The organism is Pseudomonas sp. PWP3-1b2 (genome assembly GCF_049896045.1).
GTDB lineage: Bacteria > Pseudomonadota > Gammaproteobacteria > Pseudomonadales > Pseudomonadaceae > Aquipseudomonas > Aquipseudomonas antarctica_B.
Window position 1 is genome coordinate 1 of sequence record NZ_JAFCTN010000032.1, and the last position, 57,671, is coordinate 57,671.

Annotated in this window: 47 protein-coding genes, 4 tRNA genes, 1 pseudogene and 1 riboswitch (1 of these 53 running past the window's edge); of the genes and pseudogenes, 36 read left to right on the forward strand and 16 right to left on the reverse strand. The window is 59.9% G+C overall.

Annotation, left to right across the window (positions count from 1 at the left end):
- A pseudogene (locus ACP7A2_RS19590) lies at positions 1-233 on the reverse strand (ribonucleotide-diphosphate reductase subunit beta); the annotation flags it as partial.
- A gap of 570 nt (positions 234-803) precedes the next feature.
- Positions 804-1,073 carry a DUF2790 domain-containing protein gene (locus ACP7A2_RS19595; protein WP_426135540.1) on the reverse strand — a complete coding sequence of 90 codons (270 nt, stop codon included), beginning with the start codon at positions 1,071-1,073 and terminating at the stop codon, positions 804-806.
- Positions 1,074-1,469: 396 nt separating this feature from the next.
- Here ACP7A2_RS19595 and acs point away from each other — a divergent pair, with 396 nt between their 5' ends.
- The 7 genes from acs to argR all read left to right on the forward strand — a co-directional run bounded on the left by acs (position 1,470) and on the right by argR (position 9,508).
- Positions 1,470-3,425: an acetate--CoA ligase gene (gene acs / locus ACP7A2_RS19600; RefSeq protein WP_426135541.1), complete on the forward strand. Its 1,956-nt coding sequence runs from the start codon at positions 1,470-1,472 to the stop codon at positions 3,423-3,425.
- A 688-nt stretch (positions 3,426-4,113) separates the two neighbouring features.
- Entirely contained in the window at positions 4,114-4,899 is a 786-nt protein-coding gene (locus ACP7A2_RS19605) for an ABC transporter substrate-binding protein (protein WP_426135542.1), read from the forward strand.
- Positions 4,900-4,990: 91 nt separating this feature from the next.
- Entirely contained in the window at positions 4,991-5,680 is a 690-nt protein-coding gene (locus ACP7A2_RS19610; protein WP_032886746.1) for an ABC transporter permease, read from the forward strand.
- Positions 5,677-6,375 (forward strand): ABC transporter permease, encoded by a 699-nt coding sequence (locus ACP7A2_RS19615; RefSeq protein ID WP_426135543.1) that lies wholly within the window; start codon positions 5,677-5,679, stop codon positions 6,373-6,375. Before ACP7A2_RS19610 ends, ACP7A2_RS19615 begins: the two co-directional genes overlap by 4 nt.
- A 1-nt stretch (position 6,376) precedes the next feature.
- A complete protein-coding gene (locus ACP7A2_RS19620) occupies positions 6,377-7,489 on the forward strand; it encodes a succinylglutamate desuccinylase/aspartoacylase family protein (RefSeq protein WP_426135544.1) in 1,113 nt (370 codons plus the stop codon).
- Between the two features lie 27 nt (positions 7,490-7,516).
- Positions 7,517-8,281: an ABC transporter ATP-binding protein gene (locus ACP7A2_RS19625; protein WP_017138428.1), complete on the forward strand. Its 765-nt coding sequence runs from the start codon at positions 7,517-7,519 to the stop codon at positions 8,279-8,281.
- Between the two features lie 246 nt (positions 8,282-8,527).
- On the forward strand, positions 8,528-9,508 hold the full coding sequence (gene argR / locus ACP7A2_RS19630) for a transcriptional regulator ArgR (protein WP_348060308.1): 981 nt from the start codon (positions 8,528-8,530) through the stop codon (positions 9,506-9,508).
- A gap of 6 nt (positions 9,509-9,514) precedes the next feature.
- Here the strand turns inward: argR and ACP7A2_RS19635 are convergent, their stop codons facing one another.
- Positions 9,515-15,385: a dermonecrotic toxin domain-containing protein gene (locus tag ACP7A2_RS19635; RefSeq protein WP_426135545.1), complete on the reverse strand. Its 5,871-nt coding sequence runs from the start codon at positions 15,383-15,385 to the stop codon at positions 9,515-9,517.
- A 245-nt stretch (positions 15,386-15,630) separates the two neighbouring features.
- On the opposite strand from ACP7A2_RS19635, the gene ACP7A2_RS19640 reads away from it, so the two are divergent.
- The 7 genes from ACP7A2_RS19640 to astE all read left to right on the forward strand — a co-directional run bounded on the left by ACP7A2_RS19640 (position 15,631) and on the right by astE (position 23,506).
- On the forward strand, positions 15,631-16,851 hold the full coding sequence (locus ACP7A2_RS19640) for an aspartate aminotransferase family protein (RefSeq protein ID WP_426135546.1): 1,221 nt from the start codon (positions 15,631-15,633) through the stop codon (positions 16,849-16,851).
- 215 nt (positions 16,852-17,066) lie between these two features.
- Positions 17,067-18,086, forward strand: a complete 1,020-nt coding sequence (aruF, locus tag ACP7A2_RS19645; protein WP_426135547.1) for an arginine/ornithine succinyltransferase subunit alpha — start codon at positions 17,067-17,069, stop codon at positions 18,084-18,086.
- A 63-nt stretch (positions 18,087-18,149) separates the two neighbouring features.
- Positions 18,150-19,175, forward strand: coding sequence for an arginine N-succinyltransferase (astA, locus tag ACP7A2_RS19650; RefSeq protein WP_426135548.1), 1,026 nt, complete (start codon positions 18,150-18,152; stop codon positions 19,173-19,175).
- Positions 19,172-20,641 (forward strand): succinylglutamate-semialdehyde dehydrogenase, encoded by a 1,470-nt coding sequence (astD, locus tag ACP7A2_RS19655; protein ID WP_426135579.1) that lies wholly within the window; start codon positions 19,172-19,174, stop codon positions 20,639-20,641. The genes astA and astD overlap by 4 nt, the downstream gene beginning before the upstream one ends.
- Before the next feature lie 173 nt (positions 20,642-20,814).
- Positions 20,815-22,161 (forward strand): N-succinylarginine dihydrolase, encoded by a 1,347-nt coding sequence (astB, locus tag ACP7A2_RS19660; RefSeq protein WP_426135549.1) that lies wholly within the window; start codon positions 20,815-20,817, stop codon positions 22,159-22,161.
- Positions 22,162-22,199: 38 nt separating this feature from the next.
- The gene (locus ACP7A2_RS19665) at positions 22,200-22,490 is read left to right on the forward strand and encodes a topoisomerase II (RefSeq protein ID WP_071493983.1); all 291 of its coding nucleotides are present in this window, start codon (positions 22,200-22,202) and stop codon (positions 22,488-22,490) included.
- Between the two features lie 11 nt (positions 22,491-22,501).
- Positions 22,502-23,506: a succinylglutamate desuccinylase gene (gene astE / locus ACP7A2_RS19670; protein WP_426135551.1), complete on the forward strand. Its 1,005-nt coding sequence runs from the start codon at positions 22,502-22,504 to the stop codon at positions 23,504-23,506.
- Here the strand turns inward: astE and ACP7A2_RS19675 are convergent.
- Together ACP7A2_RS19675 and ACP7A2_RS19680 are read right to left on the reverse strand one after the other, a co-directional pair.
- Positions 23,503-24,981 carry a M91 family zinc metallopeptidase gene (locus ACP7A2_RS19675; RefSeq protein ID WP_426135552.1) on the reverse strand — a complete coding sequence of 493 codons (1,479 nt, stop codon included), beginning with the start codon at positions 24,979-24,981 and terminating at the stop codon, positions 23,503-23,505. The two genes, astE and ACP7A2_RS19675, sit on opposite strands and share 4 nt — an antisense overlap.
- A gap of 141 nt (positions 24,982-25,122) precedes the next feature.
- Positions 25,123-25,629 carry a 6,7-dimethyl-8-ribityllumazine synthase gene (locus ACP7A2_RS19680; protein ID WP_426135553.1) on the reverse strand — a complete coding sequence of 169 codons (507 nt, stop codon included), beginning with the start codon at positions 25,627-25,629 and terminating at the stop codon, positions 25,123-25,125.
- A 113-nt stretch (positions 25,630-25,742) separates the two neighbouring features.
- Positions 25,743-25,912, reverse strand: a riboswitch (FMN riboswitch).
- Positions 25,913-26,103: 191 nt separating this feature from the next.
- Between ACP7A2_RS19680 and ltaE the strand changes: the two genes are divergently transcribed.
- The 8 genes from ltaE to mgtE all read left to right on the forward strand — a co-directional run bounded on the left by ltaE (position 26,104) and on the right by mgtE (position 33,839).
- Complete coding sequence (gene ltaE / locus ACP7A2_RS19685) at positions 26,104-27,108, forward strand: low-specificity L-threonine aldolase (RefSeq protein ID WP_426135554.1); 1,005 nt, start codon at positions 26,104-26,106, stop codon at positions 27,106-27,108.
- A 146-nt stretch (positions 27,109-27,254) separates the two neighbouring features.
- Positions 27,255-29,873 (forward strand): alanine--tRNA ligase, encoded by a 2,619-nt coding sequence (gene alaS / locus ACP7A2_RS19690; RefSeq protein ID WP_426135555.1) that lies wholly within the window; start codon positions 27,255-27,257, stop codon positions 29,871-29,873.
- Positions 29,874-29,968: 95 nt separating this feature from the next.
- Complete coding sequence (locus tag ACP7A2_RS19695; RefSeq protein ID WP_426135556.1) at positions 29,969-31,210, forward strand: aspartate kinase; 1,242 nt, start codon at positions 29,969-29,971, stop codon at positions 31,208-31,210.
- Between the two features lie 172 nt (positions 31,211-31,382).
- Positions 31,383-31,571 (forward strand): carbon storage regulator CsrA, encoded by a 189-nt coding sequence (gene csrA / locus ACP7A2_RS19700; RefSeq protein WP_003175645.1) that lies wholly within the window; start codon positions 31,383-31,385, stop codon positions 31,569-31,571.
- Positions 31,572-31,633: 62 nt separating this feature from the next.
- Positions 31,634-31,724, forward strand: a tRNA-Ser gene (locus tag ACP7A2_RS19705).
- A gap of 108 nt (positions 31,725-31,832) precedes the next feature.
- Positions 31,833-31,909, forward strand: a tRNA-Arg gene (locus ACP7A2_RS19710).
- A gap of 72 nt (positions 31,910-31,981) precedes the next feature.
- A tRNA-Arg gene (locus ACP7A2_RS19715) sits at positions 31,982-32,058 on the forward strand.
- Positions 32,059-32,396: 338 nt separating this feature from the next.
- Positions 32,397-33,839: a magnesium transporter gene (gene mgtE / locus ACP7A2_RS19720; RefSeq protein WP_375068041.1), complete on the forward strand. Its 1,443-nt coding sequence runs from the start codon at positions 32,397-32,399 to the stop codon at positions 33,837-33,839.
- A gap of 109 nt (positions 33,840-33,948) precedes the next feature.
- Here mgtE and ACP7A2_RS19725 read toward each other — a convergent pair whose 3' ends face one another.
- The 3 genes from ACP7A2_RS19725 to ACP7A2_RS19735 form a co-directional block, all read right to left on the reverse strand.
- Positions 33,949-34,275 carry an Arc family DNA-binding protein gene (locus tag ACP7A2_RS19725; protein ID WP_003193592.1) on the reverse strand — a complete coding sequence of 109 codons (327 nt, stop codon included), beginning with the start codon at positions 34,273-34,275 and terminating at the stop codon, positions 33,949-33,951.
- A 388-nt stretch (positions 34,276-34,663) separates the two neighbouring features.
- Entirely contained in the window at positions 34,664-34,843 is a 180-nt protein-coding gene (locus ACP7A2_RS19730) for a PA3371 family protein (RefSeq protein WP_426135557.1), read from the reverse strand.
- Positions 34,844-34,853: 10 nt separating this feature from the next.
- On the reverse strand, positions 34,854-35,081 hold the full coding sequence (locus ACP7A2_RS19735; RefSeq protein WP_348057211.1) for a hypothetical protein: 228 nt from the start codon (positions 35,079-35,081) through the stop codon (positions 34,854-34,856).
- Between the two features lie 325 nt (positions 35,082-35,406).
- Between ACP7A2_RS19735 and ACP7A2_RS19740 the strand changes: the two genes are divergently transcribed.
- Positions 35,407-35,483, forward strand: a tRNA-Arg gene (locus ACP7A2_RS19740).
- Positions 35,484-35,752: 269 nt separating this feature from the next.
- On the forward strand, positions 35,753-37,141 hold the full coding sequence (locus ACP7A2_RS19745; protein ID WP_426135558.1) for an MFS transporter: 1,389 nt from the start codon (positions 35,753-35,755) through the stop codon (positions 37,139-37,141).
- 61 nt (positions 37,142-37,202) lie between these two features.
- Here the strand turns inward: ACP7A2_RS19745 and ACP7A2_RS19750 are convergent, their stop codons facing one another.
- From ACP7A2_RS19750 to flgA, 4 genes are all read right to left on the reverse strand, one after another.
- Positions 37,203-37,952: a flagellar brake protein gene (locus tag ACP7A2_RS19750; protein ID WP_426135559.1), complete on the reverse strand. Its 750-nt coding sequence runs from the start codon at positions 37,950-37,952 to the stop codon at positions 37,203-37,205.
- Between the two features lie 95 nt (positions 37,953-38,047).
- On the reverse strand, positions 38,048-38,518 hold the full coding sequence (locus tag ACP7A2_RS19755; RefSeq protein WP_426135560.1) for a flagellar protein FlgN: 471 nt from the start codon (positions 38,516-38,518) through the stop codon (positions 38,048-38,050).
- 48 nt (positions 38,519-38,566) lie between these two features.
- Positions 38,567-38,893, reverse strand: a complete 327-nt coding sequence (flgM, locus tag ACP7A2_RS19760) for a flagellar biosynthesis anti-sigma factor FlgM (protein ID WP_426135561.1) — start codon at positions 38,891-38,893, stop codon at positions 38,567-38,569.
- A gap of 141 nt (positions 38,894-39,034) precedes the next feature.
- A complete protein-coding gene (gene flgA / locus ACP7A2_RS19765; RefSeq protein ID WP_426135562.1) occupies positions 39,035-39,799 on the reverse strand; it encodes a flagellar basal body P-ring formation chaperone FlgA in 765 nt (254 codons plus the stop codon).
- A gap of 81 nt (positions 39,800-39,880) precedes the next feature.
- On the opposite strand from flgA, the gene ACP7A2_RS19770 reads away from it, so the two are divergent.
- Positions 39,881-40,813 carry a chemotaxis protein CheV gene (locus tag ACP7A2_RS19770; RefSeq protein WP_348057221.1) on the forward strand — a complete coding sequence of 311 codons (933 nt, stop codon included), beginning with the start codon at positions 39,881-39,883 and terminating at the stop codon, positions 40,811-40,813.
- 43 nt (positions 40,814-40,856) lie between these two features.
- Complete coding sequence (cheR, locus tag ACP7A2_RS19775) at positions 40,857-41,684, forward strand: protein-glutamate O-methyltransferase CheR (protein WP_348057223.1); 828 nt, start codon at positions 40,857-40,859, stop codon at positions 41,682-41,684.
- Between the two features lie 87 nt (positions 41,685-41,771).
- Here cheR and ACP7A2_RS19780 read toward each other — a convergent pair whose 3' ends face one another.
- Complete coding sequence (locus ACP7A2_RS19780) at positions 41,772-42,563, reverse strand: hypothetical protein (protein WP_426135563.1); 792 nt, start codon at positions 42,561-42,563, stop codon at positions 41,772-41,774.
- Positions 42,564-42,867: 304 nt separating this feature from the next.
- Here ACP7A2_RS19780 and flgB point away from each other — a divergent pair, with 304 nt between their 5' ends.
- The 5 genes from flgB (at position 42,868) to ACP7A2_RS19805 (ending at position 47,063) form a co-directional block, all read left to right on the forward strand.
- The gene (gene flgB, locus ACP7A2_RS19785; RefSeq protein WP_375068032.1) at positions 42,868-43,275 is read left to right on the forward strand and encodes a flagellar basal body rod protein FlgB; all 408 of its coding nucleotides are present in this window, start codon (positions 42,868-42,870) and stop codon (positions 43,273-43,275) included.
- 3 nt (positions 43,276-43,278) lie between these two features.
- Positions 43,279-43,722, forward strand: coding sequence for a flagellar basal body rod protein FlgC (gene flgC, locus ACP7A2_RS19790; RefSeq protein ID WP_016973698.1), 444 nt, complete (start codon positions 43,279-43,281; stop codon positions 43,720-43,722).
- Between the two features lie 16 nt (positions 43,723-43,738).
- Positions 43,739-44,458, forward strand: a complete 720-nt coding sequence (flgD, locus tag ACP7A2_RS19795) for a flagellar hook assembly protein FlgD (protein WP_426135564.1) — start codon at positions 43,739-43,741, stop codon at positions 44,456-44,458.
- A 31-nt stretch (positions 44,459-44,489) separates the two neighbouring features.
- Positions 44,490-45,800, forward strand: a complete 1,311-nt coding sequence (flgE, locus tag ACP7A2_RS19800) for a flagellar hook protein FlgE (RefSeq protein WP_426135565.1) — start codon at positions 44,490-44,492, stop codon at positions 45,798-45,800.
- 90 nt (positions 45,801-45,890) lie between these two features.
- On the forward strand, positions 45,891-47,063 hold the full coding sequence (locus tag ACP7A2_RS19805) for a hypothetical protein (protein ID WP_426135566.1): 1,173 nt from the start codon (positions 45,891-45,893) through the stop codon (positions 47,061-47,063).
- 150 nt (positions 47,064-47,213) lie between these two features.
- On the opposite strand, the gene ACP7A2_RS19810 is transcribed toward ACP7A2_RS19805, so the two are convergent.
- Positions 47,214-50,111, reverse strand: a complete 2,898-nt coding sequence (locus tag ACP7A2_RS19810; RefSeq protein ID WP_375068027.1) for a ribonucleoside-diphosphate reductase subunit alpha — start codon at positions 50,109-50,111, stop codon at positions 47,214-47,216.
- A gap of 850 nt (positions 50,112-50,961) precedes the next feature.
- Here ACP7A2_RS19810 and ACP7A2_RS19815 point away from each other — a divergent pair.
- Positions 50,962-51,687 (forward strand): response regulator, encoded by a 726-nt coding sequence (locus ACP7A2_RS19815; RefSeq protein WP_348057238.1) that lies wholly within the window; start codon positions 50,962-50,964, stop codon positions 51,685-51,687.
- Entirely contained in the window at positions 51,684-53,294 is a 1,611-nt protein-coding gene (locus tag ACP7A2_RS19820; protein ID WP_426135567.1) for an ATP-binding protein, read from the forward strand. Before ACP7A2_RS19815 ends, ACP7A2_RS19820 begins: the two co-directional genes overlap by 4 nt.
- A gap of 89 nt (positions 53,295-53,383) precedes the next feature.
- On the opposite strand, the gene ACP7A2_RS19825 is transcribed toward ACP7A2_RS19820, so the two are convergent.
- A complete protein-coding gene (locus ACP7A2_RS19825; RefSeq protein ID WP_426135568.1) occupies positions 53,384-54,100 on the reverse strand; it encodes a 4'-phosphopantetheinyl transferase family protein in 717 nt (238 codons plus the stop codon).
- Positions 54,101-54,237: 137 nt separating this feature from the next.
- Here ACP7A2_RS19825 and ACP7A2_RS19830 point away from each other — a divergent pair, with 137 nt between their 5' ends.
- Genes ACP7A2_RS19830 through ACP7A2_RS19840 form a run of 3 tightly spaced genes read left to right on the forward strand, consistent with a single transcriptional unit; the run spans position 54,238 to position 56,585 of the window.
- Positions 54,238-54,546 (forward strand): hypothetical protein, encoded by a 309-nt coding sequence (locus ACP7A2_RS19830; protein ID WP_426135569.1) that lies wholly within the window; start codon positions 54,238-54,240, stop codon positions 54,544-54,546.
- An 18-nt stretch (positions 54,547-54,564) separates the two neighbouring features.
- A complete protein-coding gene (locus ACP7A2_RS19835; protein ID WP_016973689.1) occupies positions 54,565-55,242 on the forward strand; it encodes a response regulator transcription factor in 678 nt (225 codons plus the stop codon).
- Complete coding sequence (locus ACP7A2_RS19840; RefSeq protein ID WP_426135570.1) at positions 55,239-56,585, forward strand: ATP-binding protein; 1,347 nt, start codon at positions 55,239-55,241, stop codon at positions 56,583-56,585. Before ACP7A2_RS19835 ends, ACP7A2_RS19840 begins: the two co-directional genes overlap by 4 nt.
- Before the next feature lie 122 nt (positions 56,586-56,707).
- On the opposite strand, the gene ACP7A2_RS19845 is transcribed toward ACP7A2_RS19840, so the two are convergent.
- A protein-coding gene (locus ACP7A2_RS19845) for an AraC family transcriptional regulator (RefSeq protein ID WP_426135571.1) crosses the window boundary here: on the reverse strand, positions 56,708-57,671 show its 3' portion. The gene runs 35 nt beyond the window's last position; only the last 964 of its 999 coding nucleotides appear in the window; its start codon lies beyond the right edge, outside the window; it ends in the stop codon at positions 56,708-56,710.

Here is a 57,671-nt window from a genome sequence, read left to right on the forward strand (position 1 = left end):
GCGGAGCCTTCGAGCTCGGCGAGGCCTTCGGCGACGTCGAGTTTGTCCAGCGCAGCTTTGGCGCGCGCGATGGCGGCCGAGTCATTGGCGGTCACGGCGCGGGCTTCGATGGCGGCGGCAGCGCCGGCGCCGTCGAGGCGGTCCATGTTGGCTTCGGTGGCGTGGCCGGCGTTGGCGCCTTTGGTGGCTACTTCGCCTTCTTCTTCTTTGTCGAATTCGTCCCAGCTCAGCATGACGTGTCGTCTCCTGCGTGAGGGCTCAAAGGTGCCCGTGTGAAACCGGATGGTTGGGTGTTCACACGGCCCTGAGGCCGCGGTGGATCTTAAGGAATCGTTTGTTGCAACAGCTCGCGCAGGCATTAAACGGAATCAGGTAACGGGTGTTCTGCTTGAGGCTGAGGTGCGGAGCGGCAGGTGCAGGCTCCAGCGGAGGCCTCAGGTCTGGCTCTTCATCCCGGTGTAAAGGGATATTGCAGGCCCGATTTACCCGCGCATTATAGGGAAAAAATACGCTTTGTCTTGCGGCGGATGGTCTCGGATCACAGACAAAAAGCCTGCTGTTTGAGCCAGAGTGAGGGTTTACAGGGGTTTGGCGGGCAGGATTTTTTTGACGGGCGGTGGAGGTATTTTGGGCAGGCTGGAGGAGGGGGGGTGGAGCGCATTGCAGTGGTGAGGCGGCTACCGCCATCGCAGGCAAGCCAGCTCCCACATTGGGATGGGGGTATGGCTGGGTTGGGTCCTTGGCCGCAAGAGCGATTTCTTGCGGCGGCCAAGATCCGGGTTTAAAGCACACTTATCAAGTTATTAGCCGTTAGAGCAACCATTGCCCATTACTTGATACTTAAGAATATGCCGCTGACCGTGTGAATCTTCATATTCCATTTGTACCGGTACAACGCGGCATACTTCCGGAACTTCACTCATGGACAATACTTTGGCAACGTCCAAGTGGGTGCTGTAAGTGTAGTCTTCGACCAGCGGGGCGTTCTGGCCGGCCAGTTCAGTCGGGGCTTCGTCGGCCAGGGCGGCGGTGGCGCACAGGCTGCTGAGGGCCATAACTACTAAAGCTTTCATTACTGTATTTACCTTCTTCAGGGCGAAAGGGGTCACGGGGCCCTTGTGAGGCCACGTGTGTAACTTAGGGTTGGTTAGTTCGGATTAACGATGCCTTCGTGGGGGCTGTTACGTTGTTAATCGCGGTGCCTTGTTGGCGGAGTTGATTTTAGGCGTGCGGGTTATATTCATATACCCGTGCTTTTGATAAACACTATTGGCGGTTTTTGTAACAATCCCGTGGTAAAGCTTTTTTCATCAAGGCGCAAAGCGCCACGGGCCGCGGGCCAGAGCCGTAAACCGGCATGACGGGGTAATGTGTAGGGGCTTGTTACTACCATCGTCGAATGGTTCTATGGGGCAGCCCCGGCTACAACAGGGCCATACAACAACAACTATGTCACCGAGGTAAGAAAGATGAGTGCGGCTTCCCTGTACCCCGTTCGCCCCGAAGTAGCAGCCAACACGCTGACCGACGAGGCGACCTACAAGGCCATGTACCAGCAGTCGGTGGTCAACCCCGATGGCTTCTGGCGTGAGCAAGCCAAGCGTCTTGACTGGGTCAAGCCTTTCACCGCGGTCAAGCAGACCTCTTTCGACGATCACCATGTCGACATCAAATGGTTTGCCGATGGCACCCTGAACGTTTCCTACAACTGCCTGGACCGTCACCTCGCTGAGCGTGGCGACCACGCGGCGATTATCTGGGAAGGCGATGACCCCTCCGAGAGCCGCACCATCACCTACCGCGAGCTGCACGAAGAAGTCTGCAAGTTCGCCAACGCCTTGCGCGGCCAGGATGTGCACCGCGGCGACGTGGTGACTATCTATATGCCGATGATCCCCGAAGCCGTGGTCGCCATGCTGGCGTGTACCCGCATCGGTGCGATTCACTCCGTGGTGTTTGGCGGCTTTTCGCCGGAGGCCCTGGCCGGTCGTATCATCGACTGTAAGTCGAAGGTGGTGATCACTGCCGACGAAGGCATCCGTGCCGGTAAGAAAATTCCGCTGAAGGCCAACGTCGATGACGCGCTGACCAACCCGGAAACCAGCAGCATCCAGAAAGTCATCGTGTGCAAGCGCACCAATGGCGCAATCAAGTGGAACCAGCATCGCGACATCTGGTACGAAGACCTGATGAAAGTGGCGGGCACTGTGTGTGCGCCGAAAGAGATGGGCGCTGAAGAAGCGCTGTTCATCCTGTATACCTCCGGCTCAACCGGCAAGCCGAAGGGCGTGCAGCACACCACCGGCGGCTACCTGCTCTACGCGGCCCTGACCCACGAGCGCGTGTTCGACTACCGCCCGGGCGAAATCTATTGGTGCACCGCCGATGTCGGCTGGGTCACTGGCCACACCTATATCGTTTACGGCCCGCTAGCCAATGGCGCGACCACGCTGCTGTTCGAAGGCGTGCCGAACTACCCGGACATCACGCGGGTGGGCAAGATCGTCGACAAGCACAAGGTCAACATCCTCTACACCGCTCCAACCGCGATCCGCGCGATGATGGCCTCTGGCACTGCGGCCTGCGAAGGCGTGGATGGCAGCAGCCTGCGTCTGCTCGGTTCGGTGGGTGAGCCGATTAACCCGGAAGCGTGGGACTGGTACTACAAGAACGTCGGCCAATCCCGTTGCCCGATTGTCGACACCTGGTGGCAGACTGAAACCGGCGCCACCCTGATGAGCCCGTTGCCGGGTGCGCACGCGCTCAAGCCGGGTTCGGCGGCACGGCCATTCTTCGGTGTGGTGCCGGCGCTGGTGGACAACCTGGGCAACATCATTGAAGGCGCCGCTGAAGGCAACCTGGTGATCCTCGATTCGTGGCCAGGCCAGGCGCGCACGCTGTACGGCGACCATGACCGTTTTGTGGATACTTACTTCAAGACCTTCCGTGGCATGTATTTCACCGGTGACGGCGCGCGTCGCGATGAAGACGGCTACTGGTGGATCACCGGGCGTGTGGATGACGTGCTGAACGTGTCCGGCCACCGCATGGGTACCGCCGAAATTGAAAGCGCGATGGTTGCGCACCCGAAAGTCGCTGAGGCCGCCGTGGTTGGTGTGCCGCATGACATCAAGGGGCAGGGCATCTATGTGTACGTCACGCTGAAAAACGGCGAAGAGCCGAACGAAGCGCTGCGCCTGGAGCTGAAGAACTGGGTGCGTAAGGAGATTGGCCCGATTGCTTCGCCGGATGTGATCCAGTGGGCGCCGGGCTTGCCGAAGACAAGGTCGGGGAAAATCATGCGCAGGATTCTGCGCAAGATTGCCACGGCCGAGTATGACGGGTTGGGGGATATCTCCACCCTGGCAGACCCGGGTGTGGTGGCGCATTTGATTGAGACGCACAAGACCATGAACGCCGCTTAAAGAAGCGTACGAAGCCCCATTCGGTGAAAGCCGGGTGGGGCTTTTTTGTGGGCCCTCGAAATTCTTGCCGATCAAATGTGGGAGCTGGCTTGCCTGCGATGAGGGTGTGTCAGGCGCAGGTGGGCCAGCTGACAGATTGCTATCGCAGGCAAGCCAGCTCCCACATTGGGAATGCATTCCACAGTGGCTGTCAGTGGTGTCTTACAGGTCTGCAGAACCCCCAAGCCAATAAATATCGGCTTCACTCGTAGGAAGTTTCCGAATGTTACCTTCACCCCTAAATGTGTAACCCGCCGCCCAATCCTGAGGCAATGCGCTACGCCAATGCCCCGAAAAACCGCGTTTTAGACACCCCCAGAAATAAGATTAAACGCCAGACTTGCCGTGCTAGAAGGGTTTGCGAATAATAGGCCCGCTATTTGCAGTATCAGCAGGTTTACTATCTTTTGTCTCTGCATAAAATTCAGAGGCTGTCAATGTGCTGGATCCACTTTCTCGGTGCTTCTGTAAATTGTTGTCGCATTGAGGAAATATCGGCTTCCAGCCTGTCGTTAGAATGCCGATCACTCGCTCGTCGTCTCAGGTGTAAAACCTGCGTAGGACGCAGCACCGCTATTCGGTTTCACTTAAGTCGCATCGTGGGCCACGGCTCATACTGCTTTTTGCCCTATACCGATGGAGTCCCAAGATGAAGAAACTTGTGCTGTTGGGCGCCCTGGCGCTGTCCGTGCTGTCCATGCAGGCTTTCGCTGACGAGAAGCCCCTGAAGATTGGTATCGAAGCGGCTTACCCTCCGTTTGCCTCGAAGGCGCCGGATGGCAGCATCGTGGGTTTTGACTACGACATCGGCAACGCCCTGTGCGAAGAGATGAAGGTCAAGTGCACCTGGGTCGAGCAGGAATTCGACGGCCTGATCCCGGCGCTGAAAGTGCGCAAGATCGACGCGATCCTGTCGTCCATGTCCATCACCGAAGACCGCAAGAAGTCCGTCGACTTCACCAATCGCTACTACCTGAGCCCAGCGCGCTTGGTGATGAAGGAAGGCACCACCGTCAGCGACAGCCTGGATGAATTGAAGGGCAAGAAAATCGGCGTGCAACGCGGTTCGATCCACGATCGCTTCGCCAAGGAAGTCCTGGCCCCTAAAGGTGCCACGGTCGTGCCTTACAGCTCGCAGAACGAAATCTACCTGGACGTGGAAGCCGGTCGCCTCGACGGCACCGTGGCTGACGCCACCCTGCTGCAAGACGGCTTCCTGAAAACTCCGGCCGGGAAAGGCTACGCGTTCGTAGGCCCACAGTTCACCGACGCCAAGTACTTCGGCGACGGCATCGGCATCGCGGTACGCAAAGGCGACAAGGCTGACCTGGACAAGATCAACGCGGCCATCGCGGCGATCCGTGCCAACGGCAAATACAAGCAAATCCAGGACAAGTACTTCGACTTCGATATTTACGGCGCTGACCCTAAATAACTCGACGCAGCTGACTGTCCCAAATGGCGCAAGCAACAGAATTCCTGAGGTTTGCGCCATTTTTTCATCCCCCTTTTCGAGGACCTGAATCATGTTGAAAGGCTACGGGGCCGTCATCCTCGATGGCGCATGGTTGACGCTTCAGCTCGCCTTGTCGTCCATGGCCTTGGCCATCGTTCTGGGTCTGATCGGGGTCGCGTTACGCCTCTCGCCGGTGCGCTGGCTGGCCTGGCTGGGTGACTTGTACTCCACGGTGATCCGCGGGATCCCCGACCTGGTGCTGATCCTGCTGATTTTCTACGGCGGTCAGGACCTGCTTAACCGCGTCGCGCCGATGCTCGGCTATGACGACTATATCGACTTGAACCCCTTGGCCGCCGGTATCGGCACCCTGGGTTTCATCTTTGGCGCCTACCTCTCGGAAACCTTCCGTGGCGCCTTCATGGCCATTCCCAAAGGCCAGGCCGAAGCTGGCCTGGCATATGGCATGAGTAGCTTCCAGGTGTTTTTCCGGGTGATGGTGCCGCAGATGATTCGGCTGGCCATCCCTGGCTTCACCAACAACTGGCTGGTATTGACCAAGGCCACCGCGCTGATTTCGGTGGTGGGCCTGCAAGACATGATGTTCAAGGCCAAGCAGGCGGCAGACGCCACCCGCGAGCCTTTTACCTTCTTCCTCGCAGTGGCGGCGATGTACCTGGTGATCACCAGCGTCTCGTTGCTGGCCCTGCGTTACCTTGAGAAGCGCTACTCGGTAGGCGTAAGGGCGGCTGATCTATGATCTTCGACTACAACGTCATTTGGGAGGCCATGCCGCTGTACCTCGGCGGCTTGCTGACCACCCTGAAACTGCTCGCCATCTCGCTGTTCTTCGGCCTGCTCGCCGCCTTGCCCCTGGGCTTGATGCGCGTGTCCAAGCAGCCGATCGTCAACGGCGCGGCCTGGCTGTTCACCTACGTGATTCGCGGCACGCCGATGCTGGTGCAGCTGTTCTTGATCTACTACGGCCTGGCCCAGTTCGACGCGGTACGCGAAAGCTTCCTGTGGCCGTTTCTGTCGAGCGCCACGTTCTGCGCCTGCCTGGCCTTTGCGATCAACACCAGCGCCTACACCGCCGAGATTATCGCCGGCAGCCTGCGCGCCACGCCCAATGGCGAGATCGAAGCCGCCAAGGCCATGGGCATGTCGCGTTACAAGCTGTACCGCCGCATCCTGCTGCCATCGGCCCTGCGCCGGGCGCTGCCGCAGTACAGCAACGAAGTGATCATGATGCTGCAGACCACCAGCCTTGCGTCCATCGTGACCCTGATCGACATCACCGGTGCCGCGCGCACGGTGAACGCCCAGTTCTACCTGCCGTTTGAAGCCTATATCACCGCCGGCGCGTTCTACATGTGCCTCACTTTCATCCTGGTGCGCTTGTTCAAGTTGGCCGAAGGCCGCTGGCTGAGCTACCTGGCTCCACGGAAGCATTGATATGGAACGCATCGATCACCTGTTGCCCTGGGGGCACCTGGGCTGCGAGCGCCAGCTGAGCGTGTTTCGTTTCGGCACCGGCGAGCGCAAGGCCTACATTCAGGCCAGCCTGCACGCCGACGAATTGCCGGGGATGCGCGCTGCCTGGGAGCTGAAAAAGCGCCTCACCGAACTGGAAGCGCAAGGCGCCCTCAATGGCGTGATCGAGCTGGTGCCGGTGGCCAACCCGATGGGCCTGGGCCAGTTGCTGCAAGGCAGCCACCAGGGGCGTTTCGAGGTGGGCAGCGGCAAGAATTTCAACCGCGACTTCGTGGAATTAAGCCAACCGGTCGCCGCCTCTCTTGATGGCAAGCTCGGCGATGATCCCCATGCAAACGTGCGCATGATCCGCCAGGCGATGGCCGATGCACTCGCCGCCTTGCCTGCCCCGAGCAGCCAATTGCAAGGCATGCAGCGTGTGTTGCTGAGCCACGCCTGCACGGCAGACATCGTTCTCGACCTGCATTGCGACGCTGAAGCCGCGCTGCACATGTACGCGTTGCCGCAGCACTGGCCGCAGTGGCGGTCGCTGTCGGCGCACCTGGGTGTGAAGGTCGGCTTGCTGGCGGAAGATTCCGGCGGCAGTTCGTTCGATGAAGCCTGTTCGCTGCCGTGGTTACGCCTGGCCCAGGCGTTCCCCGAGGCGCAGATTCCGCTGGCGTGCCTGGCGACAACGCTGGAACTCGCTGGCCAGGCCGACACCGGCCGTGATGAAGCGATCTTCCACGCCGAAGGCATTCTGGCGTTCCTCGCCGAACAGGGCCTGATCAAGGGTGAATGGCCTGCGCCGCAACACGAACCGTGCGAAGGCTTGCCATTCGGCGGCACCGAGTTGCTGTTCGCGCCCCACGCCGGGGTGATCAGTTACCTGCGTAAAGCCGGTGACCGGGTCGAAAAAGGCGAGCCGATTTTTGAAGTGATTGACCCTCTGGAAGACCGCGTAAGCATCATCTGTGCGGGCACTTCGGGGGTGTTGTTTGCCGTTGAACGGCTACGTTATGCCCAAGCGGGTTTCTGGCTGGCCAAGGTGGCGGGGCGCGAAGCGCTGCGTCACGGGCGCTTGCTCAACGACTGACCACCTGTTTTTGTGAGAACCGACCGCATGTACAAACTTGAAGTCCAAGACCTGCATAAACGCTATGGCAGTCATGAAGTGCTCAAAGGTGTGTCCCTGGCCGCCGCGGCGGGTGATGTGATCAGCATCATCGGTTCCAGTGGTTCGGGCAAAAGTACCTTTTTGCGCTGCATCAACCTGCTGGAGCAACCCCACGCCGGCAAGATTCTGCTCAACAACGAAGAGCTGAAACTGGTCACCAACAAGGACGGCGCCATGAAGGCCGCCGACCCGAAACAGCTGCAACGCATGCGTTCGCGCCTGTCGATGGTGTTCCAGCATTTCAACCTGTGGTCGCACATGACTGCGCTGGAAAACGTGATGGAAGCGCCGGTGCACGTGTTGGGCATGTCGAAAAAAGACGCGCGTGAAAAAGCCGAACACTACCTGGCCAAAGTCGGCGTGGGCCATCGTAAGGATGCGTTCCCCGGCCATATGTCCGGCGGCGAACAGCAACGCGTAGCGATTGCCCGCGCCCTGGCGATGGAACCTGAGGTGATGCTGTTCGACGAACCGACCTCGGCGCTCGACCCGGAGCTGGTGGGCGAAGTGCTCAAGGTGATGCAGGACCTGGCCCAGGAAGGCCGCACCATGGTGGTGGTGACCCACGAAATGGGCTTTGCCCGTGAAGTGTCGAACCAACTGGTGTTCTTGCACAAAGGCATTGTTGAGGAGCGTGGCAACCCGCGTGAAGTGCTGGTGAACCCGCAATCCGAGCGTTTGCAGCAATTCCTTTCCGGCAGCCTGAAATAATCAAGACTGCTTTTGTGCACTGAGTCAGTGCATGCTCCACAGTCTTGAGGTAGCCCCCAAACCCCTGTGGGAGCTGGCTTGCCTGCGATAGCGGTGTATCAGAAACAGATGTGCCAACTGACCCACCGCCATCGCAGGCAAGCCAGCTCCCACCTGTGAACTCTGTTTGTTTTGAGATTTGTGATCGTTTACCGGCTAGCATTGGCCTTTGTCTTCATTACCGTTACTCGCTTCGGATAGCACTCCATGACCGCCCATAAAATTGGTTTCCTGATTTGGCCCAGCACAAAAGCCCTGACGCTTGCGCTGGCTGAGGAGGCCTTGCGCGTTGCTCAGCGGGTGCATCCGGACGTGGTCTACGAGCTGTCGTTCCTGCTCGCGGAACCTGCCGTCGAGGGTGCCTGGCAACTGCCAGGCGAGCCGTGGGCCGGTAAGCTTGAAGGCTTTCAGAAACTGTTCCTGCTGGCGGATGAGCCACCCACCGTCATTGCCTCGCAACTGAGTACCGCGCTCAAACAGCTGGTACGTGCCGGTTGCGTGATCGGCGGCTTGTCGGCGGGCGTGTACCCGCTGGCCCAGCTCGGTCTGCTCGATGGCTACCGCGCCGCCGTGCACTGGCGCTGGCAGGATGACTTTGCCGAGCGCTTCCCCAAGGTCATCGCCACCAGCCACCTGTTTGACTGGGACCGCGACCGGCTGACCGCCTGCGGCGGCATGTCGGTACTCGACCTGTTGCTGGCGGTATTGGCCCGTGACCACGGCGCCGAACTGGCCGGTGCGGTTTCCGAAGAACTGGTGGTGGAGCGCATCCGCGAAGGCGGCGAGCGTCAGCGCATTCCGCTGCAAAACCGCCTGGGTTCCAGCCATCCGAAGCTGACCCAAGCGGTGTTGTTGATGGAAGCGAACATCGAAGAGCCGTTGACCACTGACGAAATCGCCCAGCACGTGTGCGTGTCGCGACGACAACTCGAACGCATCTTCAAGCAATACCTCAATCGCGTCCCGAGCCAGTACTACCTGGAACTGCGCCTGAACAAGGCGCGCCAGATGCTCATGCAAACCAGCAAGTCGATCATCCAGATCGGCTTGTCGTGCGGCTTCTCCTCGGGGCCGCACTTCTCCAGCGCCTACCGCAACTTCTTTGGCGCCACCCCCCGTGAAGACCGCAACCAGCGGCGCAGCAGCAGCCCGTTCGAATTGTCGTCGGTGCCGTCCGAGCGCGGCTGAGTCGTTTTACTCTTCCTGTGGATGCGGGAAGGGTTGCGGCAGTGCATTACCCTGTTCATCCCAGGTTGCTCCGGGCACCTCAAAGTCATGTCCCGTGCGTTGGAAATAAGTTCTGAGGTAAGCCAGGCTCTGCGCCGACAACGGATTAGCGCTCAGGTCGGAATCCTCGTTGAGGCTCGGAATCATCTCCAGCAGGTCCGCCGGAATTTCCGTTATCTGGTTGTTGCTCAGGTCCAGCACTTGCAATTCAGTGAGCTGGAATACGCCGGGCGGCACGCGAGTAATCTGGGTATTGCGCAAGTGCAGCGCTATCAATGACTGGATACCGCTGACATCGGGCGGCAGGGTCAACGGGTTGTGACTCAGGTCAAGAAACTCCAGCGCGCTCAAATCGTTTACCGAACGTGCCGCGTCCTCCGTCAACGTGATCTCGCAGTAATTCAACTCCACACTGCACAGCTTGCGCATGCTGAACAGTGAACGGGGTAGCGCGCGCAACGCGCAGCGCTGCACATTGAGTGTTTGCAGGTTGGGAAAGCACCGAAGCGTGCCATCGACTGCGGTCGTGGTGCCATTGCCGAAAAATTCAAACCGCGAAATGTGCTCTATGCGCGCGCTCAGCTGTGGCAGTGCACCCATGATCGGCGTGTCGATACTCAGGCTGTGAGTCAGTTCATCGTCGAGGCTTTCTTCGTCTTCCGCAGTTTCACGGCGCCATGCCTGTTCCAGCAGCGTCTTGAAGTCACGTCGGTGCAGTTGCTCCTGGGCGCGTGTGTGTTCATCCAGTGGAAAGTCCAGGAGCGGATGGCGCTCGGGTATATCCAAAATCCATCTGTCAAGGTCAATGCCCAGCTGTTGGTACTCTGCTTCAAGGCGTGTCACGTGCCCGGCAACATCGCTCATGTCGCCAGGCAGCCTGAAGATAAAACGGTCGGCTTCGTTTTCCAGCAGGAACGGATAGAGCGCCTCGACTCTTTCGCGCTCTGCAGCGGGCGCTTGGGCATTGAAAAACTCACCTGTGCGTTGGCAGTAAACCTTGATCTGGTTCAGGCTGCGGCGCGAAAGCGGGTTGGCGTAAAGGTCAAGCCGGTGAGTCAGGGTGGCGGGCATTGTAAAGATCGCATCGGGCAGTTCCTGAATCGCGTTGCGGCTGAGGTTTATCGACATAGACCGGTTCTGGGTCAGCAAGCCGGCTGGCGCTTGCGTCAAGCCGGTGTACTGCAGGGAGACTTCTTGCAGGTTCACCAGTTGGTGAAAATCCACCGCGCGGCCGAGGGGGTTTTCGCCGAGGTCCAGGTGTTGCAGGCGGGTCATGCCTTGCAGTGCTGTTTGACTGGCGTCGGTCAGGGTGATCCCACAGCGCGGCAGGGACAAGTGGGTCAGCGTGGGAGCGTCGAACACCGTGGCCGGGATATCGCCCAGCCGCGCGTCCTGGATGTTGAGAATGTCCAGCGCCGCAAAGCTCTGGATGAGCGTGTTGACCTGCATGGGGCCGCCGTTGCCTTCCAGGCTCAGGTAACCAATATGCTTGAACTGTGCGCTCAGCGCTGGCAGGTCGCCGGCCATCGCGCGGGGAATCATCAGCGAGTGGATAAACTGAGTGCCCTGAGGCGTTTCCCGCCGCCAGCTGCGTTCCAGCAATTGATGCAGCGCCTGTCGCCTGGCCTGCTCCAGGTCCGGCAACCCGGTTTCGGTCGACCAGGCGCTCAATTGCGTTTGCAGGGTGCCCAGTTCCTGCGCCAATCGCGCCAACTCACGCCTGCCGGCCTCGATATCCCCAGGCAGGCTGAAGATGAATTTATTCACGCTGTCGTTATTCATTGATGGGAACAGCAAGCGTGTATCGCGCTGGTCTACAGGCGCTGCGTCAGCCTCCCAATAGGTGCTGTGCTGTTGGTAGTAGGCCTTGATGCGCTCCAGCGTCGTTTGCGCAAGCGGGTTACCGGAAAAGTCAAAACGCTGGCTGCTGGAAGGCGACAGTTCAAACAGCGCCGGGGGCAGTTCGCGCAGGCGGTTGCCACTCAAAAAGGCCGTGCGCAGTCTGGGTAAATTCAGCAACCCTGCGGGCAGTTGGTCAATGCCGGTACGGGACAGGTCGAGGGCTTCCAGGTCGCTCATTGATTGCACGTCGGGCAAGTGCCCCAACGGGTTTTGATGCAGGTTCAGGTTCTCCAGGCGGCTCATTGCCGCCGGGTGCGCTGCGCCTTGGGGGGTGAGCACCACGTTGCAGTTGTCCAGGCTGAGGTTGCGCAGTGCGGGCATTGCGCTGATCGAAGCGGGCAATTCGCCCAGCGGCGTTTCCCTGATTTCCAGGTGACGCAAGCGCGGGAAATGTTCGATAAAACGGGCTGTCCCAGAGGTGCTTTCAGCGCCGAGCAGGGACAGGAAGGACACATGCGCAAATTCTGTGGCCAGCGGCGGCAGGTCACCCATGATCGGCCACCTCAGTTGCAGCGTGAAGCCGTCGCGCGTGTGGTCGCCGTAGTGGTTGTCAGCGTCGGTCTCTCGGCGCCAGCATTGCTGGATTTGCTCGGCAATAAGACACCGGTTGCGCCGCTCGTACCGACGCTGACGTGCGGCCAATTCAGTGCCGAAGGTGGGATGATGGGTGGGGATGTCGTTTTGCCAGGTGGCCAGCGTCGACTGTAGTTGCAGGTGTATGGTTTCCAGTGCAGCAACCGCCACATCGGCGCTGCCCGGTGCCATGGCGTCTATCATTTGCTGTGCCTGCTGCTCGTCCAGGATGGGAAACAGTGCGCGTATACGTTGCCCCAGGCTCAACGGTTGGGCCGCAGTGGGAGGCTCGCCGGCATAGCCGACGGTGTTGCCCAGCAGGCGCAGGGTTTCAACGCGGACCGCCTCGGGCGCAGGCGCGTCGAGCAGCACGCGCAGCGTATCGCGCGCCAGCGGGCGGTCGGCCAGACGGCGTCTGAGTGCAAGCCCTGCATGGATATCGATGCCCAGTGCATTGCGCTGGGCATCCGGCAGGGCGTGCAAGATGGCGGCATACAGGTCGGTTTCGCCGCATAACGCGGCGCCGCCTTCGTACGCTACATAGCGGCCAGAGCCCAGGCGCACCAGCGTGCGGCGAATGGCGGCGTCAGCCGGGCCGATGGCGTTCCACAGTGCGCCATCGACGCTGCGATGCCGGGCTTCAAGGTGGACCTGGTCGGACCATCCGGGTTGCAGGATCAGCGAACTCAGTGCCAACCGGTCGGTGTCCAGCGTCTGTGGTGAACTCAGGTGCTGGCCTTCGTAGGCACGGTTCAGCTGTACTTCCTCCAGTGCAGCCCGCGCCAGCTCCGCCAGGCGCGGGGGCGTGCTGCGTTGGTCCAAAACGTCCAGTTCTGCGCCGCTGGCGTGTTCCCATAGCCGTTGGGCAACACTGACCGGCAGGCCTGGCGCGGTCTGCAGGAGTTGACGGGTATCCGCCGTCGAGGCAAGCGTCAGCGGCGCGTACCGTGAGTCAAACAGGCCGGCACGTTGACGTTCGACGCTTTGCGCGAGTTTTTCGCGCAGGTGGCGAGTGCGCACGTCCAGGCTCAATTGCGGGTCGCCGATGCGCTCATCAAATTGGATGCGCAGGTCATCCTCGGTCAGGGTTTGGAGCACCGTCTTGAGCAGTTCGCCGTTGCTCAATTGGGCCTCATGAATCTGCACCACGGGTTTGGTCGGGTCGCCGAAGGTCCAGGTGACCTCACCCTGTTTATTCAGAAAACGCAGTGATTTGCCCGCCGGCCAATTGCCGTAAGTGGTCAGTAACTGCAGTTGATCCTGGGGGTCGATGCTTTGGTACAGCGCCGGGTCGTCGCTGCGCAGGTTGTCGATCAGCCGCTGAAGGTCGCGGTCGATGCGCAGGCGCGCCAGGGTGTCGTCGAGCAGCGGCGGGATCGGTTGGCTGTCGACATGCATTTTGCGCAAGGCGTTTTCCTGCACGCCGCTGATGTTCAGGGCCAGTTCGCGATCCGCTTCATTCAAGCCCTGAGCCTTGTGCCCCAGGCGTTGCAGCAGGGTAGGTCGGTCCCATTGCAACGGGCGCTCCAGTTCGGTGTGCCAGGCGCCGCTGCCGTTATGGCGCACCGTGGGGGCGTAAGCGTCGGCGCGTGTGGGGTGCTTGATCCGGTAATGGGCGCTGTTGTCGATTTTTTCCACGGCGTACAGCGTGCCTTCCAGCGGCAGCATCGACTCGCCTCGCACGGTGTGCAGGCCGTGTTCGCTGATGCCCATGCGGGGCGGCAAGGTGATTGGTTGCTCGTAGGGTGTGAGGTCGGGTTTCCAGTAACGGTTATTGCCGTTGGCCAGCGTCACCGGTTTGAAACGGTCGAAAAACGCCACCACATCGCTTGGCAATGCCTTGCGCAGTTCGGCCACGCCAATGGTGCTGCCGGCGCCAAACGCGCCCAGTTCCACCAGTGACTGGAGAACGCCCATCAACTGCGCAAAGGCTTCACGGGTTTCGCCTTCGGCCCAGTCGATGATGCCCTCGAACACGTCGTCGAGCAGTTGATAGGCCATGTAGCCCAGCATCAATTCCCCCAGCCCCGGAATGAAGGGCGCGACGATCTGCACCGCGGCGTTGAGAATCGACGACGCAACGTTGACGAACGAGTCCCACAGCGCCCAGCGGGCGTTGCGGTCGACATCGGCAGTTGCCACTGTCTGAGTGCGTGCGTCGTTGAGCACCTGGTTGAGCTTTTGCTGGTAGAGGTGTTGCCACACATCGCCCTGAATCACGCTGGCAGCAAACTGCAATTTGGGGTCGTCGGTCGGCTCTTTGCGCCACGGCGCCTGCCCGCTGCCGTGCACGGGCGGGTGCCAGGTGATTCGGGCCAGACGCTGGCTCAGGTTGGCGAAAAACTGCCCGCGGTGTTCGTGGGCAACGAAGCGGCTGAAAAATGCTTGATAGTCGTCGTCGCGCAGTTGTTGGGTCAGTGCCTGCTTAAACGCCAGTGGCGACGCATATTCCTTGAGCGGATGCGCCGGGTCGTCGGGCACGTAGGCCACCAGGCGTTGCACTGAGCGCGTGTTTTCCAGGTCGGGGGCGAGCAGCAGGATGCCGGTGAGGGGCGCGTCCATCATCTTCAAGTCGTGGCAGCGCAAGGGCAGGTTCGCCCGTTCCAGGTCGCGGCGTCCTTCCAGTAAGCCTTCGATCTGTTGGGCGTAATCGTCGCTGATATCGCCGCGCAAACGCGCCAGTTCCAAGGCGGCGCGCAGGGCGGCTTTGCCACTGGCATCCACTTTGAGCTTCAGCACGGCGGCGCTCACCGGTTCAGTCATGCCCAACTCCTCGCGCAGATAGCGCTGGTAGCGCGCACCGATATCCAGCTCGCGACACAGGGTGGTGAAGGCGCTGACGGTGATTGTTTGCCCGATGGCCGGCAGTGTCTCGAACTGGCCGCTGGGCGAGGGTCGCGTGATGAAGGTGGAGCCCGCTTCAAAGGCGCCCTCCAGGGTTTCGGCGTGTTCGAAGTTGTGCAGGGCGGCGTCCAGCAGCGACACGGTCCAGGTCCGCGCTGCGCCGGAGAGGATCGAAAACCACGGCACATTCAGCGCAATGTAGAGGCGCAGGTGCACGGCTTCGCTGTCCAGGCTCAGGCCGTAGCGTGTCAGCAAGGCGTCTTCGAGTACCTCGCGGGCAAATGCCTGGGGGGCTTTGATGTGTTTGAGGGCGTTATCCACGGCATTTTGCGCGGTCCAGTGCTCGGCGTTCAGGCCCTTGAGCGCGGTGCTGGCCTCGACCAGCTGCAGTTTGGCGCTGTAAAAGGCTTGGCGCTTGGCGTTCGACGCCTTGCCCAGCCAGGCGGGAATCGCGTGGTTGAGGTGGTGATAATGGCTGTCGGGCCGGCGGTGATGGTGACGGGCGGAGGGCTTACTCATGCTGAATCTCTGATGGGCAGGAAAGCGCATCAGTAGATCAGTGTGTTTCAGGCGGTCTGCTCTAGATAGTTAGTTTAAACTGCGCCATTGCGACGCTATTTGTCGCATTGGCGTAAACCCGCTGAAAACAGGGGTTTGCGCTATAAGAAGTTGTCGCTTGGCGGCAAGGCCGCGCTGAAAACTGTCCTTACAATCCCAGCATCGCCCGCCATGTCCAGGCAGGCGTTCCTCTTCAGGAGACTCCGATGTCCGTTGAGCAAGCCCCGGTGCAACGTGCCGATTTCGACCAAGTCATGGTGCCTAACTACGCACCTGCCGCATTCATTCCTGTGCGTGGCGAAGGTTCGCGCGTATGGGACCAGGCGGGTCGCGAGCTGATCGACTTCGCGGGCGGCATCGCGGTCAACGTATTGGGCCACGCCCACCCGGCGCTGGTCGGCGCGCTGACCGAACAGGCCAACAAGCTGTGGCATGTCTCCAACGTCTTCACCAATGAGCCGGCCCTGCGCCTGGCTCACAAACTGATCGACGCCACCTTTGCCGAGCGTGTGTTCTTCTGCAACTCCGGCGCCGAAGCCAACGAGGCCGCCTTCAAGCTGGCCCGTCGCGTCGCGTTCGACCGTTTCGGCACCGAGAAATACGAAATCATTGCCGCGCTGAACAGCTTCCACGGCCGTACCCTGTTTACCGTTAACGTCGGTGGCCAGTCGAAGTACTCCGATGGTTTCGGCCCTAAAATCACCGGCATTACCCATGTGCCTTACAACGACCTGGACGCGCTGAAAGCGGCCGTGTCGGACAAGACCTGCGCCGTGGTGCTTGAGCCGATTCAGGGCGAAGGCGGCGTGTTGCCGGCTGAGCTGGCTTACCTGCAAGGCGCCCGCGAACTGTGCGATGCGAACAACGCCTTGCTGGTATTCGACGAAGTGCAAACCGGCATGGGCCGCAGCGGCCACTTGTTCGCTTATCAGCATTACGGCGTGGTGCCGGACATCCTCACCAGCGCCAAGAGCCTGGGCGGCGGTTTCCCGATTGCGGCGATGCTCACCACCGAAGCGCTGGCCAAGCACTTGGTCGTCGGCACCCACGGCACCACCTACGGCGGTAACCCGCTGGCGTGCGCGGTGGCCGAGGCGGTGATTGACGTGATCAACACCCCTGAAGTGCTGGCCGGTGTGAACGCCAAGCACGACCTGTTCAAGGCCCGCCTGGAGCAGATCGGCAAGCAATACGGCATCTTCAGCGAAGTGCGCGGCCTGGGCTTGCTGATCGGTTGCGTACTGAGCGATGCCTTCAAAGGCAAGGCCAAGGACGTGTTCAACGCGGCCGAGAAAGAAAACCTGATGATCCTGCAAGCCGGCCCCGACGTGGTGCGTTTCGCCCCGAGCCTGGTGGTGGAAGAGGCGGACATCCAGGAAGGTCTGGACCGTTTGGAACGTGCTGTAAAAACGCTGACGCAAGCCTGATAGCGACACCTTTATTTGCCGCGCCCTGGATCAAAATGTGGGAGATGGCTTGCCTGCGATAGCCTCAACTCGGTGCAACTGACCGACCGAGTTGCCTGCATCGCAGGCAAGCCAGCTCCCACAGGGGTCTGCTTGCACATTGATACAGATGTGAACGCAGCTTCCGGGTACGGCATTTTTCCCTCTGTGAGTTTTTCGAGTTAAGGAGTGACACCATGCTGGTGATGCGCCCCGCGCAAATGGCTGATCTGGGCGAGGTACAGCGTCTGGCTGCGGACAGCCCGATTGGTGTCACCTCCTTGCCGGATGATGTGGAACGCCTCAGCGACAAAATCGCCGCCAGCGAAGCGTCCTTCGCGGCCGAGGTCAGTTTCAACGGTGAAGAAAGCTACTTCTTCGTGCTCGAAGACACCGAGACCGGCAAGCTTGCGGGCTGCTCGGCCATCGTCGCCTCGGCCGGTTACTCGGAGCCGTTCTACAGTTTTCGTAACGAGACCTTCGTGCACGCTTCCCGCGAGCTGAAGATCCACAACAAGATCCACGTGCTTTCCCAGTGCCACGACCTCACCGGCAACAGCCTGCTCACCAGTTTCTATGTGGTGCCTGAGCTGGTCGGTTCGCCGTGGTCGGAACTCAACTCCCGTGGCCGCCTGCTGTTCGTCGCCAGCCACCCCGAGCGCTTTGCCGACTCGGTGGTGACCGAAATTGTGGGCTACAGCGACGAGAACGGTGATTCGCCGTTCTGGGACGCCATCGGTCGCAACTTCTTCGACCTCAACTACGCCGCCGCCGAGCGCCTGTGCGGGCTGAAAAGCCGTACGTTTCTCGCCGAGCTGATGCCGCATTACCCGATCTACGTGCCGCTGCTGCCGGACGAAGCCCAGGAAGCGATGGGCCAGGTGCACCCGCGTGCGCAGATCACCTTCGACATCCTGATGCGCGAAGGCTTCGAGACCGACCACTACATCGACATCTTCGACGGTGGCCCGACGTTGCACGCGCGGGTCTCGGGCATTCGCTCGATCGCCCAGAGCCGCGTGGTGCCAGTGAAGATTGGCGAGATGCTCAAGGGTGTCGGCCGCCAATACCTGGTGAGCAACGCGCAGTTGCAGGATTACCGCGCGGTGATGCTGGAGCTGGACTACGCGCCGGGCAAGCCAGTGACCCTGGACCTGGAAACGGCCGAAGCACTGGGTGTTGGCGAAAGCGCGAGTGTGCGTCTGGTTGCGGTTTAAACACTGCGGTTAAAAGAGAGTTTCGCGGGTGGCTGGCAACAGCGGCCCGTCCGAGGAGATAGCATGATCGTTCGTCCCGTACGCAGCAGCGATTTACCGGCCCTGATTGATCTGGCGCGCAGCACCGGCACCGGCCTCACCACCTTGCCGGCCAACGAAGAGCGCCTGACCCACCGGGTTGGCTGGGCGGAAAAAACCTTTCGCGGCGACGCCGGGCGGGGCGATGCCGACTACCTGTTTGTGCTGGAAAACGACGAAGGCCAGGTGGTGGGCATTTCCGCCATCGCCGGCGCCGTTGGCCTGCGCGAGCCCTGGTACAACTTCCGAGTGGGCCTGACCGTCAGCGCCTCCCAGGAATTGAATATCTACCGCGAGATTCCGACGCTGTTTTTGGCCAACGACCTCACCGGCAATTCCGAGCTGTGCTCGTTGTTCCTGCACGCCGATTACCGCACGGGCCTCAACGGCCGCATGCTGGCCAAGGCGCGCATGCTGTTTATTGCGGAATTCCCGCATTTGTTCGGCAACAAGATCATTGCCGAGATGCGCGGTGTGTCCAACGACGCCGGCCGCTCGCCGTTCTGGGAAAGCCTGGGTCGACACTTCTTCAAGATGGAATTCAGCCAGGCGGATTACCTCACTGGCGTGGGCAACAAGGCGTTTATCGCCGAGCTGATGCCGAAGTTTCCGCTGTACAGCTGCTTCCTGTCTGAAGACGCACGCAACGTGATCGGCAAGGTCCACCCGGACACCGAACCTGCGTTGAGCATGCTTAAGAGCGAAGGGTTCAGCTACCAGGGTTACGTCGATATTTTCGACGCTGGCCCGGCGGTGGAGTGTGAAACCTCCAAGATCCGCGCCGTGCGTGACAGCCAGTCGCTGGTGCTGGCCATCGGCACGCCGGGGGACGACGCCACGCCGTTCCTGATCCATAACCGCAAGCGCGAGGACTGCCGCATTACTGCCGCGCCAGCCCGCCTGGCGGCAGGCACGCTGGTGGTCGACCCACAAACCGCCAAACGCTTGCAACTGGTGGTGGGTGATCAAGTGCGTGCTGTTCCGTTGTCCGCTGCTCGGGAGTCGAAATAATGAACTCGCTGTATATCGCAGGCAGCTGGCTGGCTGGCCAGGGTGAACTGTTTGAATCGCGCAACCCGGTAACCCAGCAGGTGCTGTGGGCCGGCAATGGCGCGAGCGCAGAACAAGTCGAGTCCGCCGTGCAGGCGGCGCGCCAAGCGTTCCCCGCATGGGCCAGCCGTTCGCTGGAAGATCGCATCGGCGTGCTGGAAACCTTCGCCGCCACCCTGAAACGCCGCGCCGATGAAATCGCCCGCTGCATCGGTGAGGAAACCGGCAAGCCGCTGTGGGAATCGGCGACTGAAGTCACCAGCATGGCCAACAAGATTGCCATCTCGGTACAGAGCTACCGCGAGCGCACCGGCGAGAAGAGCGGCCCCTTGGGGGACGCCACTGCCGTGTTGCGCCACAAGCCTCACGGTGTGGTGGCGGTGTTCGGGCCGTATAACTTCCCCGGCCACTTGCCGAACGGGCACATCGTACCGGCCTTGCTGGCGGGTAATACCGTGCTGTTCAAACCGAGCGAGCTGACCCCCAAAGTCGCCGAGCTGACCGTGCAGTGCTGGATCGAAGCGGGCTTGCCGGCGGGCGTGTTGAACCTGCTGCAAGGCGCGCGGGAAACCGGGATTGCGCTGGCGGCCAACCCGGGTATCGACGGCTTGTTCTTCACCGGTTCCAGCCGCACCGGCAACCATCTGCACCAGCAGTTCTCCGGGCGCCCGGACAAGATCCTCGCGCTGGAAATGGGCGGCAATAACCCGTTGGTGGTGGACGAGGTAGCCGATGTAGACGCGGCGGTCTACACGATTATTCAGTCGGCGTTTATCTCCGCCGGCCAGCGTTGCACCTGTGCGCGCCGCCTGCTGGTGCCGGAAGGCGCGTGGGGCGATGCGTTGCTGGCGCGTCTGGTGGCGGTCAGCGCGAGCATTGAAGTGGGCGCGTTTGACAGGCAACCCGCGCCGTTCATGGGTTCGGTGATCTCCCTTGGAGCAGCCAAAGCCTTGATGGACGCTCAGGAACTGATGTTGGCGAATGGCGCCGTGGCGCTGCTGGAAATGACTCAGCCGCAGGATCAGGCCGCTCTGCTGACCCCCGGCATCATCGACGTAACCGGCGTAACCGAGCGCGAAGACGAAGAACTGTTTGGCCCGCTGCTGCAGGTGATCCGCTACGCTGATTTTGAAGCGGCGATTGTCGAGGCCAACAACACCCAATACGGTTTGGCCGCGGGCTTGTTGTCTGACTCCGAAGCGCGTTATCAGCAGTTCTGGCTGCAAAGCCGTGCCGGGATCGTCAACTGGAACAAACAGCTGACCGGCGCCGCCAGCACCGCGCCATTTGGCGGGGTAGGGGCGTCGGGCAACCACCGCGCCAGTGCGTATTACGCGGCGGATTATTGCGCGTACCCGGTGGCCTCGCTTGAGACCCCGAGCCTGGTGCTGCCAGCAACGCTGACGCCCGGTGTAACGCTCACGTGAAGGTGGCACCGCTCTAGTGTGGGAGCTGGCTTGCCTGCGATTGCATCACCTGGGTCTCAGTGAAAGACCGAGGTGTCTGCATCGCAGGCAAGCCAGCTCCCACAGTGATCGGGTTTACAGTTATAGATCTGCAGTTAATGCCTATAAAAACAGATGTTCGTGGAGCCTCGCCGATGAAATCCTGTGAAGTCAATTTTGACGGTCTAGTGGGGCCGACCCATAACTACGGCGGTTTGTCCTACGGCAACGTCGCGTCCCAGAGCAACAGCCAGCAGTCTTCGAACCCGAAGGAAGCGGCGTTGCAGGGCCTGCAAAAAATGAAGGCCCTGATGGACATGGGCTTCAAGCAAGGGGTGCTGGCGCCTCAGGAACGTCCTGACGTGGCCGCCTTGCGCAACCTCGGTTTCAGCGGCACTGACGCTCAAGTGATCCAGCAAGCCGCCAAGCACGCCATGCCGTTGCTGGTGGCGAGTTGCTCGGCATCAAGCATGTGGGTGGCCAACGCGGCCACGGTCAGCCCGAGCGCCGACACCGCGGATGGCCGCGTGCATTTCACCGCCGCCAACCTCAACTGCAAATACCACCGCAGCATTGAGCACCCCACCACCAGCCGCGTGCTGGGGGCGATGTTTGCCGACGGGAAACACTTCGCCCACCACGCTGCCTTGCCGGCCGTGGCGCAATTTGGCGACGAAGGCGCCGCCAACCACACGCGTTTTTGCCGTGAGTACGACGAGGCGGGCGTCGAGTTTTTCGTGTTCGGCCGCAGTGCGTTCGACACCCGTTACCCGGCGCCGCAAAAGTACCCGGCGCGCCAGACGCTTGAAGCGTCCCAGGCGGTCGCGCGCCTGCACGGCTTGAAGGAAGACGGCGTGGTCTATGGCCAGCAGAACCCGGCGGTGATCGATGCCGGCGTGTTCCACAACGACGTGATCGCGGTGGGCAACGGCGAGATGCTGTTCTATCACGAGGACGCGTTCCTCAATACCGACCAAATGCTCGCCGAGCTGCAAGGCAAGTTGGGCAAGTTGGGCGGTAATTTCCAGTCGGTGTGCGTGCCCCGTGCCCAGGTCAGCGTCGAAGACGCCGTGCGTTCCTACCTGTTCAACAGCCAGTTGCTCAGCCGCCCCGACGGCTCGATGCTGCTGATCGTGCCGGAAGAATGCCGCGCCAACGAACGCGTCTGGCAGTACCTGCAAAGCCTGACGGCGTCCGGTGGGCTGATCCGTGAGGTGAACGTCTTCGACCTCAAGCAAAGCATGCAGAACGGCGGTGGCCCGGCCTGCCTGCGTTTGCGCGTGGCGCTGAACGAAACGGAACTGGCGGCGGTGAACCCAGGCGTTATCATGACCGCGCCGTTGTACGAAACGCTGACCCAATGGGTCGACAAGCACTACCGCGACAGCCTGCGCGAAAGCGACCTGGCGGACCCGCAATTGCTGCTTGAGTGCCGGACGGCACTGGATGAACTGACGCAAATCCTTAAACTGGGCTCGGTGTATCCTTTCCAGATCAATTAACGCCACCTCCTTTTACGCCCTATGTTGAGAGCTTTTTTATGACCACCGACACCTTGAAACTGATCCTTGAAGACACCGACGGCACCCAGCTCGAAACCTCTTGCACCCGCGTTGCCGTGGTGTGGCAGGGCAAGGAAATCTGGATCCAGCACGACGGCCGTGGCCAACTGTTGATCGGTGTGGATGTGGAAGAAGGCGACGCCGAGTACGCCAACCTGCTGATGCGCCCATTGGCCACCAACCTGATGAGCCTGCAACTGGAAATGGAGCCGGCCGAGGTTGAAGGTGATGACGATGATCACGTCCACGGCCCAGGCTGCAACCACTAAGGAAGCCCCTTATGCTCGCCCTCGGCAAACTGCTTGAACTGACCCTCGCCGGTCGCGAACCGGCGCAAAAAATTCAACTGACTGTCGACGGCGTGCAGATGCGCTGGCTCAGCGAGGGCGCACTTGAAGTGCGCCCGCCGCAGGCCCGGGACAACGGCAGCGACGTGTTGCTGTCGTCCGGCATTCATGGCAACGAAACGGCGCCGATCGAACTGCTCGACCGCCTGTTGCATGGCATTGCCCGTGGGGAGATCAAACCCCGCAACCGTATTTTGTTCCTGTTCGGTAACCCCGAAGCCATGCGCCGCGGCGAGCGTTATCTGGAACTGGACGTCAACCGGCTGTTCAACGGCCGTCATGAAAAAAACATCGGCCCCGAAGCCATGCGCGCTGCCGAGCTTGAGCAACTGGCCCGCAGCTTTTTCAGCCTGCCTGGCCGTTCGCGCCTGCATTACGACCTGCACACCGCCATTCGTGGCTCGAAAATCGAGCAATTTGCCCTGTACCCGTGGAAAGACGGGCGCCAGCATTCCCGTCGAGAGCTGGCGCGCCTGCGCGCCGCCGGCATGGAAGCGGTGCTGTTGCAGAACAAGACCTCGATCACCTTCACCGCGTTTACCTACGAGCAACTTGACGCTGAGGCGTTCACCCTGGAGTTGGGCAAGGCGCGGCCGTTCGGGCAGAACGAGGGCGTGGACGTGTCACGCCTGGAGGCTCGTTTGAAGCACATCATCGAAGGCACCGAGCCTGAGACCGATAGCCTCGACGGCCTGCAGCTGTTTGCCGTGTCGCGCGAAGTCATGAAGCACAGTGACGCCTTCCTGATGCACCTGCCGGCCGACGTGGAAAACTTCTCGCCGCTCGCCAAGGGCTATCTGCTGGCCGAAGACGTCGCCAAGACCCGCTGGGTGATCGAGGAGGAGGGCGCGCGCATCATCTTCCCCAACCCGAAAGTGAAGAACGGCTTGCGCGCCGGGATCCTCATTGTGCCGACCACCGAGCAAGGCCTGGCTTAGTCTTTGCGGTATTGCAGGCGCGGCGGTAACCCCAGTTCTTTGCGCAAGCCGTTTTCGCTGAACGCTGGCGGGTTGGTGTTTGTCGGCGGGGTGCCGGGGTCGCTGTCGAAGTCGAACGGTTGCGCGGTGGTCGGCAAGCCTACGGCCTGAAGTTCGCTGTTGGGGACCAGGTCACGCGGTTTGGTGCCGTCGATTCCATCCAGGCTTCCCCCCCGCAATACCGTGCCGCTGATGTTGTTGTAGGCGTGGCACAGCTCGTGGAACAGGTTAATGATGCTGGGCGTTCCGGGGATGATATCGGTGGTGTTGTACCAGATGCTTCCGCCATAGGAAGGGCGCCCTGGCTGATTATTGTGGATAAACGGCCAGTTTGCGCTTGCAGGGTCGGGCGCGAAAAGCCCGTTGGGTTCGGGGTAAAACTCATGGATGGTGATCGGGCGGCCGCTCGCCAGCGTGGCGCGTTCCAGTTCCGCCAACAACCGTTGACCGGTCGGTGAGCCAAGCAACAGGCGCAGGTCGTCGTTGACCCGTGCAATGAATGGCGCACTGCCCTGAATCGCTATGCCGCTGTGAGCCAGTGGCTTGGGTTCGAGGTGGATGGCATGGGAAGCCAACTGCCCTTGCGGGAGGTCGGGGAGGGTGTCCGGGTGCATCATCAGCGCGCAGTTAACGGTCAGGTTGCTCTTGAAGTTGAAGTAGGTCACGTCGTCGGCTTTGAGCTGGGTGACCTCGTTGAGCCCGTCGCCGGTGTAGATCACATTGCTCGCCGGGCCGGCCTTGATCCGGTCGTTACCGGGGCCGCCGCTGAGGATATTCGGCCCACGGCCACCGAGAATATGGTCGTCGCCCTCGCCACCGTCGATAAAGCAGCTGCCATCACCGCCGCTGATGTCGTCGCTGCCGGGGCCGCCGTACACCGTCATGTGAGTGCCTTGATAGCCGTGCACTTCGTCGTTGCCGTCGCCGGCCTCGACGTGACACTTGCCGTTGAGGACCGCGATGAAATCATCACCGGGGCCTGTATACACGCTGGCGATTCTGGCGGCGTTGAACACACGGTCGTCGCCTTCGCCGGTGTAGACGAAGACGGGAACAATCACGTTGTCCTCGATGTGAATCCGGTCGTTGCCGCCCTGTGTGTCCAGTACCAGTGTTTGTGACTGCCAGTTAAGCGTGATTTCGTAGCGTGACTGGTTGATCTGCACAGACAGCGTCGACAGCGGCCCGGCGGGAGGTGCAGCGGCGAAGACATTGACGTTGTCGGGCACGTTAAAGGTGGTGAGGCACAGTTGATCAACGTGTTGCTCCTTGAACAGTCTGCGCTCGATACGCACATTTTCATTTTCAAGGATTTCATGCACCTCGATAAAACCTGGGCCGCCCGGGCGATTATGGGTGGGCTCGCGCCTGGGGTTGGCGGTGCGTGTGTTGGCGTCGATGACGTAGACGCCGTCGGCGTTTGGGGTGGTTAACATGTCGCGTGTCCTTTGGTTAAGTAGGCAGGCGGTACTTAACGGCAAGGGCGCGCTGTTGAGGCGGTAACTATGCAAGCGCCCACAAAAAAGCCCCGACAAGCGAGCTTGCCGGGGCGTTTTTTTTAACGGGCTGAGCGTGGGTCAGACCGCCAGTTTTTGCTCGCTGCGACGGATCGCGCGGACTTTGTGCAGGGTGTCGGCGCAGGTGCGTGCCGCTTCCTGGCCCTTGTGCACGAAGTGTTCGTAGAAGAACGTGGTGTGCTCGCTGCCAGCGTGGAAGTGGTGCGGGGTCAGGGACACCGAGAACACTGGCACTTCGGTTTCGAGCTGAACCTGCATCAGGCCGCTGACCACCGATTGGGCGACGAACTCATGACGGTAGATGCCGCCGTCCACTACCAGGGCTGCAGCAACGATACCGGCATATCGGCCGGTCTTGGCGAGCAGTTTGGCGTGCAGGGGCAGTTCAAAGGCGCCGCCGACTTCGAAGAAATCGATGTCCGATTCCTGGTAGCCCTGGGCGATCATTTCGGCGAGGAAGCCTTTACGGGATTGGTCGACGATTTCCTTGTGCCAGCAGGCCTGGATAAACGCGACGCGCTCGCCGTGATGGTTTTTGCTTTTGCTGTCGATTGAGATGGGTTGCATGTTCTGACTCCTGTTTAAGAAAAAAACAGGGCGTTATGAATCGAATGGGATTTAAGGGTGCGGACAGCTACGCCATGCAAGCATGAACGCGGCGCTCGGCCCTTAGGTGCCAATCCCGTTCTCTCTTCATCCGGACTATGACCGTCGGCCCCGGGATCACACCGGGTCTGCTGACCTTGTCGCCGTCCTGCGTGAGCAGTTCGAGGCGCCAAGCGCTCGCGGGCTATGCACATTGCGTGCAATTACCGCCGGTGGGGAATTACACCCCGCCCTGAGAACGTTGCCACCAGAACCCTGGCGGCGGTGAGTTTTTAACATGGATTTTCAAAAACTGCACGGGTGCCGTATCGATAAGCTATATCGGTTTGTTTGGTTGGTATTCGATTGAAGGTACAGCGGGGCTTGATATTGCGTGGCTTTGCCCGCAGTAATCACTCATATAAGAAACGACTTAACCCTCCAGAGGCTTGTTTCATGTCTGTGATCGACCTGCGCAGCGACACCGTGACCCAACCCACCCCCGGCATGCGGGACGCGATGGCCAACGCCGCCAGCGGCGACGACGTGTACGGCGAAGACCCCAGCGTCAACCACCTGGAGGCCGAAATGGCCAAGCGCCTGGGGTTTGCGGCGGCACTCTTCGTGCCCACCGGCACCATGAGCAACCTGCTGGCGTTGATGGCTCACTGTGAGCGCGGCGAGGAATACATCGTTGGTCAGCAAGCCCACACCTACAAATATGAAGGTGGCGGGGCGGCGGTACTCGGTTCGATCCAGCCTCAGCCGCTGGACGTGCAGGCGGACGGCTCACTCGACTTGGATCAGGTACTGGCGGCGATCAAACCCGACGACTTCCATTTCGCCCGCACCCGCCTGCTGGCGCTGGAAAACACCATGCAGGGCAAGGTATTGCCGCTGGATTACCTGGCCAAAGCCCGTGCATTCACCCATGAACACGGCCTGGCCCTGCACCTGGACGGCGCGCGAATCTACAATGCGGCGGTCAAGCTGGGCGTGGATGCGCGGGAGATTGCCGGTTATTTCGACTCGGTGTCGGTGTGTTTGTCCAAAGGCCTCGGCGCGCCGATTGGCTCGGTGTTGTGCGGGTCTACGGCGCTGATCGCCAAGGCGCGGCGCCTGCGCAAGATGGTCGGCGGCGGCATGCGCCAGGCCGGCTCCCTGGCTGCGGCGGGGTTGTACGCGCTGGATCACCAAGTGCAGCGCCTGGCCGATGACCATGCCAACGCGCAATGGCTGGGGGATGAACTGCGTAAGGCCGGTTACGAGGTCGAGCCGGTGCAGACCAATATGGTCTACGTGCACGTAGGGGACCGCGCGCAGGCCTTGAAGGCGTTTGCCGCTGAACGCGGGATCACGTTGAGCGCTGCGCCGCGCCTGCGCATGGTCACGCATTTGGACGTGAGCCGGGCGCAGATGGAGCGCGTGCTGGAGACATTTGTCGAGTTTTCCCGAAAATGACCCTGCAGACCGTCTAATTGACTGTTTCTATCGCATAAACACGCTGTACCACCGGCAAAGGGCCGATATAATGCGGCCCTTTGCCGTCGCTCCGTCTGATGATGTTGCGCACTGGCCTTTGGCCGCAGCCTCCGTGGAAGAACCTAATGAAAAGCGCAGAAATCCGTGAAGCCTTCCTTCGCTTCTTCGAAGAACAAGGCCACACCCGTGTAGCCTCCAGCTCCTTGATCCCAGGCAATGACCCAACCCTGCTGTTCACCAACGCGGGGATGAACCAGTTCAAGGACTGCTTCCTGGGCCAGGAAAAGCGCGCCTACACCCGCGCCACCAGCAGCCAGAAGTGCGTACGCGCCGGCGGCAAGAACAGTGACCTGGAAAACGTGGGTTACACCGCGCGCCACCACACGTTCTTCGAAATGCTCGGTAACTTCAGCTTCGGCGACTATTTCAAGAAAGATGCGATTACCTTTGCCTGGACCTTCCTGACCGGCGTGTTGAAGCTGCCGAAGGAAAAACTCTGGGTCACCGTCTACGCCACCGACGACGAAGCGTATGACATCTGGACCCAGCAAATCGGTGTGCCGGCCGAGCGCATGATCCGCATCGGCGACAACAAGGGCGCGCCTTACGCCTCCGATAACTTCTGGACCATGGGCGATACCGGCCCGTGTGGCCCATGCACCGAGATTTTCTACGATCACGGCGCCGACATCTGGGGCGGCCCGCCGGGCTCGCCGGAAGAAGACGGCGACCGTTACATCGAGATCTGGAACAACGTGTTCATGCAGTTCAACCGCACCGCCGATGGCGTGTTGCATCCGCTGCCGGCGCCGTCGGTGGACACCGGCATGGGCCTGGAGCGGATCAGTGCGGTGATGCAGCACGTTCACTCCAACTACGAAATCGACCTGTTCACCAACTTGCTGAGCGCCTCGGCTGCGGCGATTGGCTGCGCCAACGAAGGCCAGTCTTCGCTCAAGGTGGTGTCGGACCACATTCGTTCCTGCGGCTTCCTGATCGCCGACGGCGTGCTGCCGTCGAACGAAGGCCGTGGCTATGTGCTGCGCCGTATCATCCGTCGCGCCTGCCGTCACGGTAACAAGCTGGGCGCCACCGGCAGCTTCTTCTACAAAATCGTTGCCGCACTGGTGGCCGAGATGGGCGAAGCCTTCCCGGAGCTCAAGCAGCAGCAAGCCAACATCGAGCGCGTGCTCAAGGCTGAAGAAGAGCAGTTCTCCAAGACCCTGGAACACGGCCTGAAGATCCTCGAACAGGACCTGGCTGAGCTCAAAGGCAGCGTGGTGCCGGGCGACGTGGTGTTCAAGCTGTACGACACCTACGGTTTCCCGATGGACCTGACTGCCGACATCGCCCGTGAGCGCGAGCTGACCGTCGATGAAGCCGGTTTTGAGCGTGAGATGGAAGCCCAGCGCGTGCGTGCCCGTTCCGCCAGCTCGTTTGGCCTGGACTACAACACTCTGGTCAAGGTTGATGTGCCGACCGAGTTCATCGGCTACAAGGCGACCGTTGGCTCGGCCAAAATCGTGGCCATTTACAAAGACGGCAAATCCGTCGATGTGTTGAGCGAAGGCGACGAGGCCGTTGTGGTCCTGGACCAGACGCCGTTCTACGCCGAGTCCGGTGGCCAGATTGGCGACTGTGGTTTCCTCAGCTCGACCTCCGGGCGTTTTGAGGTGCGTGACACCACCAAGACCGGCGGCGCGTTCCTGCACCACGGCGTGCTGGTGCTGGGCAACCTGACGGTCGGCGCACCGGTAGACACTCAAGTGGATGCCGACGTACGGCATGCAACTGCTTTGAACCACTCGGCCACTCACCTGCTGCACGCCGCGTTGCGTCAAGTATTGGGTGAACATGTGCAGCAGAAAGGTTCGTTGGTTAACAGTCAGCGCCTGCGCTTCGACTTCAGCCACTTTGAAGCGATCAAGCCTGAGCAATTGAAGGCCCTGGAAGACATCGTCAACGCCGAGATTCGCAAGAACACCCCGGTGGAGACTGAAGAAACCGACATCGAGACCGCCAGGAATAAAGGCGCTATGGCGCTGTTTGGCGAGAAGTACGGCGACCAGGTTCGCGTGCTGAGCATGGGCGGCAGCTTCTCGGTGGAGCTGTGTGGCGGTATCCACGCCAACCGCACCGGCGACATCGGCCTGCTGAAAATCATCAGCGAAGGCGGTGTGGCTTCCGGTGTACGTCGTATTGAAGCGGTGACCGGCGCTGCGGCCCTGGCCTACCTTAATGCGGCTGAAGAACAACTCAAGGAAGCGGCGGGCCTGGTCAAGGGCAGCCGTGACAACCTGATCGACAAGCTGTCCGCCGTTCTGGAGCGCAACCGCGCGCTGGAGAAACAGCTGGAGCAGTTGCAGGCCAAGGCAGCCAGTGCGGCGGGCGACGATCTGTCGGCCGGCGCGCTGGACGTCAAGGGTGTGAAAGTCCTGGCGGTGCGCCTGGACGGTCAGGACGGCAAGGCGTTGTTGGCCTTGGTCGATCAGTTGAAGAACAAACTCGGCCGCGCAGTGATCCTGCTCGGCGGTGTCCATGAGGAAAAGGTCGTTCTGGTTGCCGGTGTAACCAAGGACCTGACTGGCCAACTCAAGGCCGGTGATTTGATGAAGCAAGCCGCCGCGGCAGTGGGCGGGAAGGGCGGTGGTCGTCCGGACATGGCGCAAGGCGGTGGTATAGACGCTGGCGCTCTGGACGCGGCACTGGCCCTGACCGTGCCGTTTGTCGAGGCAGGCATTTAAGGCGCTGTTAATGAGCCCATGGTCTAGTCATGGGCTCGCTCGGTTGCTTGAATTCGTTTATTGGGCGCCCCTTTACGGGCTGAGGCGGCTTAGAAATGGCTTTGATCGTACAGAAATTTGGAGGCACCTCGGTCGGCTCTGTTGAAAGAATCGAGCAGGTCGCTGACAAGGTTAAGAAATTCCGCGATGCCGGCGACGACCTGGTGGTGGTGCTGTCGGCCATGAGCGGCGAGACCAATCGCCTGATCGATCTGGCCAAGGCAATCAGCGGCGATCAACAACCGCTGCCGCGTGAGCTGGATGTGATCATCTCCACGGGCGAGCAGGTGACGATCGCCTTGCTGGCCATGGCGCTGAACAAACGTGGTGTGCCAGCGGTGTCCTACACTGGCAGTCAGGTGCGCATCCTCACCGACAGCGCGCACACCAAGGCGCGCATCCTGCAAATTGATGATCAGAAAATTCGTACTGATCTCAAAGCCGGGCGCGTGGTAGTTGTAGCAGGGTTCCAGGGTGTGGACGAACACGGCAACATCACCACACTGGGGCGCGGCGGTTCGGACACGACCGGCGTGGCACTGGCTGCGGCTCTGAAGGCCGATGAATGCCAGATCTACACCGATGTGGATGGCGTTTACACCACTGACCCGCGCGTTGTTTCCGTGGCTCAGCGCCTGGAAAAGATCACCTTCGAAGAGATGCTGGAAATGGCCAGCCTCGGTTCCAAGGTGTTGCAGATTCGCGCGGTGGAGTTTGCCGGCAAGTACAACGTTCCGCTGCGCGTATTGCACAGCTTCAAAGAGGGTCCGGGCACCCTTATTACTATTGATGAAGAGGAATCCATGGAACAGCCGATCATTTCCGGCATCGCTTTCAACCGCGATGAAGCCAAGCTGACGATCCGTGGCGTGCCGGATACTCCGGGCGTGGCGTTCAAGATCCTTGGTCCTATCAGTAGCGCCAATATTGAAGTCGACATGATCGTGCAGAACGTTTCGCACGATAACACCACCGATTTCACCTTCACCGTGCACCGCAACGAGTACGATGCGGCTGAGAAAATTCTGCAGAACACTGCGAGCGAGATTGGCGCCCGTGAAGTGGTCGGCGATACCAAGATTGCCAAGGTGTCGATCGTGGGTGTGGGCATGCGTTCCCATGCCGGCGTTGCCAGTCGCATGTTTGAAGCTCTGGCCAAGGAAAGCATCAACATCCAGATGATCTCCACCTCGGAAATCAAAGTCTCGGTGGTGATCGGAGAGAAGTACCTGGAGCTGGCTGTGCGTGCGCTGCACACCGCTTTTGAGCTGGACGCACCGGCCCGACAGGGCGAGTGATGCAATGCCAGGAAGGCGCGGTTTACCGCGCCTTTCATTTTTTTGTGGGGCGCATGTTGTTTTGCGTGGGCTCGACAATACTTAGGCAGTAGGACTATGGCTTTTGGTCGTAGGTCGAAGGCCTTTTTTTGCAGACTGTGGTTCCTGAACTGTATTGCGTGAGGTGAAAGGTATGCTGATTCTGACTCGTCGTTGCGCAGAAAGCCTGATTATCGGTGATGGCGAAATCACCGTGACCGTGCTCGGCGTCAAAGGCAATCAAGTGCGTATCGGGGTTAACGCTCCGAAAGAGGTAGCGGTCCACCGCGAGGAAATTTACCTGCGGATCAAGAAAGAGAAGGACGAAGAACCAAGCCTTTAATTTTTATCGTTTTTTATGTTTGCAAACGGGGATGAACGTGGTTAATATACGCCCCGTGTTGCGGAGAGCTGGCCGAGTGGCCGAAGGCGCTCCCCTGCTAAGGGAGTACACCTCAAAAGGGTGTCGGGGGTTCGAATCCCCCGTTCTCCGCCATTATTTGCTTAGTACGTTGCAATCTGGTTTTTTCGCTAAGTTGTTGAAAATTAACGAAAAAATAGCTTTACATAGAGATTGAACGGCCTATAATGCGCGGCAACAAATGCACTCGTAGCTCAGCTGGATAGAGTACTCGGCTACGAACCGAGCGGTCACAGGTTCGAATCCTGTCGAGTGCACCATTTAAGAGTCAGTTGCAGTAATGCAGGTGATTCGGCTTCAACCAGTTGTGATCTGGTCTAAAAACACACTCTGCACTCGTAGCTCAGCTGGATAGAGTACTCGGCTACGAACCGAGCGGTCACAGGTTCGAATCCTGTCGAGTGCACCATACAAACAAAAAGCCCGCCTAGTGCGGGCTTTTTGCCGTCTGGGGTTTGTGTAGGATTTCGGCTTTTTCCTGGCCTCGATGTGTTTTCCTCATCCGCTGCGTCGTCGCAGTTCATAGATGCAGCCGCTGCTCAGCTTTGGCTCGCAAGCGCTTGTTCTTTCCAGTTTTTTAGCGTTAAAAGCGCACGCAGCGTGTATCATTGCGCCCGTCAGCCCCGCCGGGGCTTGTGGAATACCTCCATGGACTTGCCCAGTAGTTACTTAGTACCCCGTTTTTCCAATCATGAATTGACTGATTGATCCTTCCGGCGTACCCGCTGCTGGGAGTGGAGTTCGCCTATGACCGAAGTAGAAGTAAAGAAAACACAAGAAAGCCTGCAGGATCGTCTGGCTCAAGTCATCGAGCTGCTGCAGCGCCAGCGCGTGGTCGAAGACCTCACGCATCGCCAGGAAGGTCCGAATCACGACCGCGTCGAAAACCTGGTTCACCGGCAAAACCTCGTCGAGTTGCAGCGCAAGCTTGATGACCTGCACTCCGCCGACGTCGCTTACATTCTTGAAGCCTTGCCACTGGATGATCGACTGACCCTTTGGCAGTTGGTCAAGGCTGACCGCGACGGCGACATTCTCCTCGAAGTATCCGACTCGGTCCGAGAAACCCTGATCGCCGACATGGACGATCACGAGCTCTTGGCTGCTGCCAGGGAGATGGACGCCGACGAACTGGCTGACCTGGCCCCTGAGCTGCCCCGTGATGTTGTCCATGAGCTGATGGAGGCCCTCGATAGCCAGCAGCGTGAGCGTGTGCGCTCCGCGCTGTCCTATGACGAGGATCAGGTCGGCGCACTGATGGACTTCGAGATGGTCACCATCCGCGAAGACGTCAGCCTGGAAGTGGTATTGCGTTACCTGCGTCGCCTCAAAGAGCTGCCTGGGCACACCGACAAGCTGTTTGTTGTCGACTACGAAGGCATTCTCAAGGGCGTGTTGCCGATCAAGCGTCTGCTGGTCAACGACCCGGACAAGCGCGTTGCGGACCTGATGGCCAGCGACACGGTGAGCTTTCATCCGGACGAGGATGCCTACGACGCCGCTCAGGCGTTCGAGCGTTATGACTTGATCTCGGCGCCGGTGGTCGACAAGAACGGCAAGCTTATTGGCCGTTTGACCATCGATGAAATGGTCGACCTGATTCGTGAAGAGAGTGAAACCGAAGTCCTCAACATGGCCGGTCTGCGTGAAGAGGAAGATATTTTTGCGTCGGTATGGCGCTCATTGCGTAACCGTTGGGCCTGGCTGGCCGTCAACCTGATTACCGCATTCATCGCGTCGCGGGTCATCGGGCTATTCGAGGGCTCGATCGAGAAATTGGTGGCGCTCGCGGCATTGATGCCGATTGTGGCCGGTATCGGTGGCAACTCCGGTAACCAGACGATCACCATGATTGTGCGTGCCATGGCACTCGATCAGGTCAGTACCGCTAATTCCTCGCGACTCATGCGCAAGGAGCTGGCGGTCGCGCTGATCAATGGCGTGGTCTGGGGCGGGGTAATCGGTGTGGTCGCCTATTTGCTCTATGGCAGTTGGTCGCTGGGGGTGGTGATGACAGCCGCCATGACTCTTAACCTGTTGCTTGCGGCGCTGATGGGGGTGTTGATCCCCATGACCCTGGCGCGCCTTGGTCGCGACCCGGCCATGGGCGCCAGTGTGATGATTACCGCCATGACTGACAGCGGCGGCTTCTTCATCTTCCTGGGTCTGGCAACCATCTTCCTGCTCTGACCTGGTGGGAGCGGGCAAGCCCGCTCCCACACCCGCCCGTCCTGGGCAACGCTTGAATTCCGCGCAAAAAAAAGCCAGCACATGGCTGGCTTCGGCTTTCAGTTGCAGATCAATTGGCTTCTGCGGCCGCCTCGACGTCGTGCGCGATAAGCGAGACGAGGGCATTTTGCTGACGGTGGGAGAGCTGACGAAAACGCTGCAGCAGTTCGCGTTCGTGCAGCGACAGCTCAGGGCTGTCCAGGCGCATGCTTAACTCTTCGCCCAACGCACCTTCCTGAATGAGGCTCTGCTCCAGGCGCGCGATGATTTCGGAGTTCATGCTGCGGTGATGATTGCGAGCCACCTCGGCAATGCGTTCCCGCATTCCGTCTGGCAGACGTACGACGAACTTGTCAGCCGTACGGCTGGAATAAATTGCCTGTTTCAATGGGCGCATATATTTAACCGGTTAGTTCAGGGGAGCGGTTTTTGGAATTGGCCGCAAGGATGAGTGTTAAGACAAGGCTCACGACCAAAGTTCAACCCTAATTGCAAAGAGGACGCATCATGCCTCAGATTTGACAGTTACTTGGCGTCAATTCTGTGACAAATATTGAACTGCCTAAAGGCTTTATGCCAGCACTCATTTGCATTTTTGCGGACTGGTTTGAAAATATTTTACGGGCAGTCACCCGAACGTGATTTTCGGGCAAATCCAGGCCACATCGGGGTTAAAGGCCGCACATCGTAGCGCAATGTGGCATTTTGCCCCTGATCTTTAGACTAGTGGCAATTTGCCGATTTACGAGTGCGAGGCGACATAAGGTAGGGCGGGAGGAGGGGGTTCAGCGTAGAACCGGGTCGAATTTAATGCGGCGACCCATGATGAGGGTGAGCAGCAGAAGGCTTGCAGAGATCCCTGAAACCACAAACGCCGTGGTTTGCCCGGCTTGCGCACTGGTGTTCATCCCTGCGACGCCGGAAGCGATTGTCAGGCATAAAAAGAAACAAGCGGATTTGGACATGAGCAATTCCTTAGAACACCCAGTGTTCGGAAGCAGGCGCAGTTTGCGCACCTTGAGTCAGGCGTACCGGCGATTGCGCATTTGGCGTCATTACCGCCAATTGCGGACGTTGTTGCAAATGGTGCGGTACCGCCTGGCTGATCTGTGCAGGGTCATCGCTGCCGGTCGATTGAAAATGAAACGTGACGAGTGCAGCCAGGGCAATAGCGTTAAGCGCTAACAAAAGGGCACTGTTCATGGTTATGTTCTCCGCTTAACGCCGTGGCTTGTCTGGTTTGTAGGAGAAGTATTGCAGGTCTCGTGCCAATCTATTTGTTCAATAAAATCAATGCCTTAAGTCTACTTCAAAGCCCTGAAAGGTTGCAATTTGCAATGCTGGCATTTTGGGGGAGTGCAATTTGCACGATGGCCTCCAACCCCCGTATTTGCGGGATGCGGCAGGGGTTGCTCAAACAAGGATCGGCCTACACTCAAAAAGCCAACGGACGACATGACAAAACCGACCCTGGCCGTTAACATGCACGCCGTCTGTCGCCGCGCCCTTGGCGCCATGGCTGTCATTTGTCCCAGTAGCTCAATTGGATAGAGCATCCCCCTCCTAAGGGGAAGGTTGGCCGTTCGAACCGGCCCTGGGACACCAGATTCAAAGCCCCGCTCAGGATGTTCCGGCGGGGCTTTTTTGTGGCTGTCTTTTAAACACCGGTCGAACCTTGCCGATGATCGAGGTTCTCAGCAGGGGCGGCGGGTTTTTATCGCAATCGGTGTACCTCGCAGGTGGCCAGACAGCGTCTGAGCACGTAAGCAAAATATTCCCCCGGAAACAGTGCGTACCGCCTGTCCGGAACCGGCAACCCGGGGCTATCATTTGATAGCCCTGTCTCTCACTGCAAGGAGCCGCTCGGAACGCCGATGCGCCAAATCTGGAAACCTTTTCGAGCCCTTTATTTCGCCTCCTTGATGATGCTGATCGGCTCTGGCCTGCTCAGTACCTACCTGGCTTTGCGCCTGGCGGCCGACCATGTCGACAGCCTGTGGGTGGGTGCGCTGATGGCGGCCAACTACTTTGGCCTGGTGCTGGGCGGCAAGATCGGGCATCGCCTGATTGCCCGGGTGGGGCATATCCGGGCTTACGCCACCTGCGCCGGGATCGTCGGTGCGGCGGTGTTGGGCCATGGGCTGATCAACTGGCTGCCAGCCTGGATCGTGCTGCGGATAATCGTCGGCCTGGGGATGATGTGCCAGTACATGGTCATCGAAAGCTGGCTCAATGAGCAGGCGGAAGCCAAGCAGCGTGGTGTGGTGTTCAGCGGCTACATGATTGCGTCTTACCTGGGGCTGGTGCTGGGTCAACTGATCCTGGTTATGCACCCAGAGCTGGGCCTTGAACTGCTTATGCTGGTCGCATTGTGCTTTGCCCTGTGCCTGGTGCCGGTGGCGATGACCCGACGTATTCACCCGGCACCTTTGCACCCGGCGCCGATGGAGCCGCGCTTCTTTATAAAGCGCGTGCCGCAGTCGTTGAGCACGGTGTTGGGCGCGGGTGTGATCGTTGGTTCGTTCTACGGCTTGGCGCCGTTGTATGCATCCCAACAAGGGCTGACCACTGAGCAGGTCGGCCTGTTCATGGGCTGCTGTATTTTTGCCGGTTTGCTGGTGCAGTGGCCTTTGGGCTGGCTGTCGGACCGTTACGACCGTGCCCTGTTGATTCGCTGTTTTGCCTTGTGCCTGGCAGTGGCCGCATTGCCCCTGGCGATCATGACGCACGTGCCGTTGGAAGTGCTGTTCGTGGCTGGCTTCCTGTGTTCGCTGGTGCAGTTCTGCCTGTACCCATTGGCGGTCGCATTTTCCAACGACCATGTGGAAGGTGATCGCCGAGTGTCGCTGACGGCCATGCTGCTGGTGACGTACGGCGTGGGTGCGAGCATCGGCCCGCTGTTGGCGGGTGTGGCGATGAAGCTGTTCGGCAGCCATATGCTCTATGCGTTTTTCAGCCTGTGTGCGGCCATTCTCGTGTGGCGCATTCGGCCGAAGGCGGTGACCAACCTGCATCAGGTGGACGACGCGCCGTTGCACCACGTGGCGATGCCCGACAGCATGTCCAGCTCGCCATTGGTGGCTTGCCTCGACCCGCGCGTCGACGAGGCGGTCGTGCAGGAACAAATGCAGGATCCTGTCCCGGACCCGGTGCCTGAAACCGATCCGCCGTCACCGGCAGACGATGAGCCACCTTTCGAAGGGCCGCCTGAGCCTTTGGGGCCAGACGAACATCCTCACGACTTGAGCAGGGCGCGCCCCTGAATGCAAAAACGGGCAGACCCCATCAGGGTCTGCCCGTTTTTTTTGACGCGAGCTTTCAGGCTTAAAAATCGTCGTCCTTGTCGAAGCGCCGCGCTTCACGTTGCAGCTGGTACACAAAACGTTCCACTTGGCGCTGCACCAGGCCGCTCATGTTGTGGAAGCGCACACCGGCAAACGTCGTGTTGATCTTGTCTTCGAAGTGCAGGTAACGCAGTTCGACGGAGGTGGTCATGCTGCCGAAGGGCAGGGCCGCGATGAAACGGTCGTAGACCTGGCCCAGTTGCAGGCGCTCGGAGATGTCGCCTTCAAAACGCAATTTGCAGCCGGTGGCGGAAATATCCAGCAGCTTGCCGCTGACCGGTGCCTTAAGCTTCTCGCCGCCCAGCTCGATGCCGACCAGTTGCGCCAGCTTCAGCGCTGCGCGAAAGGCATTGCGACGCTGATGGTAGACCACCTCGCCGGGCATGCTGCCGGTGTAGATGCGGTGGCCGTCCTTTTCGCTGATGGTCAGGGTGCCGTTGCTTTCCCAGGCGATTCGCACGCCATCATGGAACCCTTCGATACGGAACGGTTCGCCACTCTCAAGGTGGCGTTCACCATCACGCGGGACCATTTCGTCCAGTGCCAGCGTCTTGCTGTCGCGGTCAACGTCCACCAAGTAGCTTTGAAAGCGCTGGCTGCGTTCGTGGAAAGTGATGATCAAGGGATCATGGCTTTCTTGCAGCATCCGCAATGTGCCGGCGATTTCCAGGGGAGTGGAGAGTACTTTGGGTGGCTGCGGGGCATCTTCCGCATTAAGGGCGTTGAACACGGTTCTTCCATCTCCAGACAAAATACGACTACACGCAAGAACCGGCATTTTGCCAGTATGTAGCGCGCCTTGGATAGGTGCGCGGTAAACCGGCGTCAGGCTTGGCTGCGGGTACTTGGCTTGACCAGGCGCGACGTGGAGCCTTGGGCGTTGTAAAGGGCCGGAGGCTCTCCGCCGTGGAGTATACGTAACTGGTTGGCGGTCGTGGCTTGCTGCAGCTGGATCGACTGGCCGTTAAGCAGGTTGGCTTCCTGGCACTGTGCGAGCAAAGAGTTGAGTGCGGTGCTTTGTGTCAGCAGTTGATCGCCGACCGAGGAGTGGCTGGCCAGTTGAGCGAGGCCGCCGTGATCGGCCGGCAGGCCGAGGCTGATGAGAATCTCACTGCGCTTTTTGCCGTGCTGCTCCAGCAACACAATCAGCGACTGTTTGCGCGCCAGGATTTCTTCCAGCAAGCGCATGTCCCGACCATAGAGGGCCAGGGATTCTTCTTTGAGCAGCTCGAGCAACTGTTGCGTCGGCGCCAGATCATCAATGATCAGTTGGAGCAAATGTTCGTCGTGGTGCATGGCTGGCCTTGGGTTTTAAGCGTCCAAAAGCCCTGCGCAGGCCTTTGCCTAGCGCTCGGCTTCGAAGTTAAGCAGCTTGCTAGCTACACGGTTGCTGTCGACTTTATAGCTGCCATCGGCGACGGCCTGTTTCAACTCGGCCACACGGGCTTTGTTGACAACCGGTTGGTCGCGCAGCGAGTCAGTGACCTTCTGCAACTGTTGAGCCTCATTGCTCAGGTGTACGGATTCCCCACTCTGACTGGCGCTGGCCTGTTCTGGCTTGGCTGCAGCAGCTGGCTGGGACTTGGCGTCTACGCCGTCCTTGGCCCCGCTGGTGCGGGTGTTGCCGGGCAAAGCCGGGGAGTTATTCAAACGACTGAAATCGATGACCATGATAAAAAACCTCTGGGTATATGGACGCTTGCCATGTTTTCGGCCATACCCGGACAAACTTTAGGCTCGAATTACAATAAATCTGCACGTGCGGATGTCTGGCGCACAGTGTAGAAAAAGCCGGCGTCCTCTGCCAGTAAACTATAAAGCGACCTCAACCTGGCCCGGTGCAGTTACTTGCGCCTTGATCACACGGTTGGAGTTGAGATTTTTCACCCTGATCTGTTCGCTCATGCCGCCGTTGGACAGTGCTTCACCCGGCATCTTTACGCTCAACCCGCCGCTGCTGGCGGAAATCACCACCTGATCGCCCTTGCGTATCACCTCGGCCTGTTCAAGATGAACCAGGGTAATGACTTGGTCGGTGACCATTGGTCGGGTAAGTTTCTGCCCGATCGCCTGGTCCAGTGAGGTGAGATAACCCTGATTGATCAGGCTGATGTCGCGTTCACGCAGGGCCACATCCTCGAAACCAATGATGCCGGTACGTTTCAAGGGCCGTGTCACCACAACCACATCGCGGAACAGCTTGACCTGCGCCGGCACGAAGACGGTCCATGGCGAGGCGCCTTCGCAGCGTACTTTTACGGTAACGCGGCCGATGGGCTGGGCGGGGCTTTCCAGCGACGCTGTCAATTCCTTGTCGCACATGGGCATGCGCAAGCGCGGGTCTAATTGGTTGACCTGGATTTCATATCGTCCAGGCGTCTGTGTGGTTGCCAGATAATCTTCTACAGTGAACTCAAGAAAGCCTTGAGTGACGCCGATAAGGAGATCAGGCAAGGTGACGTTGTTTGCTCGGGCCGTGGCGCCCAGGCCCAAGGCAAGCAATGCCATCGAGACGCAGAGTAATCTGCGGTATCTCGGGAAATGAAGGCGTCGGGAAACTGTCGTTTTAATATCCATAGCCAATAAATAGCAAAGCTCGTGCCGTTTAGTGTTGGGTATGCGTCGTACCCCCAAAGGTTTTAGCGTAGGAGTCTGGGCATGGCAGGTGTAATGGATTCAGTAAACCAGCGCACACAGCTGGTAGGGCAGAACCGCCTGGAGTTGCTGCTGTTTCGTTTGGACGGCAAACAGCTGTATGGCATCAATGTGTTCAAGGTGCGGGAAGTGTTGCAGTGTCCCAAGCTGACTATCATGCCCAAATCCAGCCCCGTGGTGTGCGGCGTGGCGAATATTCGCGGCGCGACTATCCCGATTCTTGACTTGGCCCTGGCCACCGGTGCCGCAGGTCTGCAGGACCGCCAGAACCCGTTTGTGATCATCACCGAGTACAACACCAAGACTCAGGGTTTTCTGGTGCGCTCGGTAGAACGCATCGTCAACATGAATTGGGAAGAGATCCATCCGCCGCCCAAGGGCACCGGGCGCGACCACTACCTCACGGCGGTGACGCGGGTCGATAACCAGTTGGTCGAAATCATCGACGTGGAGAAAATCCTCGCTGAAGTGGCGCCTACTTCGGAAACCATCTCGGTGGGCGTGGTCGATGCCGACACGGCGCACAAGGCGATCTCCCTGCGTGTATTGACCGTGGACGATTCCTCGGTGGCGCGCAAGCAGGTGACCCGTTGTCTGCAAACCGTCGGCGTAGACGTGGTGGCCCTCAATGACGGTCGCCAAGCCCTGGATTACCTGCGCAAGCTGGTGGACGAGGGCAAAAAGCCGGAAGAAGAATTTCTGATGATGATTTCCGACATCGAGATGCCGGAAATGGACGGCTACACTCTGACGGCCGAGATACGCAACGATCCACGCATGCAAAAATTGCATATCATCCTGCATACTTCGTTGTCGGGTGTATTCAATCAGGCAATGGTCAAGAAGGTCGGCGCTGACGACTTCCTGGCCAAATTCCGTCCTGATGACCTGGCATCCCGGGTAGTCGACCGGATCAAGGCAGCAGATCACGGCTAGGGGCGTTTCCCCTGGCGGTCACACGATTTAAGAGGCGGTATCTTTGTCTACGGGTAATTTGGATTTCGAACAGTTCCGGGTCTTCCTGGAAAAAGCCTGTGGCATATTGCTTGGGGAAAACAAGCAGTACCTGGTATCCAGCCGTCTCAACAAAATGATGGAACAGCAGGGTATCAAGTCTCTGGGCGAGTTGGTGCAGCGTATCCAGGGCCAGCCGCGCAGCGGGCTAAAGGAAATGGTGGTCGATGCCATGACCACCAACGAAACCTTGTGGTTTCGCGACACCTACCCGTTCGAAGTGCTCAAGAACAAAGTGCTGCCCGAGGCGATCAAGGCCGCGCCGGGCCAGCGCCTGCGTATCTGGTCGGCGGCCTGTTCGTCGGGGCAGGAGCCGTATTCGATCTCGATGTCCATCGACGAGTTCGAGCGGACCAATATGGGCCAGTTGAAGGCGGGTGCGCAAATTGTCGCCACTGACTTGTCTGGCACCATGCTCACCAATTGCAAAACCGGCGAGTACGACAGCCTGGCCCTGGGCCGCGGTTTGTCTCCTGAACGTCTGCAACGCTTCTTCGACCCCAAAGGGGCGGGGCGCTGGGCAATCAAAGCGCCGATCAAGAACCGGGTGGAATTTCGCTCGTTCAACCTGCTCGACAGCTACGCCAGCCTCGGCAAGTTCGACATGGTGTTTTGCCGCAACGTACTGATTTACTTCTCGGCCGAAGTGAAGAAAGACATCCTGCTGCGTATTCACGGCACGCTCAAACGTGGCGGCTACCTGTTTCTCGGTGCTTCCGAAGCATTGAATGGGCTGCCGGATCACTACCAGATGGTGCAATGCAGCCCGGGTATTATTTACCAGGCCAAGTGATAGTCGCTTGAACTGAAAACGGGAGCCCCGCAAGGGGCTCCCGTTTTTTATGCGTGTCAGTAATCGGCGTGGCCTCGTCAGCCGTGCTCAGGGCAGTTCTGCCATTCGGATATTGTCCAGGAACAGGCGATGAGGAATCCCGGTGGGCACCGACCCATTGAAGATACCCAGATACATGGCGCCTGTCCGGTCCGCGACGAACTTTCCTGTGCCCAATAAGGTGAGGCCTGGGGTGACCGCTGCAGTGGGACCGATACTTGCGCCATTTATCGTCATATGCAGGCGTGACCCGTCGGTGGCAGGCAGGTCTGTGCTCGCCGTATAGCTGCAATCGTAAGTGCGCCCTGAGACCACTTGCACCGAGCGGGTAATGATATGGGAGCCGCCCGGCTGGCTGTTGGTCAACTCAGCAAACACGCGTCCGTTGCTGATCTTCACCGCCCCGCCGATGTACCTACCCTGAGCTACCCAGTCTTGAAGGGTGCCATCGCTGAAATCCCATAATGTGCCAGGCGTTGGCACCACAACAACGCCCTGATTAATCGTGACAGTGGCATTCGGCGACGAGGAGCTGACCTTTTGGCGCGTGATGCGCAGTTGCAATTGCACTGCCTTTCCCGAGTTGGCCAGAACAAACTTTTTTGGGATAAACAGTTGGAGTGAGGAGCTGTCTGCGGCCACTTCAAAGCTTTGGTTGAACTGGCCACCCGTGATGCCCGTTACGGTGCTGCTCATGACCGCCACTACAAAGTCCTCCTTCAGGAGGGGAGTATTCGACGTCAGTTCCACAAAGTCGCCCGGCTCCTGGCTCGTGTTGAAGTTAGGAGTGGGCGTTGCCGAGTCTTGTTTTGCAAATCTCAGAGCTTGGACGGTGATCATGATTAGCCTCTACCTGGCGCATGGGGATGTCTGCCCAATAGGCATCCAGTTGCGTACTCGTCGCAACTGTCAGAATTGACAGTGCGGACGGGCGGTCATCGTCCTGAGCCTTCTCCGGCCTTTGCGGTAAAGCGGCAATCACCGTTGCCGCTTTACTGGCGCCACGCGGAAGCGCATTGCCGCTTTTCTGGCATTGCCACCGCCGAACTCCCCGCAACCCCTTGAGTTACGGGCCTTCGCAAAGCTGGCATGCGCCTTGCTATGACCTTGTTACGAAAAGCAGGTCAGCCTAAAGGTTTCCGCCATGAGCATCAGCTTCGATAAAGCGCTCGGTATCCACGAACAAGCACTGGGCTTTCGCGCCCAGCGTGCCGAAGTACTGGCCAACAACATTGCCAACGCCGACACCCCGAACTACAAGGCTCGGGATCTGGACTTCTCCGCCGTGCTTGCCGCACAGCAGGACAAGACCAAAAACGGCACCTTCGCCTTGAACATGACCAACAACCGTCATATCGAAGCGCAGGGCCTGAGCAGTGGTGACGAGTCGCTGATGTATCGCACCCCGATGCAGCCATCGATCGACCAGAACACCGTCGACGCCCAGCTGGAGCAATCGGCCTACGCCGAGAACTCGGTGAACTTCCAGGCCAGCTTTACCCTGCTCAACAGCAAATTCAAAGGGCTGATGTCAGCCCTGCGCGGAGAGTAAATCATGTCCCTAGCCAGTGTTTTCAATATTGCCGGCAGTGGCATGAGCGCGCAGACCACGCGCTTGAACACCGTCGCCAGTAACATCGCCAACGCCGAGACCGTGTCTTCGAGCATTGACCAGACGTACCGCGCTCGGCACCCGGTGTTTGCCACCATGTTCCAGGGCGGCCAGAGCGGCGGCAGCGATTCGCTGTTCCAGAATCAGGACGCCGCAGGCCAGGGCGTGCAGGTGCTCGGCGTGGTTGAAGACCAGAGCAACCTCGAAGCCCGCTACGAGCCAAACCACCCGGCGGCGAACGAAAAAGGCTACGTGTATTACCCCAACGTCAACGTGGTTGAGGAAATGGCTGACATGATCTCCGCCAGCCGCTCGTTCCAGACAAACGCGGAAATGATGAACACCGCCAAAACCATGATGCAGAAGGTCCTGACCCTGGGTCAGTGATAAGGGGCGCCAAATAATGGCCATTGTTGATACCACTTCTACCAACACCGCGGTCCAGAACCTTTTCAACACCAAGGTCAAAGACAGTACGGCCAACGTATCGACCATTGCTGATGCCGCCACCGGCAACCAGGCGATGGGCAAGGATGCGTTCTTGCAACTGCTGGTGACCCAGTTGAAAAACCAGGACCCGCTGTCGCCTCAGGACAACGGTGCATTCGTGGCCCAGTTGGCCCAGTTCAGTAGCCTTGAGGGCATCAATAACCTCAACGATACCGTCAAGGCCATCTCCACCAACGCGACGTCTTCGCAAGCCCTGCAAGCGTCGTCGTTGGTCGGTCGCTCGGTGATCACACAGACCGACAAGACCGTGGTTGACACCAGCAAGAGCATGACCGGCTCCGTGACAGTGCCATCGGCGGTGGGCAACGTCTCCGTCAAGATCACCGACAAGGATGGCAATACCGTGCGCACCGTCGATATGGGCGAGCAGAGCGCCGGTAACGCCAGCTTTATCTGGGACGGCAAGAACAGCAGTGGTGAGGTGGCCCCAGCCGGCACCTACACCTTCACGGCCACCACCAAGAATGATGCGGGTGATTCAGTGGCCCTCGCCACGTCTCTGCCGGCGACAGTCGTCAGTGTCACGCTGAGCCAGACGGGCGGCGAAATGCTGCTCAACCTGGCCGGCGGCACCAGCATCAAGCAGTCGCAAATTCAGACTATCGGTACATAGAGCCGGCTAACTACGGCAGAAGGAGAGAAACATGTCTTTTAACATCGGCCTTAGCGGCCTCTATGCGGCCAACAAACAACTGGACGTGACCGGCAACAACATTGCCAACGTTGCGACCACGGGTTTCAAGTCGTCCCGTGCGGAGTTCTCGGACATCTACGCGGCGTCCAGGCTCGGCACCGGCCAGAACAGTGTCGGCAGCGGTGTGAACCTGGCGGCAGTGTCCCAGCAGTTCACCCAGGGTGACGTCAACAACACCGGCGGTATCCTGGACCTGGCGATCCAGGGCGGCGGTTTCTTCGTACAGAAGGGCAGTGACGGTTCGCTGGAGTACACCCGCAGCGGTGCGTTCCGTTCGGACAAGGACGGCTACATCACCAACAACACGGGCACCTCGCGCCTGCAAGGCTATGGCGCGGATGCTGACGGTAATATCGTCAAGGGCCAGTTGACCGACCTGCAACTGAACCTGTCGAACCTGCCGCCCAAGGCGTCCACCAAAGTGGATTCCACCAGTAACCTGAACTCGTCGTCGCCGGTAATCGATCAGACAGCCAAGCCGTTTAATCCAACCGACTCCACCACCTTCACCACCCAATACAACACCACCTTGTACGACAGCCAGGGTAACGCCCACCCGATGGTGCAGTACCTGGTAAAAACCGATTCCAATACCTGGAAATCCTACACCCAGATTGATGGCCGTAACCCTGACGGTACAGCCTCTACAGGCACCGGCTCCACGCCGCCAGTGGCGTCGACCTTGAGCTTTGACGGCGCCGGCAAACTCACTGGGATCATCACCGGCGGCACGTCCAGCACCACGCTGACCATTGCCGACTGGACCCCAGGCACCGTGACCGATGGCGTATGGAAGCCGAACGGCGCGACGGCCAACCCGGCCGGTATCGCGATCAACATGGCTAACATCACCCAGTACAACTCGGCCACCTACCGCAATCCGCCTGTCACCGACGGTTATGCCACCGGCCAGATCACCGGCCTGAACATCGATGGCAACGGCGTGCTGTTCGCTACTTTCAGCAACCAGCAGAGCAAGGCCATCGGTCAGATCTCCCTGGCCAGCTTCAACAACGAGCAAGGCCTGCAGCCTGCGGGCGGCACGGCCTGGAAGGAAACCTTCGCGTCGGGCCAGCCGGGTTATGACGCCCCGCAAGCCGGTACGCTGGGGTCGATCGTGTCCAACTCCCTGGAGAACTCCAACGTCAACCTGACCAATGAGCTGGTAGACCTGATAAAGGCCCAGAGCAACTACCAGGCGAACGCCAAGACCATCTCCACCCAGAGCACCATCATGCAGACCATCATTCAGATGACGTGATGGTTCGTTGCTCTACAAGAAGCCCCTCGCATGAGGGGTTTTTTTTGCCTGCGGGAAAAGTACCCGCGTTGCGCACTGTCGCGAGCTGACATGCGCGGTATGGAACTGCCTACAGCCGCTTCACCACTGAACGTGTCAGAGCCACCGTGGCTCACCAATCAATGGGGAGGGCTGAACATGTCGAATTCAGGGGTTTCAGGGCTGGGCAACAGGCACGCACATTTTGCGCCGCACGCTGGGCGAATGGAGCCGGCCCCTGCCGCGCCCGGTGCTGATGTTGCGGCGGTCAAGCAACTGCTTAATCAGCTCTTTGAGGCATCGCAAACGTCCAAGACCCAAACAGCTCAGAATTTGCGCAACCAACTGAATGAACACCGGCAGAAACTCGGTGACGGCTCATTCAAGAACGTCCTGAACACGCTGATTGAAACGCTGGACGCCTACATCCAGTTTCAGAAGTTTGTCAGTCAGTTCATGAAGGCGTTGTTCCCGGACGCCGATAACCCGGCGCCGACTCTGCCTGGCCCGCCGGGTGGCGGTCGTCCTGGTCATCATGTACACCGCCGCCCCCAGCCGAGCAGGCAAGACATGAGTCATAAGGCGCTCACCCAGGGGGCTGGCTACTTTGATTACAAGCCAGACAAAAGTGAGCCCGGTAAGAAACCGGGCACCGGCAACGAGGCCGGCAATATCTGGAGCGGCTTCCAGCAGGGCCCGGACGGCAATTGCGTCACTGTGTCAGCGATAAAAGCGGCCATGATGAAATTTGGCCAAAAACCTACGGATATTTTCAGGGACGTACGAGCCACGGGCGATGGTTATACCGTGCAGATGCGGGACGGGTTCCAACTCCACCTGAACAAGGGCGAATTGAAGCAGGCGGCGGAGCAGGCTCGCTTCAAGGGGAATGACGCGGCCATGATGACCGATGCCAACTTCCTGTTTGCTGCAAGTGCCAAGCGTGCGCAAATGGAAAACAACGACGGGTATGCCGGCAGAAGTTTTGCCGCGGCGTTACACAGCCTCAATGACGGTGAGGACGGTCAAGAGGGCCTGATGCGCCTGGGCCTGCGCGACCACATTCGACATTCCAGCGCAGCGGCGTTGGCGGCGGGGCAGATCGGTGTTGTCACCCACGGCATCAGAACCCCGGACGGAAAGTTCGTCGGTCATTCCCTGGCAGTGATTAACGGTCGTGAGGAGGTGTGGGGTAAACGCGGGGGGCAACCACCGGGTAACGCTAACGCATTTGCCCTGGTTTGATCGCTGAGTAGGCCTGGGGTGCGCATTCGCGTTCTTCCAGGCAAACCTGTGTGACAGTGCGCCGCCAAACAAAAAACCCGATAAACCCAACTGCATCCAGGGTTAATCGGGTTTTTAATTACGGGCGTTCAAGCCCGGGACCGGCTCAGCTTATTGGCAAGCTTCGCAATCCGGCTCGTCAATCGCGCAAGCCTTTGGCACTGGGGCCGGGCCGGCAGGTGCTGCGAGAACCGAATCATCACCATGGTTGCCGCCGCTGGAAACAGCGTTCAGCTTGCCGGTGTTGATGGTCGATTTCTCGGTGCTGGTCGCAGCCAGGGCACGGAGGTAGTAAGTGGTTTTCAGGCCACGGTACCACGCCATGCGGTAGGTCACGTCGAGCTTCTTGCCCGAAGCGCCGGCGATGTAGAGGTTCAGCGACTGGGCCTGGTCGATCCACTTCTGACGACGGCTGGCGGCGTCAACGATCCACTTGGTATCCACTTCGAAGGCCGTTGCGTAGAGCTCTTTGAGTTCTTGCGGGATGCGTTCGATCTGCTGCACGGAACCGTCGTAGTACTTCAGGTCGTTGATCATGACCGAGTCCCACAGGCCGCGGGCTTTCAGGTCGCGAACCAGGTACGGGTTGATTACGGTGAATTCGCCCGACAGGTTCGATTTCACATACAGGTTCTGATAGGTCGGTTCGATCGACTGCGACACGCCGGTAATGTTGGCGATGGTGGCGGTCGGTGCGATGGCCATGATGTTGGAGTTACGAATGCCTTTCTGCACACGGGCACGTACCGGCGCCCAGTCCAGGGATTCGTTCAGGTCAACGTCGATGTACTTCTGGCCACGTTGCTCGATCAGGATCTGTTGCGAATCCAGCGGCAGGATGCCTTTGGACCACAGCGAACCCTGGAACGTCTCGTAGGCGCCGCGCTCGTCGGCCAGGTCGCAGGAAGCCTGGATAGCGTAGTAGCTGACCGCTTCCATCGACTTGTCGGCGAACTCGACCGCAGCATCCGAACCGTACGGAATGTGCTGCAGGTACAAAGCGTCCTGGAAGCCCATGATGCCCAGGCCAACCGGGCGGTGCTTGAAGTTGGAGTTCTGCGCCTGTGGCACCGAGTAGTAGTTGATGTCGATCACGTTATCGAGCATGCGCACGGCGGTGTTCACGGTGCGTTCCAGCTTGGCGGTGTCCAGCTTGCCGTTGACGATGTGGTTCGGCAGGTTGATCGAGCCCAGGTTGCAAACGGCGATTTCGTCCTTGTTGGTGTTCAAGGTGATCTCGGTGCACAGGTTCGAGCTGTGGACCACGCCCACGTGCTGCTGCGGGCTGCGCAGGTTGCACGGGTCTTTGAAGGTCAGCCATGGGTGGCCGGTTTCAAACAGCATGGAGAGCATTTTGCGCCACAGGTCTTTGGCCTGGATGGTCTTGAACAGCTTGATCTTGCCCGGGTACTGAGACAGCGCTTCGTAGTACTCGTAACGCTCTTCGAAGGCCTTGCCGGTCAGGTCGTGCAGGTCCGGCACTTCGGAAGGCGAGAACAGGGTCCACTGGCCGTCATCGAAGACGCGCTTCATGAACAGGTCAGGGATCCAGTTGGCGGTGTTCATGTCGTGGGTACGACGACGGTCATCACCGGTGTTCTTGCGCAGCTCGATGAACTCTTCGATGTCCATGTGCCAGGTTTCCAGGTAGGCACACACAGCGCCTTTGCGCTTGCCACCCTGGTTAACGGCTACAGCGGTGTCGTTCACCACTTTCAGGAACGGAACAACGCCTTGCGACTTGCCGTTGGTGCCTTTGATGTACGAACCCAGTGCGCGCACCGGGGTCCAGTCGTTACCCAGGCCGCCGGCAAATTTGGACAACATGGCGTTGTCGTGAATCGCGTGGTAGATGCCCGACAGGTCATCCGGAACGGTAGTCAGGTAGCAGCTCGACAGCTGTGGACGCAGGGTGCCGGCGTTGAACAGGGTCGGGGTCGACGACATGTAGTCGAAGGACGACAACAGGTTGTAGAACTCGATCGCACGGTCTTCCTTGTGCTTCTCTTCAATCGCCAGGCCCATGGCCACGCGCATGAAGAACACTTGCGGCAGTTCGAAGCGGATACCGTCCTTGTGGATGAAGTAACGGTCGTACAGGGTTTGCAGGCCCAGGTAAGTGAACTGCTGGTCGCGCTCGTGGTTGATCGCCTTGCCGAGTTTTTCCAGGTCAAAGGTGGCCAGGATCGGGTTCAGCAATTCGAATTCGATACCCTTGGCGATGTAGGCCGGCAGGGCCTTGGCGTACAGGTCAGCCATTTCGTGGTGGGTCGCGCTGTCGGCGACGCCCAGGAAGCCCAGGCCTTCGGCACGCAGGGTGTCCATCAGCAGGCGCGCGGTCACGAACGAGTAGTTCGGCTCACGTTCAACCAGAGTACGGGCGGTCATCACCAGGGCGGTGTTGACGTCGGTCAGGGCCACGCCGTCGTACAGGTTCTTCAGGGTTTCGCGCTGGATCAGGTCACCATCGACTTCTTCCAGGCCTTCGCAGGCCTCGGTGATGATGGTGTTCAGGCGGCCCAGGTCCAGCGGTGCAAACGTACCGTCGGCCAGGGTGATGCGGATCGACGGGTGAGCTTGAACGGCGGCTTCGTCGGCCGGGGCGCGCACGGCACGTTCCTTGGCGCGCGAGTCGCGGTAGATCACGTAGTCGCGGGCCACTTTCTGCTCGCCGGCACGCATCAGGGCCAGTTCAACCTGGTCCTGGATTTCTTCGATGTGGATGGTGCCGCCCGAAGGCATGCGACGCTTGAAAGTCGCGGAGACTTGTTCGGTCAGGCGGGCAACGGTGTCGTGGATGCGCGACGAGGCAGCAGCGGTGCCGCCTTCAACTGCAAGAAACGCTTTGGTGATAGCGACGGTGATTTTGTCGTCGGTGTAAGGAACGACAGTGCCGTTACGCTTGATCACGCGCAATTGGCCAGGTGCGGTGGCGGACAGATCCAGGTTCGAATCAGCGGCCTGCGGCACGGAGCCCTGCGGGTTCTCGCGAGTTGTGTCGGTTTGCATGGGGGGTTGTCTCCACATTCTATATTTATTTGGGCACCATCACGGTGCCCACCGTTCCGTCCTGAAGCACTTACAGCAGGCCTGGGGCCTGGCATAACAACTTCGGGACAGGAGGAAGGGAGCTCATCGCGCCGCTTCCATGCCGAAGTCTTCGGTGTGGGGGCAAAAATGCCCTTCGCCGTATTCCTGATGGGTGACAGTTACCTGATACAAGCACTGCAACACCCGTACCGTTTTGCGCCTTTGGGCTGGAAAACGGTTGCCATCCGCTTGAGCGGTTTGGGCTTTCAAAAAATGCTGGGATTAGACCGAACAGGCGCAAGAAATGGCTTGAGTTTCTTGTCTGAAATGTGTTGGGTCTTTTCGCTCAAAACCCTACATGTAGGGTTTTTTTAGCGCCGAGGTACAAGATAATGCGTTTTGGGGGGCTTAGCAACGCACTACCTGTGGATAACGCTGTGGGTAAAATGTGTATGAAACGTGGAACGCCCGTGTAGGCCGCAGTGCTGCTGGGTTACGCCGTTTGTCACCAGATATTCCAAGTTTAAAACCGCTGGTTGGAATTTTGAGGGCGCGAACCCTACCACAAAAAAACGCGATCACCGAATCGATTTCCAGGCTTGTGCCAGAGGGCTGGCGCATGGCTACAATCGACCTCTTATATGCCCTCAAAACATGACAAACAGGGTATGGCGGCTGAAGATCAAAAATGTGGGAGCGGGCTTGCTCGCGAAGGCGGTGGATCAGCCAGTTCATCTGTTAACTGACCCACCGCCATCGCGGGCAAGCCCGCTCCCACAGTTGAAATATAGAAGTCCTGAAGATTTTCTAATAACAACGAGGACCACCCGTGGAGCAAGAAGCCTGGCAAATATTGATCGTCGAGGACGACGAGCGATTGGCCGAGTTGACCCGTGATTACCTGGAAAGCAACGGCCTGCGGGTGTCGGTGGAAAGCGACGGCGCCCTGGCGGCGGCGCGCATCATCGCCGAGCAGCCGGACCTGGTGATCCTCGACCTCATGCTGCCCGGCGAAGACGGCTTGAGCATCTGCCGCAAGGTGCGCGAACGCTACGACGGCGTGATCCTCATGCTCACCGCGCGAACCGACGACATGGACCAGGTGTTGGGCCTGGACATGGGCGCCGACGACTACGTGTGCAAACCCGTGCGCCCGCGCTTGCTGCTGGCGCGCATTCAGGCCCTGCTGCGGCGCAGCGAACCGGCCGAACCTGCGACGGTGGAGAACCAGCGCCGCCTGCAATTCGGGCCATTGGTGGTGGACAACGCCTTGCGCGAAGCCTGGCTGCACGAGGGCAGCATTGAACTGACCAGCGCCGAATTCGACCTGTTGTGGCTGCTGGTCGCCAACGCCGGGCGCATTCTGTCTCGCGAAGAAATCTTCATCGCCCTGCGCGGTTTTGGGTACGACGGCCAGGACCGCTCGATCGACGTACGCATCTCGCGCATTCGCCCGAAAATCGGCGACGATCCGATCCATCCTCGCCTGATCAAGACCATTCGCAGCAAAGGCTACCTGTTCGTCCCCGAAGCCTGCGCCGACATGCCGCTGTGAACTCTATATTCCTGCGCATCTACGGCGGCATGTGCGCGGCGCTGATACTGGTGGCGCTGCTGGGCGTGCTGGCCCTGCACCTGCTCAATGAAGTGCGCAGCGGCCAATACCGTGAACGCCTGGCCCACGGCACCTTCGCGCTGATGGGCGACAACCTGCAGCCGATGAGCGCCATCGAACGCCAGCGCGCCCTGGCGGTGTGGGAGCGCTTGCTGGGCATTCCACTGGAATTGCGCACGCTGACCGATGCCCAACTGGACCTCGGCCAACGCAATCGCCTGCAACGCGGCCAGGTGCTGGTGGAACAGACCGGGCCTCACGCCGCCCGCGTGTTGCGCCTGGTCAGCGACAAGGAACCGTTGGTACTGACCGGTGAAGTGCAGCAGATCAGCGAGCAACTGGCCCGCGCGACGATTTACCTGCTGGCCGATGAACTGGTGCGTTTCCCGGTGGCCGAGCAGCCGCAGCGGCTGGCTGACATAAAGGAAGCCAAGGGTTTTGGGTTTGATATGCACCTGATGACCCTGGATCAGGCGGACATGGATGAAGACCAGCGCCGTCGCGTATCGGAAGGCGATACGGTGATGGCCCTGGGCAAGGGCGGCGATTCGATCCGCGTGTTTGCCGGCATGGTCGGCACGCCGTGGGTCCTGGAAATCGGCCCGCTGTACCAAATGAACCCATACCCGCCGCAGTGGCTGATTCTGATTGCGTTGATCAGCCTGACCCTGATCGGCTTGATCGTCTATTTATTGGTGCGTCAACTTGAGCGGCGCCTCAAAGGCCTGGAAGCGGCGGCCACGCGCATCGCCCAAGGCAACCTGGAAGTGCGCGTGCCGGCCCGTGGCGCTGACTCCATAGGGCGTCTGGCGGCAGCCTTTAACGGTATGGCCGAGCACTTGCAGCAGTTGTTGGCGATCCAGCGCGAACTGGTGCGCGCGGTGTCCCACGAACTGCGCACCCCGGTGGCGCGCCTGCGGTTCGGCCTGGAGATGGTCGGCGACGCCGCCACGCCCCAGGCTCGGCGTAAATACCTGGAAGGCATGGACAGCGATATCCAGGACCTCGACGGGCTGGTGGATGAAATGCTCACCTACGCGCGCCTTGAGCAGGGCGCGCCGGAGCTGAATTTCCAGCGTGTGGACCTCAGCGCGCTGCTTGATCAGGTGATCGGCGAATTGTCGCCATTGCGCCCGCAGGTGACGGTCACGCGGGGTATTTGCCTGTCATCGGTGCACTGGGATGATGCCTGGGTGGATGCTGAACCGCGCTACCTGCACCGCGCCCTGCAAAATCTGGTGAGCAATGCCATGCGCCATGCCCACGGCCAGGTGTTGATCAGCTATCAGGTGGGCCAGGTGCGTTGCCGTATTGATGTGGAAGACGACGGGCCGGGAGTGCCGGAAAGCGCGTGGGAGCGGATTTTTACGCCGTTTCTGCGTCTGGACGACAGCCGTACACGCGCCTCGGGCGGGCATGGGCTGGGGCTGTCGATTGTGCGGCGGATTATCTACTGGCACGGCGGGCGGGCATTGATCGGCAAGAGCAATAACCTCGGCGGCGCATGCTTTAGCCTCAGTTGGCCCAGGGATCAGGATAAACCCTGAAACCGCCATCGCAGGCAAGCCAGCTCCCACATGTGATCGGGTGTGCACATTCAAACTGTGGGAGCTGGCTTGCCTGCGATGGCGGTAGATCAAGCGCCGACAGCCACCAGGCTCAACAACTGCTCCCCATCCACCGCAAACTGCCCCTCCAGTTCCCTGCCATAACACCACTCGGCAGACAAATCCGTCAGCAAGCGCAGCCGCACGCGCCCCGACTCGGACCATTCCACCACCTCGGCATGCTCAAAGTAGAAGCGCTTGAGCACAATCGGATACAGCGCCTTGAACAGACTTTCCTTTACCGAAAACGTCAGCGTCACCAACAAAGCGATCTGCTCGCGCGGCACTGACGCCATGCGCTGCAGTTCATCTGCCGTCAAGATTTCGCCCGCCAAACGCTCCGCCCGCTCCAGTGTCAGCACGTTCTCCAGGTCCATCCCCAGCCCGCGCCATTGCGCCTTGTGCCCGACAATCGCCGCCGCGTGCCCGGTGCTATGGGTGATGGAGCCACTGATGTGCCCAGGCCACACCGGTGCACGGTCTTCGCCAATCGCCGGCACGCAATCCAGATGATCAAGCTGTTGCAGCGCCGCGCGCGCACACAGGCGACCGGCCAAAAACTCGGCCTGACGCTTGGCCACCGAACGCTGGATGCTGGCCGGTGGCGGCACGGCGCTGCGCTGGAAATCACCCGCGCTCAACAAGGTGGGGTCAAAGCGCGTACTCAGAAACACCGTGCCCGGCATGGGTTCGGGCAGCGGCCAATGGGCATCGAGTGGGGTGCAGCAAGCGGGTAGGGGCGTCATGCGCGGTATTTTGCGTCAGTTGGCGCGCCAGTGGATAGCCCGCATCGGTTCAGGCACGGTTCAGAGCCTGTTCAGGGGGAGTTCAGGGGCGCCTGCGTAGTCTGGCCCTACAGCCAAAACGTGTAGAGGCAAGCACCATGACTGCGATCAAAAAGCTGATGTTGGCGTTAACCATGCTGGGCGCCACGGCTGGCGTTCAAGCGTCCGACGGCGCATTTGCGGGATTTGGCGGCGAGAAAACCAAGAAATCCAGCACCCTGATCCAGCGTGTCAGCTTCGAAGACGTCACTGGCAGGGCCGCACCGTGGGGCCAGTTGTTGGGGTTCACTGCCCCGCAACCGACCTACCGTAGCGGCTACGAACACCTGACGGGCCACTACAATGGCATTAAACTGCGCCCGCAAGACCTGCAGGGCCGCTATGATATCCCCCAGTCGGACAGTTGAATTGCCTTGGAGAGCCTTATGAAATTGCTGGTGGTTGAAGATGAGGCGCTGTTGCGTCATCACCTGCTGACCCGCCTGACAGACAGCGGGCACGTGGTCGAAGCCGTGGCCAATGCCGAAGAAGCCCTGTACCAGACCGGCCAATTCAACCATGACCTGGCGATCATCGACCTGGGCCTGCCCGGCATGGGCGGTCTGGACCTGATTCGCCAACTGCGCACTCAGGCCAAGACCTTTCCGATCCTGATCCTCACCGCGCGCGGCAACTGGCAGGACAAGGTTGAAGGCCTGGCCGCCGGCGCCGATGACTATGTGGTCAAGCCGTTCCAGTTCGAAGAGCTGGAAGCGCGCATGAACGCCTTGCTGCGTCGTTCCAGCGGGTTTACCCAGTCGACCATCGTCGCCGGGCCTCTGCTGCTGGACCTCAATCGCAAGCAGGCGTCCCTGGACGAGCAACCGCTGGCATTGACCGCCTACGAGTACCGGATTCTCGAATACCTGATGCGTCACCATCAGCAAGTGGTCGCCAAGGATCGCTTGATGGAACAGCTCTACCCCGATGACGACGAGCGAGATCCGAATGTCATCGAAGTGCTGGTCGGGCGTCTGCGTCGCAAGCTCGAAGGCCCGGCCGGGTTCAAACCGATCGACACCGTGCGCGGCCTGGGTTACCTGTTCAATGAGCGCTGCCGTTGATTCGCTCGTTACGTGTGCGCTTGATGCTCGCGGCCACCACCCTGGCCGTGCTGTTTATGCTGGGCTTGTTGCCCGCCATGCAAGGCGCGTTCAGCCTGGCGCTGCAGGACTCCATCGAGCAGCGCCTGGCATCGGACGTCACCACACTGATTTCCGCCGCTCGGGTTGAGAACAACCGCCTGCTGATGCCTGCGCAATTGCCGGATGAGCGTTTCAACCTCACCGATAGCCGGTTGCTCGGCTATATCTACGACCGCGAAGGTCATCTGGTGTGGCGTTCGCGGGCGACCCAGGAAGAAAACATCAACTACAAACCGCGCTATGACGGGCGCGGCAACGAATTTGCGCGCATCCGCGAGGCCAGCGGCCAGGAATTCTTCGTGTATGACGTCGAGGTCAAGTTGCTCGGCGGCAAGAGCGCGGCGTTCAGCATCGTTGCCCTGCAACCGGTGCGTGAATACCAGCTGACCCTCGAAGGCCTGCAGGAAAACCTCTATTTGGGCTTCGGCGCAGCCTTGCTCGTCTTGCTGACCCTGCTCTGGCTGGGCCTGACCTGGGGCCTGCAAGCCCTGCGGCGCCTGAGCCAGGAGCTTGACCAGATTGAAGGCGGCACCCGCGAAAGCCTTTCCGAGGAGCATCCGCGCGAACTGTTGCGCCTCACGGGTTCGCTTAACCGTTTGCTGCACAGCGAGCGCGAGCAACGGGCGCGCTACCGCGACTCCCTCGACGACCTGGCCCACAGCCTGAAAACTCCACTGGCGGTGTTGCAGGGCGTGAGCGAAGACATGGCTCAGCGCCCGGAAGATCGCGGTCAGGCCTGGGTGTTGCAATCGCAGATCGAGCGCATGAGCCAGCAGATCGGCTATCAGTTGCAGCGCGCGAGCCTGCGTAAAAGCGGCCTGGTGCGCCATCAGGTGCGTTTGGAGCCGGTGTTGCAGAGCCTGTGCGACACGCTGGACAAGGTGTATCGCGATAAGCGCGTCACGGTGACGTTCGACTTGCCGCCGGACTGCGATCTGCCCATCGAGAAAGGCGCCTTGCTGGAAATGCTTGGTAACCTGCTGGAAAACGCCTATCGCCTGTGCCTGAGCGAAGTGCGCATCAGCCTGATGGAAAACCTTGAAGGCACCGAGTTGTGCATTGAAGACGACGGCCCCGGTGTGCCGCCCGACCAGCGTGCGCGGATTCTGCAACGGGGCGAGCGGCTGGACCGTCAGCATCCGGGGCAGGGGATCGGGCTGGCGGTGGTCAAGGACATTATCGAAAGCTACAGCGCGCGCCTGACCCTGGGTGATTCACCGTTGGGCGGGGCGGCGTTCAAGATTCATTTTCCGGCGGTTTGATCTCTATTGCTGGTTCTGGCCTCATCGCAGGCAAGCCAGCTCCCACAGGTTGATGTGTGTAAACCCGATCAACGTTGGGAGCCGGGCTTGCCCGCGATGATGCCCGCCCAGGCAACCCGGCTCTAACGCTCCTGCGCCCGATACGCTCCCGGCGTCAGCCCCGTCCACTTCTTGAACGCCCGGTGAAACGCCGACGGTTCGGAAAACCCCAACTGCTCGGCAATCTCCTGCAACGACAAATCCGCCCGCCCCAAATGATAGATGGCGATATCTCGCCGCAACTCATCCTTGAGCGACTGAAAGCTGGTGCCTTCCTCGCGCAAGTGCCGACGCAGGGTTTGCGGGCTGATGTGCAGGTGCTGCGCAACCGTTTCCAGGTCGGGCCAGGGCGTGCGGTCGCGGCTGAGCAGGCGACGCAATTGGCTGCTCAGGCTGTCGCCTTCATCCGGCCGCGACAGCAAATCAGCAGGTGAGCGTTCCAGAAAGTGCTTGAGGGTCCGCTCGTCCTGCTGCAGCGGCAGGCTCAGGTAGCGCGCGGGAAACACCAGGCTGCTGGTTGGTGCACCGAATGCCTGAGGGCAGGGGAACAGCAGGTCATATTCGCTCGCATGCTCCGGCATCGCGTAGCTGAAGGTGGCCTGGTGCAGGCGAATACGCTGGCCGATCAACCAACTGCCCAGGCGATGCCAGATGACCAACAGGCATTCGCTGAGGAAGTGATCCGGGTCCCGCAGTTGCGAATCGTCCAGGCTCAGGCGGGCCATTTCGCCTTCTCTTGTCAGCTGCCAGCGCGGACCCTGCGGGAATAGGCTATAAAATAATAAGCCGCGCTCCAGAGCCTTCTCCAGGGTGCGGCAGTGGATCAGCGCGTGGCACATCATGGCGAAGGTGCCGCGTTTGCTCGGGCCTTCGGCAAACCCCAGGTACTCGTCATCCAGCGCCAGCCACAACGTTTGCAACAGCCGGGTAAATTGTTCCGGGGCGATGCGGGCGCGCGGTTCGGTCAGTAATTGCGGGGTAATGCCCAGCTGGAGTAACAGGGCCGAATAGTCATGGCCCGCCCGCCGAGCACCGCCGAGGGCAGCT

Coding starts and splice junctions, on each gene's coding strand:
- ACP7A2_RS19595 (WP_426135540.1), bottom strand. CDS start 1,073: ATGAAAGCTTTAGTAGTTATGGCCCTCAGCAGCCTGTGCGCCACCGCC.
- acs (WP_426135541.1), top strand. CDS start 1,470: ATGAGTGCGGCTTCCCTGTACCCCGTTCGCCCCGAAGTAGCAGCCAAC.
- ACP7A2_RS19605 (WP_426135542.1), top strand. CDS start 4,114: ATGAAGAAACTTGTGCTGTTGGGCGCCCTGGCGCTGTCCGTGCTGTCC.
- ACP7A2_RS19610 (WP_032886746.1), top strand. CDS start 4,991: ATGTTGAAAGGCTACGGGGCCGTCATCCTCGATGGCGCATGGTTGACG.
- ACP7A2_RS19615 (WP_426135543.1), top strand. CDS start 5,677: ATGATCTTCGACTACAACGTCATTTGGGAGGCCATGCCGCTGTACCTC.
- ACP7A2_RS19620 (WP_426135544.1), top strand. CDS start 6,377: ATGGAACGCATCGATCACCTGTTGCCCTGGGGGCACCTGGGCTGCGAG.
- ACP7A2_RS19625 (WP_017138428.1), top strand. CDS start 7,517: ATGTACAAACTTGAAGTCCAAGACCTGCATAAACGCTATGGCAGTCAT.
- argR (WP_348060308.1), top strand. CDS start 8,528: ATGACCGCCCATAAAATTGGTTTCCTGATTTGGCCCAGCACAAAAGCC.
- ACP7A2_RS19635 (WP_426135545.1), bottom strand. CDS start 15,385: ATGAGTAAGCCCTCCGCCCGTCACCATCACCGCCGGCCCGACAGCCAT.
- ACP7A2_RS19640 (WP_426135546.1), top strand. CDS start 15,631: ATGTCCGTTGAGCAAGCCCCGGTGCAACGTGCCGATTTCGACCAAGTC.
- aruF (WP_426135547.1), top strand. CDS start 17,067: ATGCTGGTGATGCGCCCCGCGCAAATGGCTGATCTGGGCGAGGTACAG.
- astA (WP_426135548.1), top strand. CDS start 18,150: ATGATCGTTCGTCCCGTACGCAGCAGCGATTTACCGGCCCTGATTGAT.
- astB (WP_426135549.1), top strand. CDS start 20,815: ATGAAATCCTGTGAAGTCAATTTTGACGGTCTAGTGGGGCCGACCCAT.
- ACP7A2_RS19665 (WP_071493983.1), top strand. CDS start 22,200: ATGACCACCGACACCTTGAAACTGATCCTTGAAGACACCGACGGCACC.
- astE (WP_426135551.1), top strand. CDS start 22,502: ATGCTCGCCCTCGGCAAACTGCTTGAACTGACCCTCGCCGGTCGCGAA.
- ACP7A2_RS19675 (WP_426135552.1), bottom strand. CDS start 24,981: ATGTTAACCACCCCAAACGCCGACGGCGTCTACGTCATCGACGCCAAC.
- ACP7A2_RS19680 (WP_426135553.1), bottom strand. CDS start 25,629: ATGCAACCCATCTCAATCGACAGCAAAAGCAAAAACCATCACGGCGAG.
- ltaE (WP_426135554.1), top strand. CDS start 26,104: ATGTCTGTGATCGACCTGCGCAGCGACACCGTGACCCAACCCACCCCC.
- alaS (WP_426135555.1), top strand. CDS start 27,255: ATGAAAAGCGCAGAAATCCGTGAAGCCTTCCTTCGCTTCTTCGAAGAA.
- ACP7A2_RS19695 (WP_426135556.1), top strand. CDS start 29,969: ATGGCTTTGATCGTACAGAAATTTGGAGGCACCTCGGTCGGCTCTGTT.
- csrA (WP_003175645.1), top strand. CDS start 31,383: ATGCTGATTCTGACTCGTCGTTGCGCAGAAAGCCTGATTATCGGTGAT.
- mgtE (WP_375068041.1), top strand. CDS start 32,397: ATGACCGAAGTAGAAGTAAAGAAAACACAAGAAAGCCTGCAGGATCGT.
- ACP7A2_RS19725 (WP_003193592.1), bottom strand. CDS start 34,275: ATGCGCCCATTGAAACAGGCAATTTATTCCAGCCGTACGGCTGACAAG.
- ACP7A2_RS19730 (WP_426135557.1), bottom strand. CDS start 34,843: ATGTCCAAATCCGCTTGTTTCTTTTTATGCCTGACAATCGCTTCCGGC.
- ACP7A2_RS19735 (WP_348057211.1), bottom strand. CDS start 35,081: ATGAACAGTGCCCTTTTGTTAGCGCTTAACGCTATTGCCCTGGCTGCA.
- ACP7A2_RS19745 (WP_426135558.1), top strand. CDS start 35,753: ATGCGCCAAATCTGGAAACCTTTTCGAGCCCTTTATTTCGCCTCCTTG.
- ACP7A2_RS19755 (WP_426135560.1), bottom strand. CDS start 38,518: ATGCACCACGACGAACATTTGCTCCAACTGATCATTGATGATCTGGCG.
- flgM (WP_426135561.1), bottom strand. CDS start 38,893: ATGGTCATCGATTTCAGTCGTTTGAATAACTCCCCGGCTTTGCCCGGC.
- flgA (WP_426135562.1), bottom strand. CDS start 39,799: ATGGATATTAAAACGACAGTTTCCCGACGCCTTCATTTCCCGAGATAC.
- ACP7A2_RS19770 (WP_348057221.1), top strand. CDS start 39,881: ATGGCAGGTGTAATGGATTCAGTAAACCAGCGCACACAGCTGGTAGGG.
- ACP7A2_RS19780 (WP_426135563.1), bottom strand. CDS start 42,563: ATGATCACCGTCCAAGCTCTGAGATTTGCAAAACAAGACTCGGCAACG.
- flgB (WP_375068032.1), top strand. CDS start 42,868: ATGAGCATCAGCTTCGATAAAGCGCTCGGTATCCACGAACAAGCACTG.
- flgC (WP_016973698.1), top strand. CDS start 43,279: ATGTCCCTAGCCAGTGTTTTCAATATTGCCGGCAGTGGCATGAGCGCG.
- flgD (WP_426135564.1), top strand. CDS start 43,739: ATGGCCATTGTTGATACCACTTCTACCAACACCGCGGTCCAGAACCTT.
- flgE (WP_426135565.1), top strand. CDS start 44,490: ATGTCTTTTAACATCGGCCTTAGCGGCCTCTATGCGGCCAACAAACAA.
- ACP7A2_RS19805 (WP_426135566.1), top strand. CDS start 45,891: ATGCGCGGTATGGAACTGCCTACAGCCGCTTCACCACTGAACGTGTCA.
- ACP7A2_RS19810 (WP_375068027.1), bottom strand. CDS start 50,111: ATGCAAACCGACACAACTCGCGAGAACCCGCAGGGCTCCGTGCCGCAG.
- ACP7A2_RS19825 (WP_426135568.1), bottom strand. CDS start 54,100: ATGACGCCCCTACCCGCTTGCTGCACCCCACTCGATGCCCATTGGCCG.
- ACP7A2_RS19830 (WP_426135569.1), top strand. CDS start 54,238: ATGACTGCGATCAAAAAGCTGATGTTGGCGTTAACCATGCTGGGCGCC.
- ACP7A2_RS19835 (WP_016973689.1), top strand. CDS start 54,565: ATGAAATTGCTGGTGGTTGAAGATGAGGCGCTGTTGCGTCATCACCTG.